The 57,671-nt window shown below is 43.4% G+C and carries 53 protein-coding genes and 3 tRNA genes (1 of these 56 running past the window's edge); 34 read left to right on the forward strand and 22 right to left on the reverse strand.

Going from position 1 to position 57,671, the window contains the following annotated elements; translation table 11 throughout:
• Positions 1–1,116 carry the 5' portion of an apolipoprotein N-acyltransferase gene (lnt, locus tag FTU00_RS01355; protein ID WP_180178932.1) on the reverse strand. It extends 444 nt beyond the left edge of the window, so only the first 1,116 of its 1,560 coding nucleotides appear in the window; its start codon is at positions 1,114–1,116; its stop codon lies beyond the left edge, outside the window.
• Positions 1,113–1,952 carry an HlyC/CorC family transporter gene (locus FTU00_RS01360; protein WP_004781742.1) on the reverse strand — a complete coding sequence of 280 codons (840 nt, stop codon included), beginning with the start codon at positions 1,950–1,952 and terminating at the stop codon, positions 1,113–1,115. The genes lnt and FTU00_RS01360 overlap by 4 nt, the downstream gene beginning before the upstream one ends.
• 201 nt (positions 1,953–2,153) lie before the next feature.
• Here FTU00_RS01360 and tusA point away from each other — a divergent pair, with 201 nt between their 5' ends.
• The 4 genes from tusA (at position 2,154) to FTU00_RS01380 (ending at position 7,010) form a co-directional block, all read left to right on the forward strand.
• Complete coding sequence (gene tusA / locus FTU00_RS01365) at positions 2,154–2,414, forward strand: sulfurtransferase TusA (RefSeq protein WP_004781744.1); 261 nt, start codon at positions 2,154–2,156, stop codon at positions 2,412–2,414.
• Between the two features lie 244 nt (positions 2,415–2,658).
• Positions 2,659–5,448, forward strand: a complete 2,790-nt coding sequence (locus tag FTU00_RS01370) for a type VI secretion system Vgr family protein (protein WP_180178933.1) — start codon at positions 2,659–2,661, stop codon at positions 5,446–5,448.
• Complete coding sequence (locus FTU00_RS01375; protein WP_179991989.1) at positions 5,445–6,563, forward strand: hypothetical protein; 1,119 nt, start codon at positions 5,445–5,447, stop codon at positions 6,561–6,563. The genes FTU00_RS01370 and FTU00_RS01375 overlap by 4 nt, the downstream gene beginning before the upstream one ends.
• A gap of 18 nt (positions 6,564–6,581) precedes the next feature.
• Complete coding sequence (locus FTU00_RS01380; RefSeq protein WP_166134832.1) at positions 6,582–7,010, forward strand: hypothetical protein; 429 nt, start codon at positions 6,582–6,584, stop codon at positions 7,008–7,010.
• A 110-nt stretch (positions 7,011–7,120) separates the two neighbouring features.
• Here FTU00_RS01380 and FTU00_RS01385 read toward each other — a convergent pair whose 3' ends face one another.
• Complete coding sequence (locus FTU00_RS01385; RefSeq protein ID WP_005232462.1) at positions 7,121–8,833, reverse strand: electron transfer flavoprotein-ubiquinone oxidoreductase; 1,713 nt, start codon at positions 8,831–8,833, stop codon at positions 7,121–7,123.
• Between the two features lie 187 nt (positions 8,834–9,020).
• On the opposite strand from FTU00_RS01385, the gene FTU00_RS01390 reads away from it, so the two are divergent.
• The 5 genes from FTU00_RS01390 (at position 9,021) to FTU00_RS01410 (ending at position 13,449) form a co-directional block, all read left to right on the forward strand.
• The gene (locus FTU00_RS01390) at positions 9,021–9,632 is read left to right on the forward strand and encodes a DUF1285 domain-containing protein (RefSeq protein ID WP_159123934.1); all 612 of its coding nucleotides are present in this window, start codon (positions 9,021–9,023) and stop codon (positions 9,630–9,632) included.
• A gap of 49 nt (positions 9,633–9,681) precedes the next feature.
• The gene (gene murI, locus FTU00_RS01395) at positions 9,682–10,560 is read left to right on the forward strand and encodes a glutamate racemase (RefSeq protein WP_166138033.1); all 879 of its coding nucleotides are present in this window, start codon (positions 9,682–9,684) and stop codon (positions 10,558–10,560) included.
• Between the two features lie 115 nt (positions 10,561–10,675).
• Positions 10,676–11,704 (forward strand): DUF4062 domain-containing protein, encoded by a 1,029-nt coding sequence (locus FTU00_RS01400; protein WP_034704817.1) that lies wholly within the window; start codon positions 10,676–10,678, stop codon positions 11,702–11,704.
• 65 nt (positions 11,705–11,769) lie between these two features.
• Positions 11,770–12,783, forward strand: a complete 1,014-nt coding sequence (gene hemH, locus FTU00_RS01405; protein ID WP_179992859.1) for a ferrochelatase — start codon at positions 11,770–11,772, stop codon at positions 12,781–12,783.
• A gap of 21 nt (positions 12,784–12,804) precedes the next feature.
• Entirely contained in the window at positions 12,805–13,449 is a 645-nt protein-coding gene (locus FTU00_RS01410; RefSeq protein WP_179992858.1) for an MBL fold metallo-hydrolase, read from the forward strand.
• 32 nt (positions 13,450–13,481) lie between these two features.
• On the opposite strand, the gene FTU00_RS01415 is transcribed toward FTU00_RS01410, so the two are convergent.
• Together FTU00_RS01415 and FTU00_RS01420 are read right to left on the reverse strand one after the other, a co-directional pair.
• Positions 13,482–13,664: a hypothetical protein gene (locus FTU00_RS01415; protein ID WP_004781764.1), complete on the reverse strand. Its 183-nt coding sequence runs from the start codon at positions 13,662–13,664 to the stop codon at positions 13,482–13,484.
• Positions 13,665–13,818: 154 nt separating this feature from the next.
• On the reverse strand, positions 13,819–13,995 hold the full coding sequence (locus tag FTU00_RS01420; protein ID WP_180178934.1) for a DNA gyrase inhibitor YacG: 177 nt from the start codon (positions 13,993–13,995) through the stop codon (positions 13,819–13,821).
• A gap of 84 nt (positions 13,996–14,079) precedes the next feature.
• On the opposite strand from FTU00_RS01420, the gene FTU00_RS01425 reads away from it, so the two are divergent.
• Both FTU00_RS01425 and FTU00_RS01430 read left to right on the forward strand, forming a co-directional pair.
• Positions 14,080–14,724 carry an SAM-dependent methyltransferase gene (locus FTU00_RS01425; protein WP_179992861.1) on the forward strand — a complete coding sequence of 215 codons (645 nt, stop codon included), beginning with the start codon at positions 14,080–14,082 and terminating at the stop codon, positions 14,722–14,724.
• A gap of 3 nt (positions 14,725–14,727) precedes the next feature.
• Positions 14,728–15,930, forward strand: a complete 1,203-nt coding sequence (locus tag FTU00_RS01430) for a TIGR03862 family flavoprotein (RefSeq protein ID WP_180178935.1) — start codon at positions 14,728–14,730, stop codon at positions 15,928–15,930.
• A gap of 83 nt (positions 15,931–16,013) precedes the next feature.
• Here the strand turns inward: FTU00_RS01430 and FTU00_RS01435 are convergent, their stop codons facing one another.
• Entirely contained in the window at positions 16,014–16,592 is a 579-nt protein-coding gene (locus FTU00_RS01435; RefSeq protein ID WP_005232438.1) for a hypothetical protein, read from the reverse strand.
• 15 nt (positions 16,593–16,607) lie between these two features.
• Positions 16,608–17,384: a class I SAM-dependent methyltransferase gene (locus FTU00_RS01440; RefSeq protein ID WP_180018236.1), complete on the reverse strand. Its 777-nt coding sequence runs from the start codon at positions 17,382–17,384 to the stop codon at positions 16,608–16,610.
• 113 nt (positions 17,385–17,497) lie between these two features.
• On the opposite strand from FTU00_RS01440, the gene FTU00_RS01445 reads away from it, so the two are divergent.
• The 3 genes from FTU00_RS01445 (at position 17,498) to FTU00_RS01455 (ending at position 20,132) form a co-directional block, all read left to right on the forward strand.
• Complete coding sequence (locus tag FTU00_RS01445) at positions 17,498–18,769, forward strand: hypothetical protein (protein WP_180003011.1); 1,272 nt, start codon at positions 17,498–17,500, stop codon at positions 18,767–18,769.
• Positions 18,770–18,891: 122 nt separating this feature from the next.
• Positions 18,892–19,086: a hypothetical protein gene (locus tag FTU00_RS01450; protein ID WP_005232434.1), complete on the forward strand. Its 195-nt coding sequence runs from the start codon at positions 18,892–18,894 to the stop codon at positions 19,084–19,086.
• Between the two features lie 92 nt (positions 19,087–19,178).
• Positions 19,179–20,132: a 2-hydroxyacid dehydrogenase gene (locus FTU00_RS01455; protein WP_004781778.1), complete on the forward strand. Its 954-nt coding sequence runs from the start codon at positions 19,179–19,181 to the stop codon at positions 20,130–20,132.
• 38 nt (positions 20,133–20,170) lie between these two features.
• Here the strand turns inward: FTU00_RS01455 and FTU00_RS01460 are convergent, their stop codons facing one another.
• The 3 genes from FTU00_RS01460 to FTU00_RS01470 all read right to left on the reverse strand — a co-directional run bounded on the left by FTU00_RS01460 (position 20,171) and on the right by FTU00_RS01470 (position 21,902).
• Entirely contained in the window at positions 20,171–20,689 is a 519-nt protein-coding gene (locus FTU00_RS01460; RefSeq protein WP_179992852.1) for a hypothetical protein, read from the reverse strand.
• Positions 20,690–20,797: 108 nt separating this feature from the next.
• Positions 20,798–21,277 carry a hypothetical protein gene (locus tag FTU00_RS01465; protein ID WP_005232430.1) on the reverse strand — a complete coding sequence of 160 codons (480 nt, stop codon included), beginning with the start codon at positions 21,275–21,277 and terminating at the stop codon, positions 20,798–20,800.
• 235 nt (positions 21,278–21,512) lie between these two features.
• Positions 21,513–21,902, reverse strand: coding sequence for a hypothetical protein (locus FTU00_RS01470; protein ID WP_179992850.1), 390 nt, complete (start codon positions 21,900–21,902; stop codon positions 21,513–21,515).
• Positions 21,903–22,088: 186 nt separating this feature from the next.
• Here FTU00_RS01470 and FTU00_RS01475 point away from each other — a divergent pair, with 186 nt between their 5' ends.
• Entirely contained in the window at positions 22,089–23,882 is a 1,794-nt protein-coding gene (locus FTU00_RS01475; RefSeq protein WP_180178936.1) for an AAA family ATPase, read from the forward strand.
• A 43-nt stretch (positions 23,883–23,925) separates the two neighbouring features.
• On the opposite strand, the gene glyS is transcribed toward FTU00_RS01475, so the two are convergent.
• Positions 23,926–25,995, reverse strand: a complete 2,070-nt coding sequence (glyS, locus tag FTU00_RS01480) for a glycine--tRNA ligase subunit beta (protein WP_180178937.1) — start codon at positions 25,993–25,995, stop codon at positions 23,926–23,928.
• The gene (gene glyQ / locus FTU00_RS01485) at positions 25,995–26,984 is read right to left on the reverse strand and encodes a glycine--tRNA ligase subunit alpha (RefSeq protein WP_005232423.1); all 990 of its coding nucleotides are present in this window, start codon (positions 26,982–26,984) and stop codon (positions 25,995–25,997) included. Before glyQ ends, glyS begins: the two co-directional genes overlap by 1 nt.
• 314 nt (positions 26,985–27,298) lie before the next feature.
• On the opposite strand from glyQ, the gene FTU00_RS01490 reads away from it, so the two are divergent.
• Complete coding sequence (locus tag FTU00_RS01490) at positions 27,299–28,126, forward strand: transglutaminase family protein (RefSeq protein ID WP_180178938.1); 828 nt, start codon at positions 27,299–27,301, stop codon at positions 28,124–28,126.
• 198 nt (positions 28,127–28,324) lie between these two features.
• On the forward strand, positions 28,325–29,434 hold the full coding sequence (locus FTU00_RS01495) for an HPP family protein (protein WP_034704289.1): 1,110 nt from the start codon (positions 28,325–28,327) through the stop codon (positions 29,432–29,434).
• A 73-nt stretch (positions 29,435–29,507) separates the two neighbouring features.
• On the opposite strand, the gene FTU00_RS01500 is transcribed toward FTU00_RS01495, so the two are convergent.
• From FTU00_RS01500 to FTU00_RS01510, 3 genes are all read right to left on the reverse strand, one after another.
• Positions 29,508–30,917 carry a DASS family sodium-coupled anion symporter gene (locus FTU00_RS01500; RefSeq protein WP_004781797.1) on the reverse strand — a complete coding sequence of 470 codons (1,410 nt, stop codon included), beginning with the start codon at positions 30,915–30,917 and terminating at the stop codon, positions 29,508–29,510.
• 84 nt (positions 30,918–31,001) lie between these two features.
• On the reverse strand, positions 31,002–31,784 hold the full coding sequence (locus FTU00_RS01505; RefSeq protein ID WP_180053050.1) for a sulfite exporter TauE/SafE family protein: 783 nt from the start codon (positions 31,782–31,784) through the stop codon (positions 31,002–31,004).
• A gap of 180 nt (positions 31,785–31,964) precedes the next feature.
• Positions 31,965–32,237 (reverse strand): PspC domain-containing protein, encoded by a 273-nt coding sequence (locus FTU00_RS01510; protein ID WP_034169835.1) that lies wholly within the window; start codon positions 32,235–32,237, stop codon positions 31,965–31,967.
• 250 nt (positions 32,238–32,487) lie between these two features.
• On the opposite strand from FTU00_RS01510, the gene FTU00_RS01515 reads away from it, so the two are divergent.
• On the forward strand, positions 32,488–33,174 hold the full coding sequence (locus FTU00_RS01515; protein WP_180053049.1) for a hypothetical protein: 687 nt from the start codon (positions 32,488–32,490) through the stop codon (positions 33,172–33,174).
• Positions 33,175–33,330: 156 nt separating this feature from the next.
• On the opposite strand, the gene FTU00_RS01520 is transcribed toward FTU00_RS01515, so the two are convergent.
• The 5 genes from FTU00_RS01520 to FTU00_RS01540 form a co-directional block, all read right to left on the reverse strand.
• Positions 33,331–33,406 (reverse strand) — tRNA-Lys (locus FTU00_RS01520).
• Between the two features lie 57 nt (positions 33,407–33,463).
• Positions 33,464–33,539 (reverse strand) — tRNA-Lys (locus tag FTU00_RS01525).
• A 21-nt stretch (positions 33,540–33,560) separates the two neighbouring features.
• Positions 33,561–33,636 (reverse strand) — tRNA-Lys (locus FTU00_RS01530).
• Positions 33,637–33,833: 197 nt separating this feature from the next.
• The gene (locus FTU00_RS01535; protein WP_180053048.1) at positions 33,834–35,675 is read right to left on the reverse strand and encodes a long-chain-acyl-CoA synthetase; all 1,842 of its coding nucleotides are present in this window, start codon (positions 35,673–35,675) and stop codon (positions 33,834–33,836) included.
• Between the two features lie 173 nt (positions 35,676–35,848).
• Positions 35,849–39,280 (reverse strand): Rne/Rng family ribonuclease, encoded by a 3,432-nt coding sequence (locus FTU00_RS01540; protein ID WP_180178939.1) that lies wholly within the window; start codon positions 39,278–39,280, stop codon positions 35,849–35,851.
• Between the two features lie 99 nt (positions 39,281–39,379).
• Between FTU00_RS01540 and FTU00_RS01545 the strand changes: the two genes are divergently transcribed.
• The 8 genes from FTU00_RS01545 (at position 39,380) to FTU00_RS01580 (ending at position 47,997) form a co-directional block, all read left to right on the forward strand.
• On the forward strand, positions 39,380–39,529 hold the full coding sequence (locus FTU00_RS01545; RefSeq protein ID WP_180178940.1) for a hypothetical protein: 150 nt from the start codon (positions 39,380–39,382) through the stop codon (positions 39,527–39,529).
• A gap of 520 nt (positions 39,530–40,049) precedes the next feature.
• Positions 40,050–41,018 carry an RluA family pseudouridine synthase gene (locus FTU00_RS01550; RefSeq protein WP_180178941.1) on the forward strand — a complete coding sequence of 323 codons (969 nt, stop codon included), beginning with the start codon at positions 40,050–40,052 and terminating at the stop codon, positions 41,016–41,018.
• A gap of 320 nt (positions 41,019–41,338) precedes the next feature.
• Complete coding sequence (locus FTU00_RS01555; protein WP_180178942.1) at positions 41,339–42,007, forward strand: HAD-IA family hydrolase; 669 nt, start codon at positions 41,339–41,341, stop codon at positions 42,005–42,007.
• 408 nt (positions 42,008–42,415) lie between these two features.
• Entirely contained in the window at positions 42,416–43,213 is a 798-nt protein-coding gene (locus FTU00_RS01560) for a 2-keto-4-pentenoate hydratase (protein WP_004781809.1), read from the forward strand.
• A 22-nt stretch (positions 43,214–43,235) separates the two neighbouring features.
• On the forward strand, positions 43,236–44,132 hold the full coding sequence (locus FTU00_RS01565) for an acetaldehyde dehydrogenase (acetylating) (RefSeq protein WP_004781810.1): 897 nt from the start codon (positions 43,236–43,238) through the stop codon (positions 44,130–44,132).
• Positions 44,133–44,143: 11 nt separating this feature from the next.
• Entirely contained in the window at positions 44,144–45,163 is a 1,020-nt protein-coding gene (gene dmpG, locus FTU00_RS01570) for a 4-hydroxy-2-oxovalerate aldolase (protein ID WP_125279391.1), read from the forward strand.
• A gap of 415 nt (positions 45,164–45,578) precedes the next feature.
• A complete protein-coding gene (locus FTU00_RS01575) occupies positions 45,579–46,853 on the forward strand; it encodes an OprD family outer membrane porin (RefSeq protein ID WP_180178943.1) in 1,275 nt (424 codons plus the stop codon).
• Positions 46,854–47,136: 283 nt separating this feature from the next.
• On the forward strand, positions 47,137–47,997 hold the full coding sequence (locus FTU00_RS01580; RefSeq protein WP_180178944.1) for an alpha/beta fold hydrolase: 861 nt from the start codon (positions 47,137–47,139) through the stop codon (positions 47,995–47,997).
• 376 nt (positions 47,998–48,373) lie between these two features.
• On the opposite strand, the gene hcaR is transcribed toward FTU00_RS01580, so the two are convergent.
• Positions 48,374–49,282, reverse strand: coding sequence for a DNA-binding transcriptional regulator HcaR (hcaR, locus tag FTU00_RS01585; RefSeq protein WP_180178945.1), 909 nt, complete (start codon positions 49,280–49,282; stop codon positions 48,374–48,376).
• A gap of 280 nt (positions 49,283–49,562) precedes the next feature.
• On the opposite strand from hcaR, the gene hcaE reads away from it, so the two are divergent.
• The 7 genes from hcaE (at position 49,563) to FTU00_RS01620 (ending at position 56,110) form a co-directional block, all read left to right on the forward strand.
• Positions 49,563–50,930: a 3-phenylpropionate/cinnamic acid dioxygenase subunit alpha gene (hcaE, locus tag FTU00_RS01590; protein WP_004781815.1), complete on the forward strand. Its 1,368-nt coding sequence runs from the start codon at positions 49,563–49,565 to the stop codon at positions 50,928–50,930.
• Entirely contained in the window at positions 50,927–51,445 is a 519-nt protein-coding gene (gene hcaF, locus FTU00_RS01595) for a 3-phenylpropionate/cinnamic acid dioxygenase subunit beta (protein WP_004781816.1), read from the forward strand. Before hcaE ends, hcaF begins: the two co-directional genes overlap by 4 nt.
• Entirely contained in the window at positions 51,445–51,771 is a 327-nt protein-coding gene (hcaC, locus tag FTU00_RS01600; protein ID WP_004781817.1) for a 3-phenylpropionate/cinnamic acid dioxygenase ferredoxin subunit, read from the forward strand. Before hcaF ends, hcaC begins: the two co-directional genes overlap by 1 nt.
• A 2-nt stretch (positions 51,772–51,773) precedes the next feature.
• Positions 51,774–52,589: a 3-phenylpropionate-dihydrodiol/cinnamic acid-dihydrodiol dehydrogenase gene (hcaB, locus tag FTU00_RS01605; RefSeq protein ID WP_004781818.1), complete on the forward strand. Its 816-nt coding sequence runs from the start codon at positions 51,774–51,776 to the stop codon at positions 52,587–52,589.
• Positions 52,590–52,655: 66 nt separating this feature from the next.
• Entirely contained in the window at positions 52,656–53,621 is a 966-nt protein-coding gene (locus tag FTU00_RS01610; RefSeq protein ID WP_004781819.1) for a 3-carboxyethylcatechol 2,3-dioxygenase, read from the forward strand.
• Between the two features lie 4 nt (positions 53,622–53,625).
• Entirely contained in the window at positions 53,626–54,855 is a 1,230-nt protein-coding gene (gene hcaD / locus FTU00_RS01615) for a 3-phenylpropionate/cinnamic acid dioxygenase ferredoxin--NAD(+) reductase subunit (RefSeq protein WP_180178946.1), read from the forward strand.
• 346 nt (positions 54,856–55,201) lie between these two features.
• The gene (locus FTU00_RS01620; RefSeq protein ID WP_180178947.1) at positions 55,202–56,110 is read left to right on the forward strand and encodes a DMT family transporter; all 909 of its coding nucleotides are present in this window, start codon (positions 55,202–55,204) and stop codon (positions 56,108–56,110) included.
• Between the two features lie 53 nt (positions 56,111–56,163).
• Here FTU00_RS01620 and FTU00_RS01625 read toward each other — a convergent pair whose 3' ends face one another.
• A complete protein-coding gene (locus FTU00_RS01625) occupies positions 56,164–56,601 on the reverse strand; it encodes a GNAT family N-acetyltransferase (RefSeq protein ID WP_004781822.1) in 438 nt (145 codons plus the stop codon).
• A gap of 131 nt (positions 56,602–56,732) precedes the next feature.
• Here FTU00_RS01625 and FTU00_RS01630 point away from each other — a divergent pair, with 131 nt between their 5' ends.
• Entirely contained in the window at positions 56,733–57,671 is a 939-nt protein-coding gene (locus FTU00_RS01630; protein ID WP_180178948.1) for a cation diffusion facilitator family transporter, read from the forward strand.

The raw sequence follows: 57,671 nt of genomic DNA on the forward strand, positions 1-57,671 counted from the left end.
ATCCGCACCACGCGAGAAACCACTCACCGAAGGGTCGTTTTGCAGAGCTGGAAGTACCCAACTGAGTGCGCCAGAGAGTGGAATATATTCTCCAAAAGGCACCAGGCGCTGCTTCTTATACAGACCACTCGACTCATCACCAGTGGCCATGATGCTATTGTAATATTTTGGCGTGCCTGCTTCCTGTGACTCAGCCAGATCCCAGAACGGAATACCTGTGACCCAAGCTGTTCCAGATTTTTCTGCCTGAACTTTCATGGCATCCAAGAAAGGTTCGATATCAGTCTGGAACATCGGAATCGAAGATTCTGGCCAGACAATCAGGTCACGTCCCCATTCGGTCTTGCTCAGATTGGCATAGATCAGCAGGGTTTTTACCTGATATTCAGTTAACCATTTCAGGTCCTGAGGGATATTGCCCTGAATCAGAGAAACGGTGAGCGGCTTTTCATTTTTTTCTTGCACGAAAGTCAGTTGTGCTGCGCCCCAAGCACCCAATAACAAGAGTGCAGAAGGAACGATCCAGAAGACCCGTTTACTTAAAATTTCAACCAGTGCACAGGCTAGAACAATCACTACAAAAGACACCCCAAATACACCGAATAAAGGCGCATAGGCATCCAGATAGAGCTCAGTAAAAGCGTAACCTGCAAAGAGCCATGGGAAACCGGTAAATACCCAGGTTTTGGCCCATTCAAAGATCACCCAAAGTGGTGCGAAAGTAAGGGGCGTTTCCGGGAAAAAACGACGATAAATGAAAGTCTGAAGTGCAGTAAACAGTCCCATGACGATAGCCATGATCAGGATCATGATTACGCTCAGGAAAGCACTGGTATCGCCATACACATGAATAGAGGTATAGAGCCAGAATGCACCCACAAACCATAATCCAACTCCATAAGCCCAGCCAATGCCAAAGGCCTGTTTCGCACTACGACCACGGACACAAGCATACAGTAAGGCAGGAGAGAGGATCGCCAGCCACCAGTAATGATAAGGTGCCAGTGCCAGGCTAAAAATGGCTCCGGCAAATAAGGCAATCAATACAGGATAAATTAAGGCTAACTGCTTTTGCTGCTGGGCTGGATTTAATAGCTTATCGAAATATGCTCTCATTGGCGCACAGCTCGAATTAAACGAATAGAACGTGAATCTGCCTCAAGAATGGTAAATTGCCAGTTTTCCAGTTCAATCGTCTGACCTTCCAAATCATTTACCAGACCAATTTCTTGTAATAACAAACCGCCCATGGTTTCAACTTCATCATCGGAGAAATTGGCATCTAGCATATTGTTAAAATGCTCAATTGGCGTCAGCGCTTGTACTACCCAGGTATTGGCTGTCTTCGGGTCTTGATCCGGAACAATATATTGTGCTTCTTCATCCGCAATATCATGTTCGTCTTCAATTTCACCCACAATTTCTTCGAGAATATCTTCTAGGGTCACCAGACCTGAAGTTGTACCGTACTCATCAATCACTACCGCAATATGAGTCTGGGTATTTTTCAGCATACGTAGAACCTGATCCGAACGTGCACTTTCCGGCACAAACAGCGGCTGACGCATCAAGGCACGAATATCGACTTTGGAAGAAGGCTCGGTCAGGAAAGGAAGCAGATCTTTGGCCAGCAAAATACCAACCACATTATCCGGTTGGTCAGATGAGAACACAGGGAATCGCGAATGCGCAGATTCAACTAAAACATGCAGAATTTCCAGAAGTTGGTCATCTTCCTGCAAGCTAATCATGGACGTTCTTGGCGTCATGACTTCACGAATTTTGGTGGCTGGCAGATCCAATACGCCTTCCAGCATTGCAACAGTATCGGGTTCTAAAAATCGACGTGAATCTTGTACTAATTTTAGCAGTTCGTCGCGAGTTTCGGGTGCAGTTCCCAGCCATTTACGTAAGCCGCGCATACCCCACGACGGGCCTGATTCCTCGTGCATGATCTTTCCTAAAGACTCTTAATATCTAAAAAAACGTGATTTTATCATACCGCAGAAAATACGCTTGTCTATTGTAATTATGCTGCGCAGACTTGATCGCGCGGGTCAGTATGGTTTTGTGAATTGGTTCAAAGCGCGGGCTGCAATGCGATAGCCGCTTTATGCTAAAATAAGGCTGATCTTGAATTCCTGAGTCTGTCGATGTCTGAAGCCGAAATTACGCCAAGCCTGCAATTGAATACCCGTGGATTACGCTGCCCTGAGCCAGTCATGATGTTGCATCAAGCCATCCGTAAGTCTAAAGCTGGTGATGTAGTTGAAGTTTTTGCTACGGATAATTCAACTTCCTGGGATATTCCAAAATTTTGTATGCACCTTGGCCATGAACTGCTACTCCAAGAGGAGCGTCTGGATGAAAATGGCAATAAAGAGTTCCATTATCTGGTAAAAAAAGGCGGTTAAAAGATTTTTTGGGTAGATGAGTGATTCATTTGCCCATATTTTTGAAAGATTAAAATGAAAAGAAAGCTATTTTTTTTGAATACTTGATCTGCTTGAAGTTCCTGACTTTCAGAAAATAAAAATTTGATATTAAAGCCTCTTCCAGAATTACAGTGATGAATCGGAACCATGGCCAGACCAATGAATCTAGGCTGGATATAAATAATTCACTATAATGCCGCAAAAATATTTATAACAATTAAAAATGATAAAAAATCATATCGCTCAAGTATTAGAGCAATTGGGTCTTAGTGCACAGAAGCGTGCTTTGCTTGTTCAGTTTTCCCATCAAAAACTTAATTCCGAAGTTTTTCTGCAACGTATTGATGGCCAACATGTCCTGAATCAGGGACTAAAAATTGAGCTGATTTGTGTGTCGACTAATGCCTTGATTCCCCTTAAAGAATTTATTGGAATTCAAGTAGCGATAGATCAGGTCACGGATCAAGGACAGTTATTTCGCAGTTCCGGAATTATTACTGCAGCAACTCAGGGACAGAGTGATGGTGCATTAGTGCTTTATAAACTCACTCTGGAAGATGCAACGTCGCTATGGCATAAACGCCGTAATAGTCGTGTGTTCATGGACAAGAGTGTCCGAGAGATTACTGAAATCTTATTCAAAGAATGGCAGGATAAGAGTCCATTATTTGCGGCTGCACTTAAGCTGGATTTATCCGGTTTGCAGCAAACTTATGATGTACGTCCTTTTACTATGCAGTTGAATGAAAGCGACTATGACTTTTTAACCCGTTTATGGCGTAGTGAAGGGATTAACTGGCTGATTGATGAGTCTGAGCTTATAGTTGTGCATTCATCTGCAGCGATTGCAGCGCAAAAGCTTAGATTAATTGATGACAATAGCTACTACCAAGCTTTAAGCCGCAGAGCGATCCGTTTCCATCGTTCCAGTGCGACTGAACAAGAAGATAGCATGACCAGTTTTATTGCAGAACGACAGTTGCAGCCGACCGCTGTACATATCCAGCGCTGGCATGCCGGTCGCTTGAATCAGGAAGAAGGCATAGGTTCAGTACAAAGCAAGCACCAGCAGAGTCAGGTTCAGGATAATGCCAGCCTGGCATTGGAACAAGGCTGGAACATCAGTCCGGCATGGATCACTGATCTCAGGCATGCAGATCAGGCAACTCTAGCCTCGGATGCACAAATCGAGAAAATAAACCAAAATTTGCAGCATTTCTATGATGCACAGGCCAAACAATTTTTAGCAACATCCACGGTACGTGATGCCCAAGTGGGTTACTGGTTTCGGCTGGATCAGCATCCTGAAATTGACCAGCATCCAGCAGTAGATAAAGAATTTTTAATCATCTCTAGGAAATTTTATAACCAAAATAATTTGCCTAAAGACTTAAATGAGCAGGTTCATGCTTTAATTCAGCAAAGCTGTTGGCAGATGACAGAATCCAAGGACGCAGGTGAGCGTCAGGCCAACCAGCTAGTCTTGCAACGTCGCCATATTCACTTGGTTCCTGAGTATCAACCTTTATTGCAGCGGCCACAGGCCTATCCGCAATGCGCCAAGGTAGTCGGGCCAGAAGATGAAGAAATTTATGTGGATGAATGGGGGCGGATCAAAATCCGTTTTCTGTTCACTCGTCCGGATGACCATGCTCACGATGGTGGCGCAGGCAGCAATGACAGTGATACAGATTCAGCCTGGGTAGATGTTCTGACCCCGTGGGCAGGTATAGGTTATGGGGTCCGTTTCTTGCCACGCATTGGTGAAATTGTGGTCGTCGACTTTTTTGATGGCAATATTGATCGGCCTTTTGTGATAGGTCGGATTCATGAAGGCCAGCGTTCTCCGACGAAGTTTGATCAAAAAGGACAACTACCAGACACCAAAAAACTCAGTGGTATTCGCTCGCAAGAAGTACAGGGGCAAGGCTTTAACCAGTTACGTTTTGATGATACGACTGGCCAGATCAGTATACAGTTACATAGTAGTCAAGCTGCCAGTCAGCTCAATTTGGGTAACTTGAGTCATCCGAAAGAACAGGCTGAAAATGAAGGACGGGGTGAAGGCTTTGAACTTAGAACTGACCAATGGGGTGCAGTCCGTGCAGGTAAAGTGTTATTGATTTCGGCTCATAAACAGCAAGCCGCAGACGGTTCACATATGGATGCTGAACCAGCGAAAAGCCAGCTTGAATCAGGCTTGCAGATGAGCCAGGCGCTAAGTGATGTTGCTAAAAACCAGCAAACTGATCCGCTTGAAATCTTTGAAAATTTAAAAAGCTTTATTGAGAAAATTGAACAGCAAGATCAAGACAAGGCAGCTGCCTTTAAACAGGCAATTATGATTCTGACAGCACCAAAATCCATTGCGCTGAGTACCCAGCAGGATATTCATTTGTCTGCGGAGGGTCAAATTAGCCACCAGTCAGCGGACAGTATTAATTTAAGTTCGCAGAAAAATATTATTGGGCATGCCTCTTCTAAAGTCAGTCTGTTTGCAGCCCAACAAGGCTTAAGAGCTTATGCCGCAAAAGGCAAAGTTGAACTACAGGCGCAAAATGATGGGATGGATATTATTGCACGCAAAGGTATCAAAACTATCTCCACTGAAGATCAGATCGAAATTACAGCAGCGAAGGAAATTGTTTTAACTGCGGGCGGTTCTCAAGTTGAGATCAGTAGTGCCGGAATTTTGCCGATGACGGGTGGTCAGTTTGAGATGAAGGCAGGGCAGCATCAATTTTTATCAGGAGAAAAGGTAATGCATGATATTCCCTATCTTCCTGCCTCACATAATAGTTCCTATATTTTAGAGTTCGATGTGCGACATAAAATAAACAATAAATTATTAGAAAGCTCTCCAATTTTTAGTCTTATTGATTCTAAGGGGAATGTACGAACAGGAGAGGTTCCCAAAGATGGAATTATTAGAATTACCTCAAAAAATAAGGAAGAAAAATATACGGTTATGGTGCATAAATATGATGCAGAGATATCGGAGTTAGAAGAATGACTTATACGGCTCGTTTAAAAGTATCCTGTGATAATAAAGACCTTTTATCAAAATTAAGCTATACCTTACTAAATACGACAACTCAAAAAAGTTATGGAGGAAAAATTGATCCGAATGGTTGTACCAAAATCTATAGTTGCAATAAATTAGATTTAATCTTTGTAGAGTTAATTTTAAATAATTCAAAAATTGCCAGAGTGCGTGTTCCCGCACTAGAAAATGGCGAATTTAATAAATCGATATATAAATTAAAATCAACTACAGGTACAACAAAACAAGCAGAATCAAATAAAGTACCTGTTAAAGTTAAAAATGAATTAGAAATAGCACTTGAAGCCTTACATGGTACAGCACTTTACTTTAGTAATAACTTTTTAGATCATGATAGCTCCTTAAGAATTGCTTATATGAAAGCAATTAAAAAAATGAGTCATGATTACTTAAAGGATGTTGAAAATGGAAGAATGACTGTAAAAGATGCTTCGAAAGAGGCTCATACATTAAGAAATGATATCTTAGAACAGACCAGGAAAAAGAATTCTCCAATCGCGTTAGCAGTATCACAAAAAGAAAAAATAGCGGCTAAAAGCTTAGATCAATTCTTAGAATATTATGCATTGAAATTAAAAGATCCTGATAAATGGAAAAGACTGAAAGATCAGTCAAGACAAACCTTAGATCATTATGTAAAAGCATCAACAGGTACAAGAAATTCATATTTTCAGGCGCTTTCAACAGCAGATAAAAATAAAGTTTTTTATAGTGTAGTTAAAGGATCAGGGGCATCCCATGGAACTTTTGATAAAGCAGCAAAGTATATGAAACCACTAGGCAGAGTAATTGTCGTTATTTCAATTTCCTATGCTTGGTATGAGATTTTTTCAGCTGAGAATAAAGAAAAGGAATTTTATAAAGAAGCCGCAACCATAGGCTCAGGAGTGGCAGCTGGCGCTGTGGGTGGTGCTATTGCAGGAGGAATTTGTGGCCCCGGGTCTCCCATATGTTCAACAGTAGGTGTAATAATTGGCGGTCTAGCGGGAGGGTATGGAGCATATAAATTAGTTGAAGCTTATGATGAAGAGTTGGAAGCTTTTACAGAATGGACTTTATTTTAATTCCAGTAGGTAGCCTGTATGTTTAAGTTTTTAAAAAGGTTAGTAAGAAAAGAAGCTAATAAAAATTTAGATACGAGTAATTATAAAACTAAAATTAAAAATTTTAGCTTAGAGCATGATCAGATTGTGGGCGTAAATATAGATGATGTAATAATAAAAATACCTTATATAGACATAGTAAGGATATCTATTATGGTTTATGGGGAAGATTTACTCCCTCAACCAATCTGGACTGTGCAAACAATAAAAGACATTATTGATATACCGAATGAATTAAATAATACTGATAAATTATTTTTTGAGGTTCTTAATAAAAAATTAGATGGTTACAACTCAATTCAAACCCAAGAAGAAATATTAAAAGCTATGAATTGTACCCATAACAGCCTATTCCATATTTGGCAGCGCCATGATGCAGATAAAATATTTAAATCTATTAAATACTAATTTTTTCTTGTACAAAAAAATTAAATGATGCGTATTTCATAATCTTATCAATATAAAAAAGCCTCTAAAATAATTAATTATTTTAGAGGCTTATGCAAGCTAATTAAGCATTACATATTAGGGTAGTTCGGACCACCGCCACCTTCCGGTGTTACCCAGGTGATATTCTGAGATGGATCTTTGATGTCACAGGTCTTGCAGTGTACACAGTTCGCTGCGTTGATCTGGAAGCGTTTCGAACCGTCATCATTTTCCATGATTTCATACACACCTGCCGGGCAGTAACGCTGAGCAGGCTCATCCCATTTCGGCAAGTTGACATCTACCGGAATCGAAGCATCGGTCAGTTTTAAATGCGCTGGCTGGTTTTCTTCATGTACCGTGTTCGATACAAACACAGAAGACAGACGGTCAAAGGTTAGCTTGCCATCCGGTTTTGGATAGTTCGGCTTGAAGTTCACTGCATCGACTGTTTTCAGAGTTTTAAAGTCTGGCACTAAATCATGGAGCGTGAACGGCACTTTAAACACGTTCTGGTCGATGAAGTTGAATGCACCACCCATCCATTGACCGAACTTGTGCATTGCCGGGCCAAAGTTACGTGCGCTATACAACTCTTCTTTCAGCCAGCTATTGTTGAACTTGTCTGTATAAGATGTGAGTTCTTTAACAAAGAAGTCTTCGCCTTCGGTCACACGCGCAATCGCCAGATCACCACCTTTTTCTACACCGGCAGCAATCGCTTCAAAGACTGCTTCGCCACACAACATGCCTGATTTCATCGCAGTGTGTGAGCCTTTGATTTTGGCAAAGTTCAGGAAGCCTGCATCATCACCAATTAAAGATCCACCCGGGAAGGTAAATTTCGGCAGGGAGTTAAAGCCACCTTTAGTTACTGCACGCGCACCATATGAAATACGCTTGCCGCCTTCCAGGTACTGTTTGATCAGTGGGTGGGTTTTCCAGCGCTGCATTTCCATAAATGGATACATGTGTGGATTTTCATAAGAAAGATCCACGATCATGCCTAGGGTTACCTGATTGTTTTCAGCGTGGTAGAGCCACCAGCCACCTGAAGAACCGGTTTCAGATAAAGGCCAGCCTGCACCGTGCATTACCAGACCTGGTTTGTGTTTCGCTGGATCGATTTCCCAGAGTTCTTTAATGCCGATCCCGTAGTGCTGCGGATCAGCATCTTTATCCAGATTGAATTTTTGGATCAGGCGTTTACCTAAATGACCGCGACAGCCTTCAGCAAAAATGGTGTATTTGGCATGCAACTCATAACCTGGTGCAAAGTTATGCGTCGGTTCGCCATCTTTACCAATACCCATGTCACCGGTTTGGATACCTTTCACCGTACCATCTTCATGATACAGAATTTCAGAAGCAGCAAAGCCCGGGAAGATCGATACTTCCAGCTCTTCGGCTTTCTGGCCTAACCAGCGCACCACGTTACCCAGTGAGATCACGTAGTTACCATCGTTATGCATAGTTTTAGGCACCATCCAGTGCGGTGCTTCTTGTGATTTTTCATCTGAAAGAAGGAAGAAAGTTTTGTCTTCTGTCACTGGCACATTTAAAGGTGCACCTTCTTCTTTCCAGTTCGGGAATAGTTCGTTCATGGCACGTGGTTCAAGCACAGCACCCGAAAGAATATGTGCACCGACTTCGGAGCCTTTTTCTACGACACAAACGGACAGATCATTTAAATTGTTTTCAATTGCAAGTTGACGGATCTTGATTGCAGCAGACAGGCCGGCAGGACCCGCACCTACGATCACAACGTCAAACTCCATCGATTCACGTTCGATGTGTTCCATGTAGGACTCCTCATATTTCTATTCGGTGGCAACCATAATCGGATGATTGGGTGCTGCCATGAGTGTTCTGAATTCCTAGACACAAAAATAGTAGTGTCTTTAAGCATCTGGGCTAGTATAGTTTTAAACCCAGGTTAAGCCAATTGGCTGAAACATATTATTTTTCCGTCATTAAGGTCTTCTTTATATGAATAAGTCAGCACCCGATAAAAATCCGACGAAAAAAGTAGCTTCTAGCGATGATAAAAATTTAATGGATATCGCACAATACTTAAAAGATGCACAGGGCAGTCACAAAAGGTCAATCCCGCCTTTGGATCAATGGCAGCCAAAGCATTGTGGCGCAATGGATCTCAAGGTTTTGGCCAATGGAGAATGGTGGCACGAAGGTCAATTGATCAAGCGTCAGCCGATGATAGACCTGTTTTCCACGGTACTCTGGAAAGAAGAAGGAAAATTCTATCTAAAGACGCCGGTTGAAATGATTGAAATCGAGGTCGAAGATGAACCTCTGTTTGTAAATCAGGTCGATCAGGTCAAGATTGAAGGCAGGACTTACCTGCAACTGACCACCACGACTCAGGACATCATTATTGTCGATAGCGAACATCCTATCTTTATGCGTCAGTATCAGGATGAATTGCGCCCTTATGTGCATGTGCGTTTTGGAATCAATGCGCTTATTCAGCGGGCTGCTTTTTTACATCTGGTGGAGATGGGCGAGCTTGGTGAAAATGCTGCTGGAGAGACGGTTTTAAGCTTGAAAAGTGGTGATTTAGACTTGCATTTAAGCACCTGAGGTTTAAGCTTTGTCGCAAGGTCATTTGAAACAAGCAACTAGCAACGTTATGAGCGCTATCCAACCGATTTATCCCTTAGTAGATCCCATGCCTAAAGCCAGTGCTGATGCACCTATCGGGATTTTTGATTCTGGTGTGGGAGGGTTGTCGGTTGCTTTGGAAATTGCCCGGTATTTGCCCAATGAACGCTTTGTTTATTATGCCGACACGGCTTACGTACCTTATGGGCCCCGTAAAGATCAGGAAATCCGTGACCTAACTGCGCGAGCGATTGAATGGCTGTATCGTGAAGGCTGTAAAGTTGCAGTCGTTGCCTGTAATACCGCTTCTGCATTTAGCCTGGATTATTTACGTGAGCATTATGGTGAAAACTTTCCGATCATTGGACTGGTGCCAGCGCTCAAACCTGCAGTCCTCAATACCCAATCCAAAACGGTGGCCGTTCTGGCCACACCTGCAACCTTTCGTGGCCAGCTGATTAAGGATGTCATGACCCGTTTTGCCGAGCCGGCACAGGTCAAAGTAATTCCGGTGACCTGTCTGGATCTGGTGCCTTTTGTAGAAGCCGGTCAGCAGATGAGTCCTGAGTGTCTGGCGACATTAACTCAGATTTTACAACCGGTTGTTGATCAGGGTGCTGATTATTTAGTGCTAGGATGTACACATTACCCCTTCCTAAAATCGTCAATTCAGTATATTTTTGGTCAAAAGCTGACATTAATTGACTCAGGATTCGCGGTTGCGAGACAAACGGCCCGAATTTTGATCAAAAATGGGTTATTATTTGAACATGAGTGCAAGGACAGTCTAAAAATCCGACTTGTGGTTAGTGGTCAAAATGCTGAACAGCTCCAGCCGATTTTAGGGCATCTGATTCCAGCCGATATTAAATGGCAGGTCAGCAATATGGAGACAGAAGTCAGCTAGGCGACCGTCACTCATCTTATAATTTTGAAAGATATATTTTTATACTGGGGTCGTCATATTGTGTCAGGGCAGGGTTTAGCCGGCCAGATCAATGTGCAGTAAAAGAGGATAACCAATGCTCGATAAACGTTATCAGGTGTTTATCTCCACCTCTGGTGCAGAAATGCAGCCAGAGCGGATCATCTTGTCACAAACTTTGGTCGGCATGGGTTTCTTTTCCTGGGGGCTGGAACAACGCACTCCTTTAAATACTGCATTTGCACGTCGCCAGATTGATGATTGTGATTATGTGGTGATTCTGCTGGGTAGCCAGTATGGCGAGCAGTCGGTTTCCGGTGTAGGTTATATGCATCTGGAATACATTTACGCTGTGACCAAGCAGAAACCGATTATTGTGTTTATGCATGAAGATCCGGCTTCACGTGATCCTTCCTTGCACGATACCAAACCTGAATTACAAGAAAAATTTAAAGAATTTCGTCAGTTATTGCAGCAGGAAGCTGATCAGGTCTTTTGCTATCGTACCTTGCGCGATCTGGAAATGGCGGTACGTTTGAACATGCCGCAAATGCTGGAACGTTATCCGGTAAGTGGCTGGGTACGTCCTCAGAATACTCAAGCCTTGCATGACGAGATTGACCAGCTCAAAGCTAAAGTGGCCCAACTGGAACGCGATGGGGGGACACGTGAAGTGGATCCTTTCCTGAGCCTGCCGAAAGTGTCTATGCATGAAGTTTTCTCCTTCGAATACCGTATGCATGCCTATCAGGATGGTAACTTTAAAGAGCTGAAAGTTCAGAAGAGACTGACTTGGGCACAATTGCTGGCTATTCTCGGTTCTACCTTCATTAATCCAACGCCGGAGGAATTTTTCTCCAAGCGTATGAATGAGTATTTGAATGAAACCGGTCTGGAAGATGCACGAGCGGAAATGCCGCGTGCACATGCTGTAGCCCGTGCCCAGATCAATATTCGCGCCTTGCATAGCCTGAAATTGCAAATGCGCCAGAATGACTGGATTGTGCCGTCAGGCCGTGATGACCGCCAACGTCTGCTTTGGCAGATTACGCCTAAGGCACAGAAGCTGTTAGACAGTAATTTGCTGGATAAAGATCGTACTTTTCAATATAAGTCAGTGTATTAATCCATATAGAGAATAAGTAAAAAGCTGTTAAAGTAAGCAGGTTGATACCACGACGGGCGTACTGCATGTTTTCTACAGCTAAACCGAAAGTTACGATTATATTGGCAAATTTAGGCACACCTGATGCACCGACTGTGCCGGCAGTGCGCGATTTCCTGAAGCAGTTTTTATCTGATCAGCGTGTCATTGAAATTCCCAAGCCGATCTGGCAACTTATCCTGCGTTTATTTATTTTACCGTTCCGTCCCAAGCGAGTTTCCCAGGCTTATGCACAGGTCTGGGGTCAGGATTCACCGATGCGTGAGATTCTGCTGCAGCAGGTGAGTCAAGTAAAGGCCAAACTCATTGAACAATATCCGCAATTTGAACTGAATGTGGTGCCTGCCATGACTTATGGCAATCCTAATATTCAGGGTGTTCTTGATCAGATTTCGGCTCAACCGCAAGATCATATTATTCTGTTTCCGTTATTTCCCCAGTATTCAGCGACCTCTACCGCACCTCTGTATGATGCAGTCGCAAAATGGGTGCTGAAACAGCGCAATTTACCTGGTCTGTCGATTATCCGCGATTATTATCAGCATCCCTTATTTATTCAGTCACTGGCACAAAGTGTTCGGGATTATCAGGCGATTCATGGGCAGCCGGAAAAACTATTGATGTCATTTCATGGTATCCCGCAGCCCTATGCCGATAAAGGTGATCCTTATGCGGATCGTTGCCGGATCACAGGCAAACTGGTTGCAGAAGCTTTAGGTCTATCTGAAGATCAATATGCAATTAGTTTCCAGTCCCGGTTTGGTAAACAGGAGTGGGTTAAGCCTTATACGGATGCCTTAATTGAAGAGTGGGGCAAACAGGGCGTGAAATCAATTCAGGTGATGAGTCCTGCTTTCTCGGCCGACTGTTTGGAAACACTGGAAGAGCTGGCCATGGAAAATGGGGAGACCTTCAAGGCCAATGGCGGGAAAAGTTACAGTTATATTCCGGCTTTGAACAATCGTGAGGATCATGTGCAATTGCTCAATACACTGTTACAGGCTAATCTTGAAGCATTGAACCAGACGCTTGCCCATTAATCTTTTGAGGTTTCTTATCCTATGTTACAAGTCAAAATTGTTCCTGTGACTGCATTTCAGCAAAACTGCTCGATTCTTTGGGATAGCGACAGTAAAGAGGCTGTTTTGATTGATGCAGGGGGCGAACCTGAAAAATTAAAAGCGGAAGTAGAAGCACTGGGCTTAACGGTCAAGGCTTTATGGCTGACTCATGGCCATCTCGATCATGCTGGAGCAGTTGGTGCTTTAAAAAAAGTTTGGGATGTGCCGGTGATTGGTCCGCATAAGGATGATGCATTCTGGCTGGATATGATTCAGGAAGTGTCTACCCGTTACGGTTTTCCGATTCCGGAAAAAGTAGAAGTCACGCAATGGCTGGAAGGTGGAGAAGTTCTCAAGCTAGGTGATGAAGAGTTTGAAGTACGTTTTGCCCCAGGCCATACTCCAGGTCATGTAATGTTCTATAACAAGAATCATGCTTTGTTATGGACAGGGGATGTACTGTTTAAAGGCTCAATTGGACGGACAGATTTCCCGCGTGGCGATCATCAGCAGTTACTCGATTCAATCCAGCGCGAATGTTTTAGCCTGCCGGATGAAACCCGGTTTATTTCAGGACATGGTCCGATCAGCAATATTGGTTTTGAAAAACAGCATAATCCTTTCGTTGCGGGAAAAGCCGGTTAAAGTAGTTGAAAAGATCAGCCTAGCTGGTCTTTTTATTTGCTAAAAGGATTATTTAAAGACTGACGGGTTTGTGCGTAGATCAGCCAAGTCATAATGGCAAGGAGAATTCCAACAACAATAAATAAGCCATCCTGCTGGAAAATGCCTATCCCTAATGACAATATCGCAAGTATTCCTACCCCAATTAAAATGATCTTTAGAATAATGTAGCCCATGTTCTTGCTCTAAAATAATGTGATATTTCTGCGTAAGAACATAGTATTAAACTGGCATATGTGCTGTTAACTTGTGTTGGTTTTCTATAAGCCTTTTATAAAAATCATGTGATTATTTAGGATATGCTTAATGTGATAGGATATTTTAAAAGGTTCAGTCTTCTTCAGAAGATTCAGTTGTTGGAGCATCTTGGGTTGGCAGTTTGTATTCCTCACTGGCCCAAGCGCCTAGATCAATCATTTTGCAGCGTTCCGAGCAGAAAGGACGAAATTCATTATTTTCCCAAGTGGTCAGTTTGCCACAGCATGGACATTTTAAAGTGGTCGGCATCAGCACATTCCCTAGAAAAATAAAGCTTCGATTAGGCAAATATAACTGCACTTGTTAGACTTATACAGTTTTTATTAGTTTGATCTGATTATGTCGATTCGTCAATTTCAAGCACAGCGTATGCATGCGCCTCGTGATTTCCAAAGTATCAGTTCTGAACCGGTTTGTGTGGAAATCGGTGCGGGCAAAGGTAAACACGCATTGCTCTTTACCCAGACCAATCCGAACAGCAAGCTGATAGCGATCGAGCGGACTCGAGAGAAATTTTTGGTCATGCAAAAACAGCATGCGCTGGAAGGACAGCCGAATTTACAAACGGTTCATGCCGATGCCTTGCCTTGGATTGTGCATGCTCTCTATCCAGCGCAAGTCGAACAGTTTTTTATTTTATATCCGAACCCTGAGCCGCATAACCCGGCGCAGCGCTGGTTGAATATGCCATTTTTTGAGTTTTTATTATCGCGTTTAAAAACCGGTGGCACGATCACTTTAGCGAGTAACATTCCTGAATATATTGAGGAGGCAGAGCAGCAGGTTCAAAACCTGTGGAAGCTGCCTTTTGTTAAAGAAGTCATTGGCCAAGACTCGGCAAGAACTCATTTTGAAATTAAATATCTAGAGCGTGGTGAGTTGTGCCAGCAATTGATTATTAGTAAACCGGAAGGCTATACAACGCGTTTTGATGAGTTTCAGCCGTTACAAGGGCAGAATGCGAGTTCGGCGGAATAAGTCATGACGAAGCGCATTGCAATTGTGGGTGCTGGCCCGGCAGGCTTGATGGCTGCAGAAGTACTGAGCCAGTCTGATTATGAGGTGCATGTGTTTGAACAAAAACCTTCGGCTGCCCGTAAATTCCTGATGGCTGGCAAAACCGGTCTAAATATTTCTCATGCCGAACCCGTCGAGCAGTTTGTGCAGCGTTATGATCAGGTGAACTGGTTAGCACCTTGGATCAAACGCTGGGATGCCATATGGATTCAAAACTGGATGAGAGATCTTGGTATTGAACCTTATATTGGTTCTTCAGGTCGGGTCTTTCCTACCGAAATGAAAGCCGCTCCACTATTGCGTGCCTGGTTAAAACGTTTAACTGAGCAAGGGGTAAAATTTCATTATCGCCATCAAATTCTAGATCTAAAAAATCATCAGCTACAGATGCATGATTTAAAAAATGATTGCGCATTCACAGAAAACTTTGATGCGATTGTTTTGGCTTGTGGTGCAGTGTCATGGTCAAAACTCGGCAGTGATGGGAAATGGCAAGCATGGCTTGATTGCAGCGAGATTGAACCTTTTCAAGCCAGTAATGCGGGTGTGGAATATTCATGGTCCAAGTTTATGCAGCCAATCTTCGGTCAGCCCCTAAAACGGGTCGAGGCTTGGGTTGATGGCGGTGACAAGACTATGGGTGATATTGTGATCAGTCACTATGGCCTAGAAAGTGGTTTGATTTATAAACAAGGCCAGGGGCTGCGTCAACAGCTGAAACAGGGGCAGCCAATGCAGCTGAATCTGGATCTTTTCCCGGACCAAACCGTAGAGCAATTAGCAAAAAAATTACAGTCAAGTAAAAAGCAATCTTTGAATAATATCTGGCGAAAAGCAGGTCTGGACGGTGCAAAAGCTGCTATGGTGCGTGAACTGGTACCAAAATCGCTTTGGCAAATTGCTACTGAATTAGCACAACAGGTAAAACACCTGAAAGTACCATTAACAGGTTTCCGTCCTATACAGGAAGCGATTAGCTGTGCAGGTGGTGTTAAACGCGAGGTTCTGTCAGAGCAGCTTCAGCTTAAATCCAATCCACATGTGTTCTTATGTGGTGAGATGCTGGACTGGGATGCGCCTACAGGGGGTTACTTGCTGACAGCCTGTTTTGCCACTGGACGAGCAGCCGCAGAAGGGGTGCAGCAATATTTAGTTCAAGCTCAATAATACGCATTCTTCAGAAAGTGAAAGTTAAATCTTAGAACTGCATATAAAATTTCAGGAAGCGTCCGCTTCCTGAAATGTATTATTTATTGTGCTGGGGCTTTATTTGCGGTGGTCATCTCCGGATATTGCGAACGCCAGCGTTCCAGTTGCTCTTGGGCATGTAGATATTTGCCCAGACCTTTTACATTTTCACTGGCTTCATTTACGGTAGAGGCCTGAGATTTCGGACTATTCACCAGTTTTTCCTGATGTTCCCAGTATTGATACATCAAACCCTGAATATAACGGCCCTGTTCAGTTTTAAGCTCCAGATCTTTGAGCATATTTAGCGAAGACTGGACATGATCGCGTTGACGTTGCTGGACAAATTCCGGAGTCAGATTGTCATCATTGCGCATGCCATTGAGCTCAGCTTCCAGATCCGCGCTCATTTCCTGGAAACGTTCTTCATAGTCATTCAAGACAGCAATATCATGGGGATCATCTTCCGTTTTAGGGAAGTTTTTCACGGGTCCAGTTTTCAATTCCTGCATGATTTCCTCTGATGCAGAGTCTTCCGTTGCCTGCTGTTCTACAGATTGTGAACTTTTCTGGTCACAGGCCATCAAAAACATGGCGGCAGTGAAAAGTGCAGTTCGTGACATCAATTGAATCGTGTGCATGATTGAATCCTGTTCCTAATTATTTTTCTTGAATACATAAACATAGGTGACATAAGGGAAATTAATCATATCTTCTGCACCCTTGTCCGTATAGTTTTTGATAATTTGTTCGAATTGCTGCTTGAGCTGCTGTTGCTGTTCTTTTGGTAGTGCCGCAATAAAGCTGGTTGACAATAAGCGTTTGGAAACCACCTGCTCGACAGGGCCATGCTGTAGCTGTTGCATTTGCGTTTCAGCATAAGGCTGAAAGAGATTCTGTTCTTCAAATACTTTACGCCAGGCACCACTATGATAGCGTGGTGTATCGCCTTCCAGTGGTGCAATGCAATCTGCCAGAGCTTTGACCCAGTCGACTGTGATATCACGCTGGTTCCAGACCAGTACCAGAAAGCCTTGAGGTTTAAGTACCCGATCCAGCTCCTTTAAGGTCTCTAGATTGGCAAACCAGTGAAATGACTGTGCACAAAACACGGCATTCACGCTATGATCGGGCAGGGGAAGCTGGTGGCTCATCCCTTCAAGGGTATGAATATCCGGATGTGCCAGTTTTAACTGGGCCAGCATTTCAGGGACAGGATCAATGGCGGTGATGTGGCTGCTGAGTGGAAGCAAATAGGCAATAAATTTACCTGTTCCTGTTCCCAAATCAACAAGATCTGCATCTACAGGCAATGACAGTGTCTCGGCAAGCCATGGGCTAAGATCTGCCGGATAGTCAGGGCGTACCTGCTGATAAAGCTCAGCCGCTGTACTAAACCCTTGTTGAGCTGCAGGATGCAGTGATTGTGTCATATTTTGCGCTTTTTAATCTTTTTCATCGATATAAAATAGCATATTCACTTTTTCGGCCCTATTCATTGAGTGAATTGTTGCCGAAAAGTTAGATTCACCAGCACGGGAAAGTTATGGATAAGCAGATTGTTTTTGAAGATGAGCATATACGCGCAATTTTTATGCCGGGGTCATCTTCAGAATTGATTTTTTCATTTGGAGATTTGATTACCCGTGCCAAGGGCTTGAGCATCAATGCCGAAAAATCATTAGCGAAATTTGAATTTAATGTTTTGGGAATTATGCCCAAACATAAATCCTGGTTTCCAAAAAGTTCCATGTGGAACATGTTGCAAGCAATTGCCGAGCTGATTGCGCCGTTTCAGCAGCGCATTGCCTATGGTGGTTCCATGGGCGGTTATGCTGCGATTAAATATTCCAATCTGCTGAATGTTCAGCGAGTGGTCGCGATGGTGCCGCAATATTCGATCAATCCGGAAGATGTCGAAGATGCCCGCTACAACATGTTTTACCAGCCCGAGCTGAATGAAGGCATGCGGATTGAGGCACAAGATGTCAGTCCGGAACGGGAATATATTCTGGTTTATGATCCGTATTGCACCGAAGACCGAGCACATTACCTGAAACTGGAAGCCGTACTTCCGCAGCATCATGTACTGCATCTGCCATTTACCGGCCATGACGCCATCGCCGTTCTGGCCAGTTCCGAGCTGCTGTATGACTTTTTATTGCATGACTATGATGAAAGTTATTTCTACCAGAAAATGCGTCGGGTTAAGAAAAACAGCAAGTTCTATTATCGCAAGGTAATTGAGAATATCTTGCCGCGCCACCGTTTTGCTTTAGGGCGTATTTTGAAGAATAATGATCTGCTGCTGGACACCCAATTTTTTGATGCAGCGCAAAAGCAGGTGATTTTGCGTGAATTGCTGAGTAATAAACAAGTCGATCAGCAGGATCTGCTCAAGCTTGGGATTCACGTCAATCTGCCCCAAGAAAAGCGTCAGTTATTGTTGGATGCCTATGGACATGCACTGGTCTTTAACGTCATTAGCAACAAGATCGAAAGCTATACCGGTGATGCGATTGCACTAAATCATAAATTCCTGATTCCAATCTATGCCAAGGGTAATGGCTTGCTGACCATCAACCTGAATGATGAGCGTTATCTGGTGGTGATGAATGATCGGCATATTATGAAACTGGTCAAGGAGCAGGATGAATTAAATGTAGGCATGCATCCGATTATCATGAAACGCTATGCTGATTTTTATATGTTCAGCTATAAACATCTGAATTTGCATACAGATGAATACGGCGCTTCCGGTTTCGTTGACGCAAGTGACAAAAATACACAGTTTGTGACACGAAGTGAAATGAACTAACCAAAAAATTTATCTAAAAAACAAATACTTGACTTATGTTTGCTAAGGCCTAATATGGTCTTAGGCGGTATGAAAAATAGTCACACCGCTCCCGGTTGTTTATATGACAAGGGAGTAAATATATGCAATCCAAACAAGTTACAAGTATTTGTTTTATTCTTGGACTGATGCTGCCTAATTTTGCACACGCGGAAAGTGTGCATCCTGCAGTGATCTTGCTCAGTTCTTCTCTTATTTTTCTGATCTTTCTCAGTGTATATGTGATTTATAAGGTGCGCCGTTCTCTGCGTAACCATATTGATAAGTCTGTAGATTAACCACTTCTGACAGTAAGTTGCTTGAAAACCCTGCAGGACTTGTTTTAAATGGCAATCAAAATAAATTGTCAAACAAGGTTGAGGGTAGCGCCATGAAAGCCGCTTATTTAGATTATGCTTCTTTAGACCAACAGGATTTGGACTTTCAGGCACTACATGCAGTATTTGATCAGCTGGTCTTATACCCGGCCACATCGGCTGCAGAGATTCAGTCTCGTGTGGCCGATGTCGATGTCATCATTACCAACAAAGTCATGATTGACGCGGCAACCATCCAGCAATGCCCTCAACTGAAACTGATCCTGATTTCTGCTACGGGCACCAATAATGTCGATCTGGCTGCGGCCAAGGCATGTGGCATTGTGGTGTGTAACTGTCAGGCTTATGGCACCTCTGCCGTCGCTCAGCATACCCTTATGCTGATGCTCAATCTGGCCACTTCATTTTTAACCTATCAACGTGCAGTACAGCAGGGCGAATGGCAAAAGGCCAGCCAGTTCTGTCTATTGGGTGCGCCAATTGTAGAATTGGCAGGCAAGACCTTAGGTATTGTTGGTTATGGTGAGCTGGGCCATGCAGTTGCCAGACTGGCAGAAGCCTTTGGCATGAAAGTACTGATTGCAGCTTTGCCCAACCGTCCAGCAGATGATTCCCGTATTCCATTTGCAGAGTTATTGCCACAAGTGGATTTTTTAAGCCTGCATTGCCCTTTAACGGAAGATACCCGTCATTTAATCAGTCATGCCGAATTGGACGCGATGAAACCAAGTGCATTTTTAATTAACTGTGCGCGTGGTGGAATCGTCGATGAACAGGCTTTGGCTCAGGCCTTACGCGAAGGCAAAATTGCCGGTGCTGCGACGGATGTGCTTACCGTGGAGCCTCCGAAAGAGGGAAATGTATTGCTCGATGCCTCAATTCCTAACCTGATCGTTACACCGCACAATGCTTGGGGCAGCGTTGATGCGCGTCAACGCATTGTGGATCAGATGGTGGAAAATGTAGAAGCCTTTAAGCAAGGCCGGCCTATCCGTCAGGTAAATTAAAAACTGCCAAATAAAAACTAAATGCTGATTAAATTCGATCAGCATTTTTTTCGGTTTTCTGGCGTAATATATTTATCTAATAGCTTTAAAAATTCACTCTGAACCAGTGCAGACCGGGGGTTAAATATAATTTCCTGATAGACGCGCTTAAATTCGGGTACCCGTTCATCGGGACGCTTGTCATAAGATGTTCGATAATGGGTTTCAAACATATAAATCAGATGATTCTGCGAAAAATAAGCAGTTCGATAGCTATAAATGTCATCTCCTTGAGTCCCGATTCTTAATTTACACATATCCTTGATCCGATACAGGTCGGCATTATTGCCAGAGGCGGGCCTAAATTCAGCTTCCTCCAAGTGTTCTATATGCTGGATTTTTTCGCCTTCGGTTTTATGGTTATAAGGATTCGCACTAGACAGGCTCGGGATGGAGGATAATTCATCATCAATCGCAGCAATTGAGGTCACGGTTTCACCTGAAACCAGTAAAGTGATGTACAGGATGGCTACACCACACAGAATGCCGGCGATAAAGCTGAGGAGAATTTTTTTCATTTTTATTATCTTCTCATGATTTTATTTGAGTTCAGTCTAAAGAAAGACTCAACTATCTTCAATGCTTAAAAGAAAAAGCCCGTAATGGGCTTTTTTCAATTCGATGATTTAAAGATCATCTACTGCATAACTGGTCGCTGTACCGGAACTTGACTGGGGCTGTGATACCGATGAATTTTGAGTTGCGGTAGATGGCTGACTCAAAGGCTGCTGCACGATCGGTGCCTGTTGTGAATTGCCGCGCCAGACTTCTCGGGTTTGCTGAATTTTCTGACCCGTTTGCTGTGCTGCCTGAGTCGCACCCTGATCTACTTTCTGGATGGTATCTGATGCTGCAGACTTGGTATTGCCCCAGGCACGGTCTACACCCGGTTTGATTTTGGCAATGCCTTTTTCAGTGACTTCACCTACTTTTTCAGCGGTATTGATAACGCCTTCCTGTGCTTTATAGGCAAACACATGCAGCAGGTTCGGATTCTCACCATAAGGTGCAATCGGTTTGTTGGTCTGAGTGGTTTCGGTCTGTGCAAATACAGGTGCGCAGAACATTAAAGCTGTCGTTAAAATAATTGGGGTTTTGATATTCATTATGGATCGACCTCGAATTCGTCAAAGAGCGGTCTGAGTTTGGTTTTCAGTGTAACGGATAATCAGCCAAAAACAATGAATAAGCTATGGAGAGAGTATAGGTTCAGCGTAGTTTGATGCGAGGATCTTATAATTTTTAAAAGGAAGAAAAGGCAGTTTAAATCAGAAGAAAAATTAAATTTCTGTTCATTCAAATAAATAGCCCTATTTTCATCATAAAAACAGGGCGATCTATTTAATCACATTGAGTTAGGGCATCTTTAGCAAAATGATTGCGCAGAATTACAAAGTTCTTTTGTACTGCCGTATCGTGCAGGTCAAATTTTTGTGCCGTGCTGGTACCGTCACGCTGGAAAGTTGCTGAACCGGCATCAATCAGGGTCAAGCCTTTAAATGACCATTGTTCAACTGAACGGTTGTTGCCGATGTCGCCAGTAAATTCAATCACGCATTTGTCGAGGAATTTGGTCAGTTTTGCCTTATTGTTGGTTGTTTCTGGAATAACTTCGAGATTTTTTACTTCCTGTAATACGCCCAGTTCCAGCTGTGGAATGGTCGGTTGAGATGTACATGCTGTAAGTGCGATACCCGCAAGAGTCGTCATAATGAGTGTTTGAAATTTCATGCGCTTCTTTCTTGTTGAGTGTTGTTAGGGTGAGTATATGAAATATATAGAGATATGCCTATAGTGGATGAAATTTTAGAATCCAAAGATATTTAATTTTTGAATGAAAAATTACTTATTAAGTAAAGAAAAAAGATCGTAGGTTTTTGTTACTATTGGATTAACAGGAATAAAAAAGAAATTGTTATGTACTTAAGAAATATTCATATTAGAAATATTGGACCACTTGAAAAACTAGATTTAGAGTTAGAATTACGAGAGGATTTAAATCCAAAGCACGTAATTTTAGTTGGAAAAAATGGTTCAGGTAAAACATATACACTCTCATACATTGCGGATTCATTTTTTGAACTAGCTAAAAGTGAATATCAGGACGCTGTAAAGGCTCAGACTAGTACATTTTCTCCATATTTTAAAATTGTTTCGGGTAATGATATAAATACAAATACAATCAACCAAAGTGCTGCTGCATATTTAAGATATCAAGATGATCAGAATAATACAGAAATACATTACTGTGAAAAAATAGGTCAAACAGATTCTGCACGTGATCTGCTAAATCTATATTCTAATAAAATAACTTTTAATGAAGGAGAAAGAGGGGACGATAAGAAGGTTTTTGCTCAAACTAAAGATATAAAAAGCTTGTTCTCTAATACTATTGTTTTCTTCCCAAGTTTTAGAAAGGTTGTTCCTCATTGGTTAAACTTAAAAGCCCCAACTGAAGAATTATTTGATATAGAAACAAAATATGGGGGTAATCTGAATAAGGAAATAATGTGTATAGATACATTTCAAAAAAACATCCAGTGGATGTTAGATGTTATTTTGGATTCTGCTATTTTACCTGCAGAGTTAGATTGTCTAGTAGGAGATGGTGAGAGAGACCAAACCATACGAAATAAACATGCTATTAATAATTCATATAGAAATATAAATAAAGTTTTTCAAACAATTTTAGATAATCATGAACTATATTTAAAAACGGGTTGGCGAAATCAAGCTAAGTCTAGATTGTCTTTACATAGTAAAGGAAAGGTTGTTATTCCAACTTTAGAGCAACTTTCAACAGGTCAGTTAATTTTACTTAATTTATTTATCACGATTATTCGCCATGCTGATTATAAAAATAGTATTCGTTTAGATAATATTGAAGGAATTGTTGTTGTTGATGAAATAGATGCACATCTTCATAGCAAACATCAAAGTGAGATTTTACCAAAGCTAATAAAGCTTTTTCCTAAAGTGCAATTTATTGTTACTTCCCATTCGCCATTGTTTGTATTAGGAATGGAAAAAGAATTTGGTGCAGAAAATATTCAATTAATTGACTTACCATCAGGAATGAATATTACTTCTGAAAGGTTTAGCGAGTTTGAGGAATCATTTGATTTTTATAAAAACACTTCTAAATTTGAAGAAGAATTGCATCAAAAAATTAAAGAAACACAAAAACCATTAATTCTAGTTGAAGGTAAAACTGATATTAAATTTCTAAGAAAAGCTTTTGAATTAAAAGGTAAAGCTGATTGGTTAGAAAATATCGAAATTGATGAAATTGGCATTACTACAGAAGATGGACAAGTTAAATTTGGTGGTGAAAGTAGTTTAGAAAAGGGGTTTGAATTTTTAAAACACAATTTAAATGCAATCAGTAGAAGAATATTATTTTTATATGATTGTGACACTAAAGCGCAGAAGCAAAAAATTGGAAGTGTTTTGAAGGAAAAAGTACCTTTTAATGGATGCAATAATAAAATCAAAAAGGGTTCTGAAAACCTTCTAAGTGAAGAACTTTTTACAGAAGAGTTTTATACAAAAATAGAGAAAATAGATGACTATGGGGCTCCATCAATAATCCAAAAATTTGAAAAAAATAAGTTTTGTGATCATGTATGTGAGAATGTTAATGATCCAATTATATTTGATAAATTTGAAGAATTGGTGTTTCCTATTATTGAAGAATTTTTGGCACTTTAATAAAAAACCCGCTCTAAAGCGGGTTTTTTATTTCAATCAGAACTTAGTGTTGAAGCACTGAAATATCTGCAACTTTAGTGAACAGGTCACGAAGCTGAGCAAGCAGACGTAAACGGTTTGCTTTTAGTTCAGCATCATCTGCCATCACCATGACGCCGTCAAAGAACGCATCTACTGGCGCACGTAGGGCAGCCAATGCAGACAACGCAGCAGTGTAATCTTTAGAAGCGAATAGAGGTTCAACCGCTGGTGTGATTTTTTGCAGTTCAGCGAACAATGCTTTTTCAGCATCTTCTACCAGAGTTGCTTCAACCACAGCACCTTCAGGGGCAGCTTCTTTAGCAAGAATATTTGCTACACGCTTGTTCGCAGCAGCAAGCGCAGCAGCTTCAGGCAGGGCACGGAAGTGATTTACCGCATTCACACGCTTGTCAAAATCAAGTGGAGATTTTGGTGACAATGCTTGAACGGCTTGGATCACGTCAACATCAACACCTTGGTCTTCGTATTTCGCACGATAACGACCTTCCAGGAAGGCAACCGCATCTGCCAAAGTCTTGTCGTGGTCTTTCAATACATCGCCATAAGCAGCCAATGCCAGCTTGATCAGGTCTTCGATGGATACATCAAGTTCATTTTCAGTCACTAGACGCAGAATACCAATCGCAGAACGACGTAGCGCAAATGGGTCTTTAGAACCTGTAGGTGCCTGACCAATACCGAAAATACCAGTTAAAGTATCTAGACGATCCGCAAGCGCAATCGTTGTACCCGTTTTGGTTTTAGGCAGAACGTCACCAGCGAATTTAGGTAAATACTGCTCACCTAAAGATTCAGCCACTTCATCATTTTCACCTTCAAGACGTGCGTAGTAAGTACCCGCGATGCCTTGAAGTTCTGGGAATTCACCCACCAACTCAGAAGTTAAGTCGCATTTCGCAAGAAGGGCAGCTTTTTCAGCATCTTCCGCTTTGGCACCGGTAATCGGAGCCAGCGCGACAGCCAGTTTGGCAATACGTTCAGACTTGTTCCACAAAGTACCCAGTTGTGCCTGGAATACCATGTTGGCCAGTTTCTCTTTACGAGACGCAAGCGGTTGTTTCTGGTCTTGCAGGAAGAAGAATTCTGCATCTGACAGACGCGGACGAACTACTTTTTCGTTACCTTCAATGATTTGAGTCGGATCTTTAGACTCAATATTAGAAACGGTAATGAAGTAAGGCTGTAATTTGTTTTCAGCATTCACCAGACAGAAATACTTCTGGTTGTCCTGCATGGTAGTGATCAGCGCTTCTTGTGGAACTGCAAGGAAGCGTTCTTCGAAGCTGGCACGTAATGCAACCGGCCATTCAACCAGTGCAGTGACTTCGTCACGGAGATCCGCAGGAACAATGGCAATCGCATTCACTTCATCAGCCAGTGCTTTGACTTGCTGATCGATGATTGCTTGACGCTCTTCAAAAGACGCAATCACTTTCGCAGCGCGCAGGGCATCCAGATACGCATCTGCATTGGCCAGAATAATCGCTTCAGGCGCATGGAAACGGTGGCCATAAGTCACGTTGCCTGCTTTATGATCCTGAATGGTTGCATCAATCACATTGCTGTCTTTTAACAACACCACCCATTTTACCGGACGAACGAATTCAGTACGGCTAGCAGCAGAACGCATGCGTTTTGCGATTGGCAATTGATCCAGAGCATGTTGCAGGATTTGTGGCAGTAAAATGTCAAGGCTTTGGCCTTTCACATCTTTCAGGTAGCAGACTTTTTCAACTTTACCGGCCTGGAAAGTAGACACCTGATCAACCGTAATGCCTTGACCGCGCATAAAGCCTTCAAGTGCTTTGGTTGGTTTGCCTTCAGCATCATAAGCCGCTTGCACAGCAGGACCGTCAAAACGTTTTTGCGTATCCGCTTGAGCAGCATCAACATTTACGATTTTAAGTGCCAGACGACGTGGCGCTGCATAAGCTTCGATCGCATCGAAAGCCAGACCCGCATCTTTTAAGCCTTTTTCAGTTTCAGCTTTTAAAGCATCACGTAATTTTTTCAGGCTTTTTGGAGGAAGTTCTTCACAGCCAAGTTCAAATAAAACTGTATGTTTAGACATTATTTGTTCTCCGCTGATTTTTCTGCTTGAGCCGCTTCTGCTTCTACTTGAGCTTTAAGCTGAGCCAGGACTTCGTCACGTAGGTGAGGTTCTGCCATTGGGAAACCAAGTTTCGCACGTGCTGCTACATAACTGGTCGCAATTGAACGTGCCAAAGTACGCACACGCAGAATATAACGCTGACGTTCAGTCACAGAGATCGCGCCACGCGCATCTAACAGGTTAAAGCTGTGTGATGCTTTAATCACTTGCTCATAAGCAGGTAATGGCAGTTCAGCTTCGATTAAACGGGTCGCCTCAGCTTCGTAGAAATCGAACAGTTCGAACATTTTTTCTACTGGTGCATATTCGAAGTTATAAGTCGATTGTTCTACTTCATTTTGATGGAACACATCGCCATACGTCACAGTACCGAACTGACCTTTGGTCCAAACCAGATCGTAAACTGAGTCTACACCTTGCAGATACATCGCCAGACGTTCCAGACCATAAGTGATTTCACCGGTTACTGGGTAGCATTCAACACCACCGACTTGCTGGAAGTAAGTGAACTGAGTCACTTCCATGCCGTTCAGCCAAACTTCCCAGCCTAGACCCCATGCGCCCAGTGTTGGAGATTCCCAGTTATCTTCCACGAAACGGATGTCGTGAACTAAAGGATCAATACCGATTGCCTTTAAAGAATCCAGGTAAAGCTGCTGGATGTTGTCCGGGTTTGGCTTAAGCACAACCTGGAACTGGTAATAATGTTGCAGACGGTTCGGGTTCTCACCATAACGGCCATCTTTAGGACGGCGTGATGGCTGAACATAAGCAGCATTCCAGGTTTCGGGACCTAACGCACGAAGGAAAGTTGCAGTGTGGAATGTCCCTGCACCCATTTCCATGTCGTAAGGCTGTAACACGACGCAGCCTTGCTCCGCCCAGTAGTTTTGTAAGGCAAGAATTAAGCCTTGGAAGGTATCAATATGCGATATGGCGCGACTCATGGTCATCCACTTAAAATTAGAGAAAAATTGTGCTTGATTATAAGGATTTTACAGGGGAGTGGCAAAGGGTTAATACGCTGAAAATATTTTGGAAAAAATTAAAATGGTCTTCATTCATGCCAGATTTTGCGCGGCTTTGCTGCAATTTTATGCTGGAATAGCAATGGGATGAGATCCAAAAATCAGGAATAAATCAGATGTATAGCATCCTGTTCACTGAAGCGCGATAAAGTTAAACTGATCTCATACGATTGCGGTCTTAGAATTAGTTTAATCTTCACACAATATAATAATGCCTAATAATAAGGAACTTCATGACCACTTACCAAATTCAGTGCCATTTAAAATACAAGATTGTGCAATCTACCGAATTTATTTTTATGGTTCAGGTCGCCCATCATCCCGATCAGAATATTCTCGGAGAACAGCTCACTATGAATATGCCGGTCAAGTGGCATGAATTTCAGGATGCTCAGCATCAAAACCGTCATATCCGGTTGCAACTCGAACCCTGTGAGGCATTTGAACTGAACTATAGCGCGACAGTTACCCGTCAGCCGAGCATTCCGAATGATCTGAGGCAAAACTTGAGTGAAGTCAAAATTCCAGACCTGCCGGATGAAGTACTACCTTATTTGCTGGCCAGCCGCTATTGCAATTCAGATTTATTACTTGAAATGGCGAAACGCTCATTTGGCTGGATGACACCCGGCTATACGCGTGTAAAAGCCATTGAACAGTGGATTTATAACAATATTTTTTATGTCTCTGGCTGCTCTGATCAGTTTACGACTGCGACAGATGTACTGATCCACCGGGCAGGGGTATGCCGTGACTTTGCCCATTTAGGCATTGCGCTGTGCCGTGCTTTAGGAATTCCGGCACGCATGGTAGTCGGTTATGTGAAAATTGAAAAATTTTTACCCGATTTTCATGCCATTTTTGAAGCCTATCTGGAAGGCGGGTGGGTACAGTTTGATCCGACCCGTTTGGCTCCGGTCGACGAGCTGATTCGCATTGGTACTGGGGTAGATGCCGGAGATGTGGCCTTCTCAACCTATTATGGTCAGGTCGAGCTGCTCAAAATCGAACCTCTGATTAAATCTGGTTCTCATAGCGAAGCTGAGACTAAAATCACCTGACATGAATGATCTTATTGAAAATCCTATGAGAGATTGAACCGTAAAAGAGGACTAGATGGATGGTTTTTCTCTGGTGTGTGACTTAGCTTTTTAAACAGCATCCATTTAAGTGTAATTAAAAGATATAAAATAAATACATCTTTAAAGCGACTAGTTTTATAATGCGCAAAATCTGTAAACATTAAAATCAGGCGCGCCGTGTTCCATTCCAATCTCGACTGGCTCAATACCTTAAAACCGAATTTTAAAGTTCTTCCACTCAAGGACCGTTTACTCTGCGGTATTGGGGCACTACTGGGTCTCACGGTATCATCATTACTGAGTTTATGGATTCTGGGTGATTTTGAAGCCTGGTATATTGCGCCGATGGGGGCCTCTTCGGTACTGCTGTTTGCAGTTCCGGCCAGTCCCTTGGCACAGCCCTGGAATATTCTGGTAGGTAATACTATTGCTGCGGTAGTGGGTGTGACCTGTGCCTTGTTTATTGCCAGTCCGACGGAAGCTTTTAGTCTAGCGGTAGCTTTGGCTATTATCCTGATGATGACCACCGATTCCCTGCATCCACCGAGTGGTGCTGTGGCTATTACGGCGGTACTCGGCGGCAATGCGGTGCATGAACTCGGCTATGCTTTCGTTTTCTATCCGGTGCTGCTGAATTCGATCTTATTGATGGTAATTGCGATCGTCTTTAATCGAATGATTGGCAAGCGTTATCCGCAGCAGGCGCAATTGAATACCCGTTCCAAAGATCCGACCCCGACCCAGAAAGTCACTATTCAGCCGCAAGATATTCAGGAAGTACTAGATCAGCAAACCGAGCTGCTGGACATTAGTGAATATGACCTGCAAAAGATTATTCTGGAAGCGCAGGACCGAGCCAATGCCCGTGCGGTCAACCAGTTTACCTGTCAGGACATTATGACTAAAGACGTGGTGACCCTGCATGCCAATGATAATATTCAGCATGCACTGGATAAATTTAAAGAAATGAACCTGATGAGCCTGCCGGTGGTTAATGCGGAAGGCAAGCTGGTGGGAACGCTGGCCATGTATCAGGTGGTAGAATGGTTTAAACGTGCTGCAGATGTGCGCAGCAGCTGGGAACATCAGGTCAAACATATTATGACCCGCAAAGTGGTCACTGTGCAGCCATTGCAGCCGATTCAGGATCTGGTGCCCTATTTTGTGGAACGTTCTTTTAACTATATCCCGGTAGTGAGCGAGCAGCGTCTGGTCGGAATTATTAGCCGTGCAGATATTATCGCTGCCCTGAATCAGGAACTGAACCATTTTAAAATGAGAGCTTAAAGCTGTTTTGAATAGTTCTGAAAAAAAAGCACCCTCGGGTGCTTTTTAATTTGGAATCTGGATTTATTTAAACTTAGATAAAGAACCAGTAAATAAACAGGGAAACCAAGAAAATACACATGATATTCAGGACAAAGCCGACTTTCATCATTTCACTTTGTTGAATATGGCCAGTACCAAACACAATCGCATTCGGTGGTGTCGCCACAGGTAGCATGAAGGCACAAGAAGCCCCAATCCCGATCACAATCACCAGAATCTCTTTAGGCATACCCATCTGGTCGGCAATGGCGGCAAAGACCGGAACCAGTAAGGCAGCTGAGGCAGTATTACTGGTAAATTCAGTCAGGAAGATGATGAAGGTTGCCACAACGAAGATAATTACGAGAGGCGAGGAGTCACCGAAAGCATTTGCCAGTGTTTGACCTAAAACCAGAGAACTGCCTGAATCCTTCAAGACAGCACTTAAGGTCAAGCCGCCACCAAACAGATAGAGCACGCCCCAATCGGTATTTTCAGCAACCTGTTTCCATGTAGCCGTACCCAGAATCACCACCAGACAGGCTGCCAGAATCGCGATCCAGGTATCAGGCTGTGAAATACCGAAATTTTCAGTCAATTTTTTACTGAAAATCCAGGCCATCGCCGTACAGAGGAACAACACCATCGTCGCAATACGGGTGGTGGTCCAGGGAATATTTTCGGTGACAAAATTCACCTTATGATTCAGCTTTGGACGCAGCACCAGATACAGACTGATCAACATTGCTGGCAGGATGATGAACATCATTGGTAGGCCGACTTTCATCCAGTCAGCGAAGTCATAACCGAGGGCTTTGGCTGCAATCGCATTCGGTGGAGAACCGACGATGGTGCCCAAGCCACCAATACTGGCTGAATAGGCAATCCCGAGCAGAATAAATACAAAGGTTTTACGTTCTTTTTCGGCATCCAGATGCGCAAGTAAACCCAGCGCCAGAGGCAACATCATAGCTGCGGTGGCGGTATTGGAAATCCACATCGACAGGGCAGCAGTTACTAAAAAGATAGCCAGTACCGAAGCACCGAGATGTCCACCGGAGAGCGAGATAATCCATGTGGCAATCTTCTTGTCCAGTTTCTGGATATGCAGCGCCGTAGCCAAAGCAAAACCACCAAAAAACAGGAAAATCACGGGATCGGCAAAGGTAGCGAGTGCTGCCTGCATGCTAATTGGTACCAGTTCATCACCATCTGCCATCGGCATACTCAATACAATCGCCAGTACCGGTATGAGTAGGGCTGTAATCGTAATATGCAGGGCTTCGGTCAGCCATAGAATGGCGATAAAGGTCAGTAGGGCCAATCCCTTATTGGCATTTTCGTCATAGGGTAAAATATGATACAAGCCATAAGAGATCACGGCAGCGATCACAATTAAAATCCAGCCTTTGCGAATTCCTTTTGGCATGGCATTAGTCGGGGTGCGTAAAGGGTCGTTCATACAACCTCCTTGCTCAACTTTTTTATTTAAAAGCGTTTTTGAAATTCTTATAAAAGTGAATATGTGTTTTGATTAAAAAAGATATTATTTAAACAGTATAGTAGAGTGTTGTAATAATCCCACACTTTGCCAAAGTGCGTAAATCCCCAGTCCAAATAGAAAAAACAGCACCAGATATTTGAAATGTTGCTGGGAAAGTCGATGCCGTATTTTTCCCCCTAACCAGACGCCGATGAGTGCAAATAACGTGATTCCGAGCAGGATATGTCGCTGATGGGTTTGTAAAGAAATGAGGATCGGGAAGAGTAAGGTCAACTGCACCAGTTTGCTGGCAATAAAGTTGAGATTACTGATAATGACGATATCAGTTTTGGAGAGCTGACAGCTAAGCAGATACATCATCAGGAAGGGTGCCATGGCATTGGTTGCACCTCCAATCATGCCGGCCAGTAAACCGAATCCTAGCATACTGAGCTGACTGCTACTGACCCGAAGCGGAGTAGAGCGTAACTGATCCAGTACATAGAAAATAATCACCAGACCCAGTAATAATTTAAGATAGCCTTCATTGATCCAGATGAGTAATTTGACCCCCAGCACACTACCGACCAAGCTGCTTAACATGAGTGGCCAATAGTGTGAGACATAATAGCAAATGCTCTGCAACAGGCTATGTTTTGGATCGCTATTGAGCATCCAAAGGTTCAATAACAGGCAGGGGAGGATCACCAGGGTGACTGCTGTACTTAAGGCATATTCACTGGATAAGGCAGCCGTACTCAGCATAGGAAAGCCAAAACCACTGACCCCATGCAGTAATGCCGCGATCGCACACAGCCAAAGTACAATCCATTCTGCCTGCGTCATCTGAAATCCATTTCAAGTAGAAAGTATCAACTTATCCTGAATAGGCGAGTAGGGTAAAGCGTAAAATGGTAATAAGACCAAAACCTAAAAATCAGACAAAAAAAACCACGATCTTTTGGGGGGAGGACCGTGGCATAAAAATTTCACCATATGAATATTTAGGTGAAAGAGGAAACGATTTTATCGGTAGTCTTTATCCTGATTCACGGTACGCACAGGACGTTCATAATCAGTTCTGCTCGCAGCATAATCAGGCATAGAATTCTTTTTTGGCATCACTAACCATAGAACCAGATAAACTAAGATACCCGGGAAAGCAGCACTCATGACCGAAATAATCACGAAGATCAAGCGTAATAAATTTGCGTTCCAACCAAAACGTTCAGCAATACCACCCATTACACCTGCAATCATGTTTGAGCGGTTAGAGCGATATAAACCAACATTGGCCATCCAAGTCTCCTGATAGAAAAAATAAGATTGAGTCTAAAAAATGACTCATATTTATAAGAATGGAGTTTTATCTAAATTTTTAAAGTATCTATTGAAAATAAATTCGTTAAGTAATGTTACGGGAGATTAAATAATCCTTAAAAAATCACTAAGATCATAAAAATTCCATTGAATTCATTATTAAAACTTATAAGTTTTCAGTGAGTCGTCTGCCTATATAGATGTGCACCCCTTCAGGTATATTTTTAAAATGAAATCGAATGTATCGCATCATTTAAGTGGTTTATGCCGGCTTGGATTTGTGCTGGGAAGTGTTGCAGGACTGATTGCCTGTGATGACCATCAAAGCAAACCCTTACCTGATACTACGAAAACTTTGGCACAAGATGGCGTAGTCATCTCCGCCGCCAATGAAAGTTATGACACCCGTAATGCTAAATCGCTCACCCAGACTGCAACCTATAATGCATTGCCTGTAGAACCAAATGTCGATCCTAAACCTGTACCGGATTATGCCAAAAGCTATGTCGGGCGTTATCTTACCCAGATTGATTGTGACGGACGGTTTGCACCTTGTACGGAAGGGAAATCGGTGTTTATTTTGACTTTATTGCCAGATGGTACAGTGCATCGCAGTATCGTGCATTATGGCAAAGTCTTTGTGAATAATTCCAGACGAGTTCAGACCGAAAGCAATGTGACCTATCGTAAGGACCGCTGGACGATTAATCCGGAACAAACTGAACTGATCGTGGACCGTAAAGAGGGGGCAAAATTCTATTATACAATTAAAAGCCCAACCCATCTGGTCATGAATCTGGAAAAAATTTATGACGAAAAAGAACGGGCAAACCAGCAGTTATTTGATCAGGGTTATCCTGCACCTTCTAAAGCGTATGAGCTGGTCAAAGATTCTGAATTTAAGATCACTGAATAAAAGCAATAGAGTTTCTAAAGAATTTAAAACAGAGTAAATGGAAATGGCGATTCTAAAATTGTCAGGATGAATTGCGCTTAAATAAAAAGAATGAACTGAATAATATAGGAAATATTATAAGAATATTGAAAGAAGAAATAAATATAGAGGGGAGAATGGTGGGCCGTCCGCGACTCGAACGCGGGACCAATGGATTAAAAGTCCACTGCTCTACCAACTGAGCTAACGGCCCATTCGGGTAATCAAAGTAGCTTTGATTGAAGTTTCTAAAAAGAGATTTTAGAAATGATGGTGGGCCGTCCGCGACTCGAACGCGGGACCAATGGATTAAAAGTCCACTGCTCTACCAACTGAGCTAACGGCCCATCAGGGGATATCAAATTTAATGGTGGGCCGTCCGCGACTCGAACGCGGGACCAATGGATTAAAAGTCCACTGCTCTACCAACTGAGCTAACGGCCCTGAACCAACAATCAAGCAAGGCTTAATTGTGCAGTGCAAAAGAAACTAAAGAGTTCTGAAAGCACCACTTTGTTTGATGGAGCGTATTGTAGCAAGATCTCATTGCAGCGCAAGTAAAAAATAACAAAGTTGCCTATGTTTGATTATAAATACAACAATTCTGCTTTATCTAAACAAAAAATAGGCAACTTCAGCACTTAGAAACGATATTGATAGGCTTGAATGTTCTCAAAAATTTCTTGAGTCAGCTCACAATACGCATCGCTCCCTGGCAATAAAACCAGCAAGCGTTCATCGGTCTTGTTTGGGTCAAAAGCCTGTTCTTTCAGTTTGTTTTTCTGATACTTGAAGGTACCGGTCGTTTCTACCTGTTCTTGAATGCGCAGAAAAACTGGAACTGCATATGCAGGCAGACAGCGTTTAAAGGTGCTGACCATATTTTTCAGGTCTTGCTCATCCAGGGTGCTTCCCGGTTGCAGGGTAATTGCAGCCATACCGGCACGGCCATTGGTATTTGGAATTTCTACACCATAAACTACAGCTTCGATAATTTTGTCATACTCGGTCAGCATGTTTTCGACTTCAGTCGTTGAAACATTTTCACCTTTCCAGCGGAAGGTGTCACCGAGACGGTCGACAAACTGGGCATGACGGAAACCGATATTACGCACCAGATCGCCGGTATTGAAGTAGGAATCACCTTTACTGAACACGTCATGCATGATGACTGCCTTGTTCTTTTCCGGATCGGTATAACCATCGAAAGGGGAGCGGCGGGTAATTTTACCGATCAATAAACCGGTTTCACCTTTTTTTACCCGTTTGCAGCGACCTTTGGCATCACGCACAGGCTCATTTTTATCTTTATCAAATTCGATAATGGCATAAGGCGTTGGTGAGAAACCGACAGTATTGTCAAAGTTAAAGACATTGCTGAAACCGACATTACCTTCACTTGAGGCATACAGTTCCAGTACTTCCTTGATGCCAAAACGGGATTTGAATTTATCCCAGATATTCGGGCGCATGCCATTACCAATCATCTTGGTAACGCGATGGCCTTTTTCCAGTTCAGACGGTGGCGCATCCATCAGGTAGCGGCAAAGTTCACCCACATAACCAATCGCAGAAGCATCAAATTTTTTGACATCTTTCCAGAAGGAAGAGGTGGAGAATTTACGGCGGATGGCAAAAGTACTGCTTCCGGCAATCACCCCACACCAGCACACCACAATACCTGTCGCATGATAAAGCGGCAGGGTGCAGTACATCACGTCATCTTTATTCAGGTTCAGGACATGGCCATAGGTGCCATAGGCGAGTGTCCAGCGGCTATTGGTAAAGATCACCGCTTTAGGTAAGCCGGTAGTACCTGAAGTATAGATATAGAACAGGCCGTCTTTGCCTTGTACCGAATGCGTAGTCGGTGTATTGAATTTCGGGAACTGGTCAATCTGCTCTGCTAGGTTGATAAACCCTTCAGGTGCTTGTCCGGTATTTTCTTGTGTGTTCTGATCGGCAAACCAGTGGAAACGGTCAGCGGCAATATTGAGATTATTGCGGATTTCATCAACGGCAGCACGGCACTCTTCACCGACAATGACTGCAATCGGTTTCACCAGGTTAATACTATGTGTCAGGACTTTACCGACCTGAGAGGTATTCACCAGCGCAATCGTGATGCCTAGCTTGGCCAGACCAATCACACTGGCAATGAACTCCGGACGGTTCTCGACCATTACAGCCACCACATCACCTTTCTGTGCACCGAGAGAAAGGTAGAAATGTGCGATCTGGTTCGCCCAGCCATTTAGGTGAGCATAGGTATAGGACTGATCCTCAAAACGTAATGCAATACCTTCAGGATTACGCTGCGTTGCTTTTTCAAAAGCCAAACCCAGGCCTGCGGGCGTATTGGGAGTACGTAAATAAGCCTGTCGCAGTCCGTTCAGCAGATTAGGGACCTTACTGATGAAGGCAGGGATTTTGGCTGCGACATCTGCAATGCCAATAAGATCGGGTTGGTTCGTCTGGGTCATGGGCGTCCTATTATTTTTCGTATCCAATGCGTTTAATTTATATGCAATAAACGGATGATAGCCATCTTTTAGCGTGTTGAAACTAGAGTAATCAACCTATTCTGACAAAATCTAGCAAAAAAAACCTAGCCACCGAAATGACTAGGTTTTTTAGTTAACTGCAATTGGGCGAATTATGACTCAGTTGCAGTATTGGTTTTTTTCGGTGGACGGCCACGTGGGCGACGTGGGCGGGTAGCCGGTTTTTCAGCTTTTGCTACAGTTTCTTCAGCTTTATCGGCTTCCGGAGTTTCGGTAGGCGTAGCTTCGTTTTCTGCTGGAGTTACTTCAACTGTAGTCGTTTCAGTGACTTCTTCAGCGGGAGCTTGTTCAGCTTTCGCAGTTTCTACAGATGCTTCAGCAGCTGGCTCAGGAGTTTGAGTCGCTTCAGTTGTATCAGCACTTTCTACTGCAGCTACCGGAGCTTCAGCAGGTGCAGCTTCAACACTTTCAGCTTTCGCTTCTTCTGCTGGAGCCGTTGCTTCTGGAACAGGTTCAACCGCAGTAGATTCTGCTTCAGCTTGTGCTTGCTGTTTTGCCTGCTGTAACGCTTGCTCGGCAGCCAGTTTAGCAAGACGGCGACGCTCACGTGGATCATTCGCCACACGTTTCTCTGAAACCGGTGCAGGCGGAGTTAAATCCAGCACAGGTGCAGGTTCTGCTTCAGGTTGCGCTTTGCTGACTTCTACATCGCGAGTTACAGGTTTTTTCTCTGTGGCCGCGGTCGAAACCGTTGCTAAAGTCGCATTATATTCCTGCGTGAACTTTTGCAATGCACGGTTAAATGTTGGTAACAGACCGAACTGTTCAATCAGGACTGAACAGTCTTCACCATAAACATGGCGAATCAGGCTACCAATAGTGTATTGGCCAAGTGTTGGCACCTGTGATGGTGTCAATTGCTGAGTTTTCGCCTGTTGGCCTTGTGCAGCACGGCGGTCGCGACGACGTTGACGTGGGTCATTGCTGGCACGCTGTTTTGATGATGACTGAGCTTCCGGTGCTTTCTCTGCAGGAGCAGATGTAGTCACTTCAGCTAGGAACTCTTCCGCAGCGGGTGCTTCTACAGGAGCATCGGCAGGGGCAGTCACTTCAACAGCAGGTTTTGCGACTGGAGCAGTGTCATTCAATGCCACAATTTCGCTTTTCGCCTTGTCAATATTTACCACCATTGCTGTTGGCATCACTTCTTTACGAGGAGCATCGACCAGTTCCACACGCACTTGCTTTTCATTGACTGCTGGAGTTTCAACGACAGCAGGTGCTTGAGGTGCAGCTTGTTCATTCAGAACACTTGGATCGCGGTGGCGATTTGGACGTTCTGGACGTTGCTGGTTGCGACGGTCACGACGTGGCACGTTTTGCTGTTGCTCATTGCCGTGAGCATCGTTTTGCTGTGCAGACTCGTTGTGGTGCTGACGGCGAGAGTTGCGTTTGTTTTCACGCGCTTCCTGACGTTGTTCCTGACGAGAAACCTGAACCACTTCTTCATGCACCTGATGTTGTGGTGCATTATCAGACTGCACCTGTTCACGTGGTTCTTTGTGCTTGTTGCTACGTGCTTTCTTGTTATGACGCTGTTTCTCTTCACGTTCAGTTTTTTCAGACTGATCACGCTCTGGTTTATGAGCTACGGTCGAAGGCGCTAGATAAGCATTACCGGTAGTTACCGGTGCTGCAATAGTTGCTGGCTGTGCAGATACTGCTGGTGTTACAGGAGCAACCTGGCCGAACTGGCCACGACTCACTGCACCGCCATTCACCATCTGTTCAATGGCAGCAGCTGCATTATTCGCTGTGCGAGACTGATCAACAGTAGTTGCCTGTTTTTGTACGAACAGGTTTTCTAACCATGCACATGGGCTTGCTGCAGGTGCTGCAACTTGAGCAGGTGCCTGTTGTGCAACAGGTGCTTGCTGTACGTTTTGCTGATTCTGGTTATTGCGGCGTTTATTGTTTTTGCCGTTGTTTTGCTGCTGTGCAGGTGCCGGTGCAGCGGTATGCGTATGTTCTTCTTCTAAATGCCACTCAGAAGACTCATAACCCAGTTCTTTTTCGCTTGAACGGGTTGCTTCAGTACGCTCGTAACTTGTCGGTGCGAAACCTTCAGGATTATACGAAATTTCGTAATGAGGTGTTTCCAAGTGTGGATGTGGAAGTACAGTTACGCGTGTATTTGAAGTTTGTTCCAGATATACCAGACTATGACGTTTTTCATTCAGCATGAATGCTGCAATTTCTACTGGTACTTCAACCTGAACTTCACCATGACGTTCACGAAGGGCGATTTCTTCCACTTTACGCATGATTGAAAGTGAAAGAGAGCGCAGGTCACGGACCATACCCGTACCATGACAGCGTGGGCAGACATAACCAGTCGCTTCTTCTAACGATGGACGCAGACGTTGTCGGCTCATTTCCATCAGGCCGAAACGTGACAGTTGGCCGAACTGGATCCGTGCGCGGTCGCTTTGAGTCGCTTCACGCAGTTTTGCTTCTACCATACGCTGGTTACGGTCTTTGGTCATATCGATGAAATCGATGACAACTAAGCCGCCGATATCACGTAAACGTAACTGGCGTGCAATTTCTTCAGCAGCTTCAAGGTTGGTATTTAACGCTGTATCTTCAACGTCCTGACCACGAGTTGATTTTGCTGAGTTAATGTCGATTGAAACTAAAGCTTCAGTTTGGTCGATCACGATCGAACCGCCTGAAGGCAGTTTTACTTCACGTTCATAAGCCGTTTGAATCTGGCTTTCGATACCGAAATGCGCAAACAAAGGCTCATTCAATGTATAAGTTTTTAGTTTGTCTAACTGAAGCGGCATTACTGCTTTAACGAAGTTATAGGCTTCGTTATAGGCTTGCTCAGAGTCAATCAAGATTTCTGCTACATCATCACGCAGGTAATCACGGATCGCACGAGTTACCACACCTGCTTCCTGATGGACTAGCATAGGTGATGGGCCTGAATTAGCCGTACTTTGAATCTGTGCCCAAAGGTCTAGCAAATGTTGCAGATCAAGCTGTAATTCTTCTTGAGAACGGCCAATGCCTGCTGTACGAACAATGACGCTCATACCACGTGGCACATTTAAAGAGGCCAGCATTTCTTTCAGTTCTTCGCGTACTGAACCGGAAATCTGACGGCTGATACCGCCACCTTTCGGGTTGTTTGGCATCAGAACCAGATAACGACCAGCTAAAGAGATGAAAGTTGAAAGGGCAGCGCCTTTATTGCCGCGCTCTTCTTTTTCCACCTGAACCAGAAGTTCAGTTCCTTCAGTAATCAGTTCACGAATATTTGAAGTTTGGCGAGGATCGGCTTTGTAATAAGAGTTTGCGATTTCACGCATAGACAGGAAGCCTTGGCGACCTGCGCCGTATTCAACAAATACAGCTTCTAAAGAAGGTTCAACGCGAGTCACGTGACCTTTATAGATATTAGATTTTTTTTGTTCACGGGTACGATTCTCTAAATCGAAATCGTAAAGACGCTGACCAGTGACAAGTGCAACGCGAATTTCTTCGGCATGTGTTGCATTAATCAACATACGTTTCATGGGTGTAACACCTTATAGTGATACACAGCAAAAAATCGCTATTCACGTAGCGAACATCACACATCACGGATCAATGGCCCAGATCTCCAATGAGTTTCATTGTGGTCTGAGTCTTTTATTCCCAGCGTCTACTTGAATATAGATCAGCTTCGGTATTTTGATTCACGTATTGATGATGGCAATACGGCTTCAATCTTTAAACGATTAAAGTCACCTGAACGTTTCACTGGCGGACAAGCGGTGCATTAGATGTGAGTAACTTTCACTGTCACATTGCTCGAAGATCATCCCTTCTTTATAGAAAGTGTCTTGATACGGAATTGTCGTCGTATCTTTACAAACTGTGCAGATCCAATGCATCAAACGCTGTAGCCTGAAGTCGTCTTCAGGGTGCGACTAATCTGATGTGTATCAGTTTACGTTTAAAAACCAACTAGGTTGGCGACATATTTTTTCAGACAAACTGATTTATGTACCTGAGGTACAATTAAACGCAACAGTTTGCTTTGTTTGCCGATATAATAAGCCTTCGGCGTCGGCATAATTCTTTTGGGACCTTCCCGTATCATGTGAGTCTTTAATTGAATAATCAAGTTCAGAGAAATCTGAAATGCTTCAACTTTTACTCACAAACGATGGTTTCCGTGCGCTGACTATATCAAACCTTGCATCATCTGCCTATGGGCTAAGCTTATGTTTCTTGTGTAAAGCATAACCTAAGTGATCAGTTTTTAATCAATTTTAGTAATTTTTGGGTCATAGTAACTGTATGAATTCTACACAACAATGGCAAAGCGTCACTTGGTTTGAAGTGGATGAACATCAAGATGGACAGCGAATCGATAATTTCTTGTTCAGTCGTCTGAAAGGGGTGCCTAAAAGTCGGATTTATCGTCTGATTCGTGAAGGACAGGTTCGCGTCAATAAAAAACGCATTAAGGCCGAAACCAAACTGGCGATTGGCGACCAGATTCGTGTGGCACCTATTCGTTATGAACAAAAAGATGAATCAGAAGCGCCGATTTCGGACAAGGTGGCTCAAGGTCTTCTGTCACGTGTGGTATATGAAGATGAAGGCTTGATGGTTGTCAATAAACCATCGGGTATTGCTGTGCATGGCGGTAGCGGTGTGGCGTATGGCCTGATTGAAGGCCTACGTGCTGCAACAGGTAAAAAATACCTGGAATTGATTCACCGTATTGACCGTGACACATCGGGTCTGGTGATGATCTCGAAAAAGCGCAGTACCTTAAAAACGCTACAAGATTTATTACGTGAACATAAGATTAAAAAAACTTATGCCGCTGTCGTGAAAGGGCAGGTAACGCTAGATAAGCAACTCATTGATGCACCTTTGCATCGTTATGAACTTTCTAATGGTGAGCGCCGTGTCCGTGTCTCTAAAGAAGGCAAAGAGTCTAAAACCCAGTGGAATGTGGCAGAGCGTTTTATGCATGCGACACTGGTGTATGCTTCTCCATTGTCTGGTCGTACCCATCAGATTCGTGTACATGGTCTCAGCATTGGTCATCCGTTAGTGGGTGATGAGAAATATGGTCACGAGACTGAATATCGTGGACCAAAACCACGTCGTTTATGTCTGCATGCGATGCGCTTAGAAATTCCGGGTTATCCGATGATTGAAGCGCCTTTGCCTGAAGATATGCAGAGTCTTGTAGCTCAGCTTCGTGCGCAAAAGGCGGATAAGGTGGTAATACCTACGGAAGATGACGAGTAATTTTTAGCTTTTTAATGAGTCTTATCTTGCTTTACTTGAGTGGGAGAAATTTCCCTCTTTATTAGAGATGATTCAAGACAATTTCTAAATCAATGAAGGGCGACATGGATGTCGCTGTTACTCTGTGGTACAGGGACGTGCCATCAGAGTAACAAAGGATTTTTGCTACTTTTCATCCTTGAAAAGTAGATAATACCTATACGAAAACAGCTGCTCACTGATGTTAATTGTGGTGGGGAATTAATTTAACTCACCTCTCCCAAGCCCTCTCCTAGAAGGAGAGGGCTTAAAGACACTGAATCAAATACTAGGAACTTTATATGAATTCACCTGTAAAACTGGTCATTTTTGATTGGGATGGCACTTTATTTGATTCAGTGGGTCAGATCGTGTCGAGCCTGCAGTTTGCCGCGCAGCAATTTCAGCAACCGTTAACTGATGCAGATGCGAAGGGCATTATCGGGCTGGGTTTGCCAGAAGTCGCACAGCGACTATTCCCAACTGTACCAGAATTACATGCGGATATTTTGCAGGCCTATTCAGAACACTATGTGGCGAATTCTGTTGAAGATGCCTGGTTTGAGGGCGTAGCTGAGATGCTGTATAGCTTAAAAGATGAAGGGATTAAGCTAGCGGTGGCAACAGGTAAAAGCCGTAAAGGTTTAGACCGGGTACTAAAACAAACGAATAGTCTGGAACTATTCCATGCCACTCGTGCTGCTAGTGAAACCCGTTCTAAACCAGATCCTTTAATGCTGGCTGAAATTCTGACTGAAACTGGTATTAGTGCGCATGAAGCGATTATGGTCGGTGACACTTCTTATGATCTGGAAATGGCGATGAACATTGCCATGCCAAGTGTAGGTGTGACTTATGGCGTACATACACCGGAAACTTTGGCACAGTTTAATCCACTGTCGATTGTGAAGGATGTCAGCAGTTTGCATGACTTTTTATTGGCTAAAGTCCAATGGAAAGAAGCGATTTAATTCAGTATCTTAGTCATTCTTCAAGATCCGGCATTTTCTGAAATAGAAGATGCGGATCAATGCGGTAGATTTGAACAACTGGTCTTATCTTTTAGTCTAAAGTTGTGATTACAGTGGTTTTGTTCTGTCATGATTGTTGAGTTATTTAGTTGGATATAACTTAATTCATAATTATAAGATTATGTTTTTAATTGATTTTTATAAATTTAATTTATAGATAATAGCTATTGCAAAAAATAAAATAACTATTGGCATTCACGTCGTATTTTTCCCATCCTAAAACTGTTTATTCATATGCCCGTACTAGGCGCAATTGTTTATTGGAATGATCGAAATGATCAGGTCAGAACATTTTGCTTGTCTTAGTTCTCGGCATAAGCCTCATTTTTGCAGTTTAAGGAAACATTGATGTCGAATTCTGCTGTTGTTGAATCAGTTGCACAAGCATTACGTACTGCTGAACTCTCAAAAACTGCGATCGCACCGATTCGCCCGGAACTTGGTGGTGAAAGTGCTGACGTAGATATTGCCTATGCCGTTCAGGAAGTAAATACCGAGCGTGCTCTGGCGGAAGGTCGCCGTCTGGTAGGTCGTAAAATTGGTTTGACATCGAAAGTGGTTCAAGCACAGCTTGGCGTAGATCAGCCTGACTTCGGTATGTTGTTTGCCGACATGGCCTATGGCGATGGTGAAGCAATCCCTGCAGGTTTGCTGATTCAACCGAAAGTTGAAGCTGAAATCGCATTGGTCATCAAAGAAGATCTGACTAAAGCAAAACATACGTATGCAGACATCATCAGTGCAACTGACTATGCACTTCCTGCTGTAGAAGTGGTCGATAGCCGTATCGAAAACTGGAAAATCAGCCTGATTGATACCGTAGCTGATAACGCATCTTCTGCTGCATTCGTTCTGGGCTCTAAGCCTGTCAAACTGGAAAACCTTGATCTTGTGAACTGCAAGATGGTCATGACACGTGGCGACGAAGTGGTTTCTCAAGGCGTGGGTAAAGCATGTCTGGCAAACCCGTTAAATGCTGCTGTGTGGCTGGCAGATGAAATGGTACGCCGTGGTCGTCCATTGCTAAAAGGCGACATTATTTTGACTGGTGCTTTGGGTCCAATGGTTGTAGCTCAGCCTGGCGACGAATTCAAAGTTGAAATTGAAGGCTTTGGTTCAGTAACAGCTGCTTTTGCTGCTGAATAAGGGAATACAAGAGAGTACATTCATGAAAAAGATTAAATGTGCATTGATCGGTCCAGGTAATATTGGTACTGATTTGCTTTATAAACTGCAACGCAGCGAATGGTTAGAACCAGTATGGATGGTGGGGATTGACCCAACTTCTGAAGGTCTAGCACGTGCAGCAAAAATGGGTTTAAAAACCACTGCTGAAGGCGTAGACGGTTTGCTGCCTCACGTAGTTGAAGATGACATCAAAATCGCCTTCGATGCAACTTCTGCTTATGTACATGCTGAAAACAGCCGTAAGCTGAACGAGCTTGGCGTGTTAATGATTGACTTAACACCAGCTGCAATTGGTCCTTACTGCGTACCACCTGTCAACCTTGAAGCATTGCTTGAACAAGGTGAAGTGCCAAACGTCAATATGGTAACTTGTGGCGGTCAGGCAACGATTCCTATGGTTGCAGCGATTTCTCGCGTTCAGCCTGTGAACTATGGCGAAATCATTGCGACTGTATCTACTAAATCAGTTGGTCCTGGTACACGTAAAAACATCGACGAATTCACGCGTACTACTGCTGGTGCAATTGAGAAAGTCGGTGGTGCGAAACAAGGTAAAGCGATCATCATCATTAACCCGGCTGAGCCACCACTGATGATGCGTGATACTGTTCACTGTCTAGTAGAAGGTGAGCCAGATCAGGCAGCGATCACTGAATCTGTACATGCGATGATCCTCGAGGTTCAAAAATACGTACCAGGTTACAAACTGGTCAATGGTCCAGTATTTGATGGCAACCGCGTATCGATCTTCCTTGAAGTTGAAGGTCTGGGTGACTTCTTGCCTAAATATGCAGGTAACCTCGACATTATGACTGCAGCAGCTGCACGTACCGCAGAGATGTTTGCAGAACGTGTTTTAAATGCAGTTGAAGCTTAAGGAGCACCTTCATGTCTAAGATTATTATTAATGATATGACTTTACGTGATGGTATGCATCCAATGCGCCATCAAACTACACCTGAGCAAATGGTTGCGATTGCAACTGCGCTGGATGATGCAGGTGTACCTTTAATCGAAGTAACACACGGTGACGGCCTTGGCGGTAACTCTGTGAACTACGGTTTCGCAGCTGCAACTGATGAAGAATACCTGAAAGCGGTGATTCCAAACCTGAAACAAGCGAAAGTATCTGCACTTTTACTTCCTGGTATCGGTACGGTTGATCACCTGAAAATGGCACATGATGTAGGTGTAGCAACTATTCGTGTAGCGACTCACTCTACTGAAGCAGACGTTTCTGAACAGCATATTACTGCTGCGCGTAAACTGGGTATGGACACTGTGGGCTTCCTGATGATGGCTCACATGGCAACACCTGAAAAATTACTTGAAGAAGCACAAAAAATGGTGTCATACGGTGCTAACTGTATCTATGTTACTGACTCTGCTGGTTATATGCTTCCGCAAGACGTGACTGACCGTGTAGGTATCTTACGTGCTAACTTGGGTTCAGATATCGAAATCGGTTTCCATGGTCACCACAACTTAGGTATGGGCGTAGCTAACTCTGTTTCTGCTGTACAAGCGGGTGCAACACGTGTTGACTTGGCATCTGCCGGTCTGGGTGCTGGTGCAGGTAATACGCCACTTGAACTGTTTGTTGCGGTTGCCAATCGTATGCAAATGGAAACTGGTGTTGACCTGTTTAAAGTACAAGACGTTGCAGAAGATCTGATCATTCCAATGATGACTCATCAGATCCGTGCGGACCGTGATGCTGCAACTTTAGGTTATGCGGGTGTTTACTCTTCATTCCTGCTGTTCGCTAAACGTGCTGAAGCAAAATATGGCGTATCTGCTCGTGAAATTCTGCTTGAGCTTGGTCGTCGTGGCACCGTTGGTGGTCAGGAAGATATGATTGAAGATTTGGCATTGACTATGTCTAAAGCGAAAGAGCTTCAAGCTTAATAGTTAAAAGCTAAATTTTAAAAAAAGCGTCCGAAAGGGCGCTTTTTTATTTATTTGAATAAAATGAATAAGATATTAAAACGATAGAATAAGATATTTTAATTATTACTATTTATTTTAAGAAAATAATCACGCACATTTCCTTAAACATAAAAACGATAAATAAAAAGTTATTTTTAAATTATAAAAAAATAATGGCTGTTTATATAAGAGAAAACATGGATTTATATTGATTATCTGGTTAATTTTTTATTTTAGTTAATTGTTTATAAATATAAGTCTTTTTCAAATTTCAGCATACTTATTCTATCTATAGAGATTAATAGAAAAATTTTAATACTGTAGTCGGATTTTTAAAAAAACTAGAGTTGAGCATGATAGCGGCATAGCTTAATTTGATTACTAGGAATAAGCCATGCGTCGTCAAAACTTATGGATAGCAATGCTTGCTGCAACAGCAAGTTTAGGAACAACTGCAGCGAATGCAGATTTTATTGACGATAGTAATGTCCAGCTTAAATTTAAAAACTTTTATCTAGATCGTCAGTATCAAGATGATTTTTCTTCACGTAATTGGGGTTCTTGGTCACAAGGTGTGACTTTGGATGCGAAGTCAGGCTATCACGATATTGGTGGTGGGGTGCAGGTTGGTGCAGATGTTCTGGTTCAACATGCAGTTAAACTCAAAGGCCGTGATCAAAATCCGGATTGGGTGTTGCCTCACGATGGCAAAGAATCTAAAGATCATTTTGGTAAAGTTGGCGCAACCTTAAAAGCTAGAGTTTCTGAGACTGAGCTGAAAGTGGGTGAGTTATTGCCTGTATCTCCAGTGCTGGTATTTGATCCATCCCGTCAGCTCATCACTACTTATAGCGGTGCATGGTTAGAATCTAAAGAGATTAAAGATACCAAACTGACTTTGGCTTATATTGATAAAATTAATAATCGTTACGACAATCAGTTCCGTGATTTAGCTTTATTTTCTCCAGGTAGAACTTTACCTGATGGTACACAAGGTCATTATGACTTAGGTCCTGAATCTGATGGTATGTGGATTGCCGGTGTAGATCACCAGTTCACGCCTGAAATTGGTGGTAGCTACTGGTATGCAGATGTTCAAGACATCTACCAACAGCATTACTTGGGTGTGAATTACAAAACTGCGCTAGGCGAAAAAACCAAATTAGATAGCCATGTGCGTTATTTTGATAACTCAGATTCAGGTGACAAACTGTATGGTGATATTGATAATCAGGCATTGTCAGTAGGGGCAAAAGTTAATCATGGTGCGCATACCGTAGGTCTGGGTTATCAGCAAATGTTTGGTGATACTGCATTTCCAACACTTGGCGGCTGGGTGCCGCAGCCTTATCTGGTGAACTGGGGCGTTGCAACCTTTACTGCACCAGAAGAAAAGTCATGGAATATTTCTTATGGCTATGACTTCTCTGAAATGGGTGCCAAAGGCTTAAATGCGACTGCAGTTTATTTCAAAGGTTATGATGCTCAATCAGGTGATCAAAACTTTAATACTGATGAGTTAAATCTGATTGCGAATTACACTGTTCCAGAGGGTAAGTTAAAAGGATTAGGCATTCAAGCGATGTATATCGATGTGAATTTTGCTAATCCTACTAAACCAGATCTTCAAGAATACCGCGTAGCGACAACTTATACTCATAAATTCTAAGTTAAGCGCATTTTAAGGGCAGTCAGTATTCTGACTGCTTTTTTTTGAGTTAAGAACTTAATCAAAGCCTTAAATTAAACAGGGTTTTAAATTTAAAATAATTAATTAAAACAAATACTTAAATAATATATTTTTTGTAGTATGCAATCGTAATTTTATATCAGTTGAAGACAGTAGAGCGGTTAATATAAGACGGTAAAAAGATCATTTTTAATGAGTCAACTTGACGTCGAATTCTCGTCATCGAGGAACACGCAAGCAAGAAACTGTAAGAGGAATCATGATGAGCACTGTTCAAATCCCTGATTATAAAACAGATCCTTTCTTCGGCTTAGAAGACAAATGGATTGAAACTGCAGAAGGTGAGTTGACTCACTACCATGAAATTGGTGAAGGTACGCCTATTCTGTTCCTGCATGGTTCAGGTACGGGTGTATCTGCTGCTGCAAACTGGTGGTTAAACCTACCTTCAATTGGTGAACAAGCACGTTGTATCGCAATCGATACCATTGGTTATGGTCAAACTGTGGTTGCACCAGGTACTGCTTATGGTATCCGTGCATGGGTGGATCATGCTGTACGTACTCTAGATGCATTAGGTATCGAAAAAACCTGGTTAGTGGGTAACTCTCTGGGTGGCTGGTTGGCATTCCAGATGGCACTTGATTATCCTGAACGTGTTCTAGGTATCGTGTCTATGGGTACTGGCGGTGCAAAACAGACTGCTGCGCTGAAAGCACACGCAAACCCAGTATTAACTGAAGAAGGTATCAAGAAAACCCTGTCTATGTTCGTCGTGAACAAAGACCTGATCACTGATGAACTGGTAAAAGTACGTTTTGACTCTGCGAAAAATGACTATGCATCTGACCGTTTAATGGATGTGGTTGGCGCACGTGACCGTGACCGTTTCGAATTCCCATTAGACTTCGAAAAAATGAAAGACATTACTGTACCAGTACTATTGATTCACGGTACTCAGGACGTGGTGATTCCAGTGTCTCGTACCTGGGATATCCTGAACATCGTGCCAAATGCTGATGCACACATCTTCAGTCAATGTGGTCACTGGTCTCAAGTTGAAAAATCAGATGAGTTCAACACTGTGATCAAAAACTACCTGGCTGTACACGGTGTAAAATAAGTCGTAAACAGTTTAGAAAAAGGATGGCTTCGGTCATCCTTTTTTCTTTCTAAAATATTTGATTTACTGCTGCCAAATGAGTGTCATTTCATTCAGTGAATTTTTTGAATGTTTTTAATGCCTTTTAGCTATTAATCAGAATTTCAAAAATTAAAATGGGCCTTAGACTTCTTATTAGACTTAAGTTGTAAAAGAAGCCTAATTTGAGCAAAAATTAAACCTAATAAGCCATGGTCGGAGATGTTGGAAGCCATGCTAGACGTGGTCTGTCATAGGAAAAATGAATATAAAATGAAATTTTGATCAGAAAAAATAAAAACAAAAAAGCACACGTATTCTTAGAGGAAATTACGTGTGCTGCTATAAAAATAGAAAATTAATGTGGTTCGTCGCGGTTAATGTCTAGGTAGAATACGCGAGTCAGGAGTTCCAGGAACTTCTTCACTGCGACTGAATTAGTATCCTTGCGATAGCTAACATACAGATCTAAAAAGGGAAGTTCTACATCCAGCGGGCGGATCACGGTATTGTTCATGGTCAATGGCGCGATATAGCCTGGCAGAATGGCACAGCCCAAACCCATTCCAATCGAGTTGATATTGAACAGGATATTATCCGCCTTTTGCACAATATTAAGCTCAATGCCATTGGTCTTGGCAAATTCCATAATCGTATTGTGCAGGGTGAGTGACTGTTCTGCAGATGGAATAATAAAATCTATACCATTCAATAATTTAGCTGGAATACGGTCGTATTTCGCTAAAGGATGATCCTTCGGCAAAATGAAGATCAATGGCTCACGAATCACAAACTGGCTTTCAATTTCATCACTATGGAAATTGTGACGGGTAAAGGTCAGATCCAGTTCGCCTTTCTTCAATAATCGCATTTGCTCATTATTGTTCAGACTGAGCAATTCAATTTTTAAATCAGGGTTTTGCACGCGCAGATTCGGCAAGATATACGGGAAGATTTTCATCTCTGCGACAGGGACGAAACCGATGCGTAGCATCTGCTGCTTGGCCTGTGAGACCTGACGGGCCATGGCAATCGCCTTATCAGCTTGTGCCAGCGTCAGGCGGGCCTGTTCTAGGAATACAGCACCTTCTTCGGTCAGTTCGACTTTACGCTTGGTACGGTGTAGCAGTTTGACACCGACATCTTCTTCCAAATCTTTGATTTGCTGACTAAGTGATGGCTGAGCCGTGTAAAGTTTGAGTGCTGCCTTACTGAAGTTGAGTTCTTCAGCCACAGTAATGAAGTAGCGGAGGTGTCGTAATTCCATATCATCAGCCCGTCGAGTAATCCAAAAAATGTCTTACTATAATTTCAGAAGAGTATAATCTATAAACAACTATGTCGTGAAGATTATTTTGTCATTTAGAAAGTAAATGCTTTGGAGGGATTGATTAGTGTTTTAATATAAAAATACACGCCTAGAATAATTGCTTAAAACTATTAATTGAAACAAAAAAAATATTTCCCCAAAACCGCCCTAAAATCCATCATCGTTGAAAAGTTGAGTCTATTACTTTGTGCCATAACTGGTCACAGGAGAGCTTTTCATGAGTGGAAAAATTGATGTGCGCGAAATCGACGCTTTAGTCGATGCACAAAATGGACGTATCACGCCATCTATCTATACAGATCCTGACATTTACGAATTAGAACTTGAACGTGTCTTCGGTCGTACATGGTTATTCCTTTGCCATGAAAGCCAAATTCCTAAGGCTGGCGATTTCTTCAATACCTACATGGGTGAAGATCCAATCATCGTGGCACGCCAAAAAGATGGCTCAATCAAAGCATTCTTAAACCAATGCCGTCACCGTTCTATGCGCGTAAGCTTCGCAGATTGTGGTAACACACGTGCGTTCACTTGCCCATACCACGGCTGGTCATACGGTATTGACGGTTCTCTAAAAGACATCCCGCTTGAAGATCGTGCTTACCCACATGGTGCATGTAAAGAGCAATGGGGTCTGGTAGAAGTTAACCGTGTTAAATCATACAAAGGCCTGATCTTCGGTTGCTGGGATGAAACGACTCCAGATCTAGAAGAATACATGGGCGATATCGCTTGGTACCTGGACGGCGTTGTAGATCGTCGTGAAGGCGGTACTGTGATTGTGGGTGGTGTACACAAATGGGAAATCGAGTGTAACTGGAAATTTGCAGCTGAACAGTTCGCATCTGACCAATATCACGCGTTGTTCTCTCACGCATCTGCAATTCAGGTGCTTGGTGCGAAACCAGACGACGAATCTTCTAAGAAATTAGGTGCTGCACAAACTGCTCGTCCAGTTTGGGAAACTGCGAAAGACGCGATCCAATACGGTTCACGTGGTCACGGTTCAGGCTTCTTCTTCACAGAGAAACCAGATGCAAACGTATGGGTTGATGGTGAAGTTGCAAACTACTTCCGCGAAACTTACGAAGAAGTGAAAGAACGCCTAGGTGAAACTCGTGCGCTTCGTTTAGCGGGTCATAACACCATGTTCCCTACATTGTCTTGGTTGAACGGTACTGCGACTCTTCGTGTATGGCACCCACGTGGTCCAAACAAAACTGAAGTTTGGGCATTCTGTATCTGTGATGCGGACGCACCAGAAGATGTACAAGCAGCATTTGAACGTTCTGCAACTCGTGCCTTCGGTCCTGCAGGCTTCCTGGAGCAAGATGACTCTGAAAACTGGATCGAAATCCAAAAAGTTTTACGTGGTTACAAAGCGCGTCAAAACAAACTCATTATGGAAATGGGTAAAGGTAACGAGAAAGTACGTGAAGATGGTATCCCGGGTATCACTAACTATATTTTCTCTGAAACTGCAGCACGTGGTATGTACCGCCGTTGGGCAGATTTATTGATTCATGAAAAATGGGAAGACGTTGAAGCTGCGGCTGACGAATATGAGAAGGAGCTTATGAAATGAGTCAAATCAGTTTAGAACTTCATCACCAAATTAGTCAGTTCCTGTATCAAGAAGCCAAGCTTCTTGATGACTGGAAATTCCGCGAGTGGTTAGACACGCTAGCTGAAGATATTTCTTACACGCTACGTACTACACCAAACGCTCAAACGCGTGACCGTCGTCGTTCAGTTGAACCACCTACTACCTGGGTATTCAACGATACGAAAGATCTTCTGGAACGTCGTGTTGCACGTCTGGAAACTGGTATGGCTTGGGCTGAAGAGCCTCCATCACGTACCACTCACATGGTGAGCAACGTGATTGTTGAGCCAACTGAAGTTGAAGGCGAATACGATGTATACGTGACATACCTACTGTACCGTACCCAGAAAGAGAAAGACGTTACGATTTACTGTGGTAAACGTCATGACAAGATCCGCAAAGTTGAAGGCGGCCTGGGCTTCCAGATCTTCAACCGTAAGATCACGCTTGACCAAGTTACCTATAACTCACATAACCTGAGTGTGTTCTTCTAATGAATAAGATTTTTGTTTGCCAAGTTGACGAATTAGACGAAGGCGAAGCGTTAAAAGTGGATTGCGGCGTAAACGGTATCGAAGCGCTTGCAGTATTCAACAACGGTGGCGAATTCTTCGCAATGAACGACCGCTGTTCACACGGTAATGCTTCTATGTCTGAAGGCTACCTTGAAGACGACGGTACAGTGGAATGTCCACTTCATGCAGCTCGTTTCTGTTTGAAAACAGGTCAGGCACTTTGCTTACCAGCAACTGACCCAATTCAAACATTCCCAGTTGTACTTGAAGATGGTGCGTTATACGTAGAGATGGCAGGAGAGTAATCATGGGTTGGCTACAAGGCGAAGTTGCACTGATCACTGGTGGTGGTTCAGGTCTCGGTTGGGCACTGGTAGAACGTTTCCTGGAAGAGGGTGCACAAGTGGCCGTTCTTCAACGTTCACAGTCTAAAGTCGATGCACTGAATGCACATTTTGGTGATCGCGTGCTGGCAATCGCAGGTGATGTGGCCAGCTATGAAGACAACGTCCGCGCTGTTAAAGCGACTGTAGAGCGTTACGGTAAACTCGACTGTTTCGTGGGTAATGCCGGTATCTGGGATCACTATGCCGATATCGTCAATACTTCAGGTGAGCAGCTGGAAAAAGCCTTTGATGAGATTATGGGGATTAATACCAAATCTCTGATCTTGGGTGCCAAAGCTGCACTTGATGAGCTCGTGAAATCTGAAGGTTCGATCATTTTTACACTGTCAAATTCTGCACTTTATTCTGCAGGTGGCGGTCCAGTTTACACAGCATCGAAACATGCCGGTGTAGGCATTATGAAAGAACTGGCTTACGAACTAGCGCCTAAAGTCCGAGTTAATGCCGTTGCGCCATCAGGTATGAATGTGAACATCAAAGGTGCTGCATCTTTGGGTCAGGAAAATCTTGGCCTGCTCGATGCACGTGATCCTGAGAAAATCGCCCGTGGCATGCCACTGAATTTCTTACCTGAGCCGGAAGATATGACAGGTTCATATGTGCTCTTGGCATCTCGTCAAAATAACCGTCCTTTGACTGGCGTTCTGATCAATGCAGAATGCGGTCTGGGTATTCGCGGCTTACGTCAGCCACGTGCCGGTTTCTTTGACGAATAAAAATCTAGTCTGAAATGGACTTTTCGGCAGCCTGTTCTTGGCTGCCTTCCTTTTAAGGAGTCTCTCATGGCCGTTAAACTTATTTGTGCGTCGCACAGTCCTTTAATGGAATTTGCTTCACCGCAGGAAAAACGCAAAGAACAGGCTGTTCGTGAAGCGTTTGAAAAACTGTCTGCTGAAGTAAAAGCTTACGACCCAACCCTGATCATTACCTTTGGTCCTGACCATTTCAATGGTTTCTTCTATGACCTGATGCCAAGCTTCTGTGTGGGCATTCGCGCGACTGCTGCAGGTGACTGGGACTATGGTAAAGACAATGCACACATTGATGTACCAGAAGACAAAGCACTGGGCTTAGTGCGTCGTGTACTCGATGAGGGCGTGGACGTTGCGTATTCTTACCGTATGCAAGCTGACCATGGTGTGACTCAGCCATTGCACTTCCTGTGCGACGGCAAACTTGATCGTTATCCAACGATTCCAATTTTCATTAATGGCGCTGCAGCACCGATGCCAACTACGAAGCGTACCATCGCTTTAGGCCGTGCTGTAGGTCAGTTCATCAAATCTCTGAACCTTGAAAATGAGCGTGTACTTGTCCTAGGTACAGGTGGTCTGTCACACGATCCACCAACTCCGCAAATGGGTTCTGTACCACCAGAAGTGGAAGAGTTCCTGATTGCAGGTCGTAACCCGACACCTGAAGCACGTAACGCGCGTCAGTCAAAAATTATTGCAGTGGGCCAGAAACTGGCAGCGGGCGATACCTCTGTTGCAGTTCCTCTGAATGCTGAATGGGATATCGCATTGCTTGAAAAATTCAAGAATGCCGACTTCGCTGCACTAGAAGCCATGACTGAAGCTGAAATCCGCCGTGATGGTGGCCGTGGTGGTCAGGAAGTTCGTTCGTGGATGGCGGCATTTGCTGCTTTAAGCGAAATGGGCGAGTACGAAATGACAACGCACTGTTATGAAGAAATCAGTGAATGGATTGCGGGCTTCGGCATCGTATCTGCAGAGTTAAAAGGTTAAAGACATGAGCAACATCGAAACCATCGTAATTGTAGGTGCTGGCCAGGCAGGTGCAAGCGCGATTTTAGAACTTCGTGGCAACAAATACGAAGGTAAAATCATTCTGATCGGTGATGAAACGCATCTTCCTTATGAGCGTCCACCACTGTCTAAAGACGTGATTCTAAAACCTGAAGAGACCAAGATTGAAATCCTGTCAGAAGAAAAACTGGCGGAACTTGGTGTAGAAACCATTCGTGGCAATGGCGTGAAAAAAATCAACGCTGAAGCGAAAACGGTTGAACTTCAAAATGGTGACGTTGTTGCTTATGACAAACTGTTGCTTGCTACAGGCGGCGCAGCTCGTCGTCTGCCGAACTTCGATGCGCTGGGTAAACATATTTATACGCTACGTAACCTAGAAGATTCACAAGCACTGGTTCCAGTATTGCAATCAGGCCGTCGTATTGTCCTGATTGGTGGTGGCGTGATCGGTCTGGAACTGGCTTCTTCAGCACGTTTCAAAGAGTGTCAGGTAACTGTGATCGAAATGGGTCCTATGGTGATGGGCCGCTGTTCACCTCGTATCCTGAGCGAATTCCTGCTTGAACAACAACGTTTGGCAGGGATCGACGTTCGTCTGGAAACCAAAATTGCAGATTGCAAACTGGATGGTGAAGAAGTGGTGATTACCCTTGAGGGTGGTGAAGAACTTCGCGCTGATGCTGTAGTTTATGGTATTGGTATCGTGCCAAATGCACAATTGGCTGTAGAAGCTGGCCTGGATGTTGATTTCGCGATTAAAGTAAATGAAAACTGTCAGACTTCAAATGCAGACATCTATGCAGCAGGTGATGTGGCAACTCAACTTCGTAATTGCGGTAACCACCGTCGTGTCGAAACCTGGGAAAATGCCAACCTGCAAGCAGGGATCTTTGCACGTCATGTGATGGGCGTTGAGCATCCGACACCTAACCCGGCATGGTTCTGGACAGATCAGTTGGACATCAATTATCAGTTCGTAGGTGACATGGCGGCTGCTGAATGGCAAGTTCGTGGTGAAATCAATCCAGAGCTTCGCGCTGAATCATCATTCGTGATGTTTGGTGTGACTGATGGCGTTATTGTCGGCGGTATTACGGTAAATGCGGCAAAAGAAATGCGTCACCTGAAAAAGCTGATCAGCAAGAATGCAGCGTTTGAAGCAGATAAATATTTAGATCTCAGCCAGGATCTTCGTAAACTTGTGAAATAACTTTGTTTTATTGATAAGTTTACAAAAGGGCAGACCTTGGGCAACTTGGGTCTGCTTTTTTATGAGTATTAAAAAATATTGAAAGATGTAGGGACTTGATTGTGATGAGCAGTTATCATGACCTTCAATTTTGATTCTACTTATATAAGTTATAGAGTAGGTGCTTTTACTTTTAAAAGATGAGCCATATATGGCGCAAGGTAACAAAAATCTTTTGAGCATTTGAGGCTACTTCCCTGTATCCCAAAAGCTCGAGCGGCATCCCTGCCACCATCAGTATTGTCGATTGTGGATTTGAACGAGAAGTTAGTTCAATTCTTTCTAAAAAAATTTAATTGAGTCTTTTATGAATTCAAATTCATCTCCCATGCTGGTGACGGCAAGTATTTATGCCTTGCTGGTGCTGATCTGGGCAGCAACGCCACTGGCGATTGTCTGGAGTATTGCTGAAGTTCATCCGATGTGGGTGCTGATTATTCGTTATTTCGGGGCTTCTGTGTTGGCTTTGGTGATCTTGGCAGCGATGCGTAATCCATTGCCCTTTGACCGAACCTCAATGATGAGCTATGTGGCAGGCAGCCTGAATCTGATTGGCGCGCAGTTATTTATCTACCTGGCTGCGAATTATTTGACCTCTGGCTTAATGGCCTTAATTTTCGGTTTCTCACCACTGGTTGCAGGTCTGATCGGGCATGTCATCCTGAAAACCAACCGTCTGATCTGGCTGCAATGGCTCGGTATGGCAGTTGCCGTCGGTGGTTTAAGTTTTGTCTTTGCGGAGTCAGCAGATAGTAAAGTGAATCCGTGGGGTGTGGTGCTAATGCTGATTAGCATGGTGTCTTATATCAGCTCGATTTTCTGGGTGAAGCAGATCAATGCACCGTTAAAACCAATGTCACAAGCAACGGGTTCTTTGATTGTTTCCTCATTGGGATCATTACTAATCATTCCTTTTATCTGGCAATCTTTCCCAACACAAATGCCAAGTATGCAGGCGCTATTCGGCTTTGGTTTTACCATGATCCTGTCTTCGATTGTGGCGATGCTGTGTTACTTCTGGCTGATTCGCCGTCTGGCTGCATCCACCGTATCCCTCAGCAATGTGATGACGCCAATCATTGCCCTGATTCTCGGTGCAACCCTGAATAACGAAGTGATCAGCAGTCATGCCTTTGCCGGAATTGCCGTGGTGATGTTCGGGATCGTGATGTACTTCTGGAAAGAATGGCGCGAGCAGTATTTTTCTAAATCTTAAAATAGATTGTTCAAGTTAAATTCAGACCTAAAAGGAAGCTTTGGCTTCCTTTTTTATTTTTGCAGTTTTAGATGCAGAATTGGGTAGGGATTACCTTCAGCATCGGTTTCTGAACGGCTGATCATCTCGAAACCATGTTTTAAATAGAAAGCAGTCGCATCAGGATTCTGCTCATTCACATCGACTTCAGTCACACCTAGAGCAAGCGCATGTTGTAATAACTGGCTGCCTATGCCTTTTCTAAATGCCGCAGGAGAGACAAACAGCATTTCCAGTTTGTTGCCTGCAATGCCCATAAAACCCAGAATCTGCTGCTGATGTTCCACATGGAACAATTGTACGTGGGTGAAATAATTATGATCAATAATCTGCTGACGGATCTTTAGGATCTGCGCGTCATTTAGGAAATGATGCGTAGCACGGACGGATTGTTCCCACAATTCTAGGAGCTGAGGATGCCGATCGGCAGAAGTATGGACAATTACAGGCATGAAGATTCCGATTAAAAATGAGAACAACAAAACAATAAACAATTTATCGCAGCAGTTTATTAAGATGCAAAGAGATAAAATGAAAAATCAAATAGATCCATCTGTTTGAGAAAAAATTAGGACAAATTTGAATGTCGTCTGAATCGAATAAAATTGTGGTATATGCAGCGCTGTTTGGTAATCTGGCAATCGCGCTGGTGAAATTTGTCGCAGCCTATATCACCAACAGTTCTGCCATGCTGAGTGAGGCGATTCACTCGGTTGTTGATACACTGAATGAAATTCTGCTGCTGTATGGTATGAAAAAGGCTGAGCAGCGTCCTGATGCCTTGCATCCTTTCGGCTATGGACGTGAACTGTACTTCTGGGCCTTTATCGTGGCCTTGATGGTCTTTGCTCTAGGTGCCATTGTGTCAATCTATCAGGGCATCCAGCACATTATTCATCCTGAAGAAATGCAGGATCCGATGATCAACTACGTGGTGCTCGGTATTGCCATTCTATGTGAAGGTTTTTCATGGTTTGTCGCATTGAAAACATTCCGAAAAATGAAAGGGAAAATGGGCTATTTTGAAGCCTTTAGACGCAGCAAAGACCCAACAACCTTTACCGTGTTATTTGAAGATACAGCTGCATTGATCGGTCTGTTTATTGCCTTGACCGGTATCTTCCTGGCACATCAACTGAATATTCCTGAGCTGGATGGCGCAGCTTCAATTCTGATTGGTGTTGTGCTGGCGGTATCGGCCTGGTTGCTGGCACGTGAAACCAAAGGTCTATTGCTGGGTGAAACAGCAGATCCTAGACTGCGTGAAAATGTGCTTAACATTGCCCAGCAGGATGCTGCGGTCTATAGCGCCAATGGGGTGCTGACTGAGCAGATGGGTGCGCATCAGGTGATTGCCTCCTTAAGTCTGGAATTTAAAGACGATCTTACTTCTGATGAAATCGAAGCGTGCGTCAACCGGATTGAAGCACAGATTAAACAGCTACACCCGGAAATCATTACCCTGTTTGTGAAACCTCAAACCAAAGCAGTATGGCTGGAACGGACCCAAGGTCGTATTTGA

The sequence above is a fragment of the Acinetobacter sp. YH12041 genome, assembly GCF_013419975.1.
Lineage (GTDB): Bacteria > Pseudomonadota > Gammaproteobacteria > Pseudomonadales > Moraxellaceae > Acinetobacter.

Excerpts from the sequence above, each read along its gene's own strand:
- FTU00_RS01420 (WP_180178934.1), bottom strand. The coding sequence starts at position 13,995 with ATGCCGACCACTTTAAAATGTCCATGCTGTGGCAAACTGACCACTTGG.
- FTU00_RS01560 (WP_004781809.1), top strand. The coding sequence starts at position 42,416 with ATGTCGAATTCTGCTGTTGTTGAATCAGTTGCACAAGCATTACGTACT.
- murI (WP_166138033.1), top strand. The coding sequence starts at position 9,682 with ATGAGCGCTATCCAACCGATTTATCCCTTAGTAGATCCCATGCCTAAA.
- glyS (WP_180178937.1), bottom strand. The coding sequence starts at position 25,995 with ATGTCTAAACATACAGTTTTATTTGAACTTGGCTGTGAAGAACTTCCT.
- hcaB (WP_004781818.1), top strand. The coding sequence starts at position 51,774 with ATGGGTTGGCTACAAGGCGAAGTTGCACTGATCACTGGTGGTGGTTCA.
- FTU00_RS01415 (WP_004781764.1), bottom strand. The coding sequence starts at position 13,664 with ATGGGCTACATTATTCTAAAGATCATTTTAATTGGGGTAGGAATACTT.
- FTU00_RS01385 (WP_005232462.1), bottom strand. The coding sequence starts at position 8,833 with ATGGAACACATCGAACGTGAATCGATGGAGTTTGACGTTGTGATCGTA.
- FTU00_RS01535 (WP_180053048.1), bottom strand. The coding sequence starts at position 35,675 with ATGACCCAGACGAACCAACCCGATCTTATTGGCATTGCAGATGTCGCA.
- FTU00_RS01620 (WP_180178947.1), top strand. The coding sequence starts at position 55,202 with ATGAATTCAAATTCATCTCCCATGCTGGTGACGGCAAGTATTTATGCC.
- FTU00_RS01580 (WP_180178944.1), top strand. The coding sequence starts at position 47,137 with ATGAGCACTGTTCAAATCCCTGATTATAAAACAGATCCTTTCTTCGGC.
- FTU00_RS01360 (WP_004781742.1), bottom strand. The coding sequence starts at position 1,952 with ATGCACGAGGAATCAGGCCCGTCGTGGGGTATGCGCGGCTTACGTAAA.
- FTU00_RS01575 (WP_180178943.1), top strand. The coding sequence starts at position 45,579 with ATGCGTCGTCAAAACTTATGGATAGCAATGCTTGCTGCAACAGCAAGT.
- FTU00_RS01450 (WP_005232434.1), top strand. The coding sequence starts at position 18,892 with ATGCAATCCAAACAAGTTACAAGTATTTGTTTTATTCTTGGACTGATG.
- FTU00_RS01375 (WP_179991989.1), top strand. The coding sequence starts at position 5,445 with ATGACTTATACGGCTCGTTTAAAAGTATCCTGTGATAATAAAGACCTT.
- hcaE (WP_004781815.1), top strand. The coding sequence starts at position 49,563 with ATGAGTGGAAAAATTGATGTGCGCGAAATCGACGCTTTAGTCGATGCA.
- FTU00_RS01465 (WP_005232430.1), bottom strand. The coding sequence starts at position 21,277 with ATGAATATCAAAACCCCAATTATTTTAACGACAGCTTTAATGTTCTGC.
- FTU00_RS01430 (WP_180178935.1), top strand. The coding sequence starts at position 14,728 with ATGACGAAGCGCATTGCAATTGTGGGTGCTGGCCCGGCAGGCTTGATG.
- FTU00_RS01435 (WP_005232438.1), bottom strand. The coding sequence starts at position 16,592 with ATGCACACGATTCAATTGATGTCACGAACTGCACTTTTCACTGCCGCC.
- hcaF (WP_004781816.1), top strand. The coding sequence starts at position 50,927 with ATGAGTCAAATCAGTTTAGAACTTCATCACCAAATTAGTCAGTTCCTG.
- hcaC (WP_004781817.1), top strand. The coding sequence starts at position 51,445 with ATGAATAAGATTTTTGTTTGCCAAGTTGACGAATTAGACGAAGGCGAA.
- FTU00_RS01470 (WP_179992850.1), bottom strand. The coding sequence starts at position 21,902 with ATGAAATTTCAAACACTCATTATGACGACTCTTGCGGGTATCGCACTT.
- FTU00_RS01390 (WP_159123934.1), top strand. The coding sequence starts at position 9,021 with ATGAATAAGTCAGCACCCGATAAAAATCCGACGAAAAAAGTAGCTTCT.
- FTU00_RS01410 (WP_179992858.1), top strand. The coding sequence starts at position 12,805 with ATGTTACAAGTCAAAATTGTTCCTGTGACTGCATTTCAGCAAAACTGC.
- FTU00_RS01490 (WP_180178938.1), top strand. The coding sequence starts at position 27,299 with ATGACCACTTACCAAATTCAGTGCCATTTAAAATACAAGATTGTGCAA.
- FTU00_RS01610 (WP_004781819.1), top strand. The coding sequence starts at position 52,656 with ATGGCCGTTAAACTTATTTGTGCGTCGCACAGTCCTTTAATGGAATTT.
- FTU00_RS01455 (WP_004781778.1), top strand. The coding sequence starts at position 19,179 with ATGAAAGCCGCTTATTTAGATTATGCTTCTTTAGACCAACAGGATTTG.
- FTU00_RS01400 (WP_034704817.1), top strand. The coding sequence starts at position 10,676 with ATGCTCGATAAACGTTATCAGGTGTTTATCTCCACCTCTGGTGCAGAA.
- FTU00_RS01555 (WP_180178942.1), top strand. The coding sequence starts at position 41,339 with ATGAATTCACCTGTAAAACTGGTCATTTTTGATTGGGATGGCACTTTA.
- FTU00_RS01475 (WP_180178936.1), top strand. The coding sequence starts at position 22,089 with ATGTACTTAAGAAATATTCATATTAGAAATATTGGACCACTTGAAAAA.
- hcaD (WP_180178946.1), top strand. The coding sequence starts at position 53,626 with ATGAGCAACATCGAAACCATCGTAATTGTAGGTGCTGGCCAGGCAGGT.
- FTU00_RS01380 (WP_166134832.1), top strand. The coding sequence starts at position 6,582 with ATGTTTAAGTTTTTAAAAAGGTTAGTAAGAAAAGAAGCTAATAAAAAT.
- hemH (WP_179992859.1), top strand. The coding sequence starts at position 11,770 with ATGTTTTCTACAGCTAAACCGAAAGTTACGATTATATTGGCAAATTTA.
- FTU00_RS01510 (WP_034169835.1), bottom strand. The coding sequence starts at position 32,237 with ATGGCCAATGTTGGTTTATATCGCTCTAACCGCTCAAACATGATTGCA.
- FTU00_RS01500 (WP_004781797.1), bottom strand. The coding sequence starts at position 30,917 with ATGAACGACCCTTTACGCACCCCGACTAATGCCATGCCAAAAGGAATT.
- dmpG (WP_125279391.1), top strand. The coding sequence starts at position 44,144 with ATGTCTAAGATTATTATTAATGATATGACTTTACGTGATGGTATGCAT.
- FTU00_RS01630 (WP_180178948.1), top strand. The coding sequence starts at position 56,733 with ATGTCGTCTGAATCGAATAAAATTGTGGTATATGCAGCGCTGTTTGGT.
- tusA (WP_004781744.1), top strand. The coding sequence starts at position 2,154 with ATGTCTGAAGCCGAAATTACGCCAAGCCTGCAATTGAATACCCGTGGA.
- FTU00_RS01370 (WP_180178933.1), top strand. The coding sequence starts at position 2,659 with ATGATAAAAAATCATATCGCTCAAGTATTAGAGCAATTGGGTCTTAGT.
- FTU00_RS01505 (WP_180053050.1), bottom strand. The coding sequence starts at position 31,784 with ATGACGCAGGCAGAATGGATTGTACTTTGGCTGTGTGCGATCGCGGCA.
- FTU00_RS01445 (WP_180003011.1), top strand. The coding sequence starts at position 17,498 with ATGGATAAGCAGATTGTTTTTGAAGATGAGCATATACGCGCAATTTTT.
- FTU00_RS01440 (WP_180018236.1), bottom strand. The coding sequence starts at position 17,384 with ATGACACAATCACTGCATCCTGCAGCTCAACAAGGGTTTAGTACAGCG.
- FTU00_RS01460 (WP_179992852.1), bottom strand. The coding sequence starts at position 20,689 with ATGAAAAAAATTCTCCTCAGCTTTATCGCCGGCATTCTGTGTGGTGTA.
- hcaR (WP_180178945.1), bottom strand. The coding sequence starts at position 49,282 with ATGGAATTACGACACCTCCGCTACTTCATTACTGTGGCTGAAGAACTC.
- FTU00_RS01565 (WP_004781810.1), top strand. The coding sequence starts at position 43,236 with ATGAAAAAGATTAAATGTGCATTGATCGGTCCAGGTAATATTGGTACT.
- FTU00_RS01550 (WP_180178941.1), top strand. The coding sequence starts at position 40,050 with ATGAATTCTACACAACAATGGCAAAGCGTCACTTGGTTTGAAGTGGAT.
- FTU00_RS01540 (WP_180178939.1), bottom strand. The coding sequence starts at position 39,280 with ATGAAACGTATGTTGATTAATGCAACACATGCCGAAGAAATTCGCGTT.
- glyQ (WP_005232423.1), bottom strand. The coding sequence starts at position 26,984 with ATGAGTCGCGCCATATCGCATATTGATACCTTCCAAGGCTTAATTCTT.
- FTU00_RS01625 (WP_004781822.1), bottom strand. The coding sequence starts at position 56,601 with ATGCCTGTAATTGTCCATACTTCTGCCGATCGGCATCCTCAGCTCCTA.
- FTU00_RS01515 (WP_180053049.1), top strand. The coding sequence starts at position 32,488 with ATGAAATCGAATGTATCGCATCATTTAAGTGGTTTATGCCGGCTTGGA.